The 57,360-nt window shown below is 37.7% G+C and carries 65 protein-coding genes (2 of these 65 running past the window's edge); 18 read left to right on the forward strand and 47 right to left on the reverse strand.

The features are described from left to right. Both LJC66_RS15015 and LJC66_RS15020 read left to right on the forward strand, forming a co-directional pair. A protein-coding gene (locus LJC66_RS15015; protein ID WP_028408992.1) for a hypothetical protein crosses the window boundary here: on the forward strand, positions 1-8 show its end. Its footprint begins 394 nt before the window's first position; 8 of the gene's 402 nt are visible here — the last part of the coding sequence; its start codon lies beyond the left edge, outside the window; it ends in the stop codon at positions 6-8. 39 nt (positions 9-47) lie between these two features. Continuing rightward, positions 48-719 (forward strand): glyoxalase, encoded by a 672-nt coding sequence (locus LJC66_RS15020; protein WP_230932920.1) that lies wholly within the window; start codon positions 48-50, stop codon positions 717-719. Positions 720-797: 78 nt separating this feature from the next. Here LJC66_RS15020 and LJC66_RS15025 read toward each other — a convergent pair whose 3' ends face one another. After that, positions 798-1,310, reverse strand: a complete 513-nt coding sequence (locus LJC66_RS15025) for a P-loop NTPase family protein (protein ID WP_230932921.1) — start codon at positions 1,308-1,310, stop codon at positions 798-800. Between the two features lie 217 nt (positions 1,311-1,527). Here LJC66_RS15025 and LJC66_RS15030 point away from each other — a divergent pair, with 217 nt between their 5' ends. Further along, the gene (locus LJC66_RS15030; protein ID WP_195696715.1) at positions 1,528-1,758 is read left to right on the forward strand and encodes a hypothetical protein; all 231 of its coding nucleotides are present in this window, start codon (positions 1,528-1,530) and stop codon (positions 1,756-1,758) included. Positions 1,759-1,803: 45 nt separating this feature from the next. Here LJC66_RS15030 and LJC66_RS15035 read toward each other — a convergent pair whose 3' ends face one another. The 4 genes from LJC66_RS15035 to LJC66_RS15050 form a co-directional block, all read right to left on the reverse strand. Then, positions 1,804-2,163: a hypothetical protein gene (locus tag LJC66_RS15035; RefSeq protein WP_195696714.1), complete on the reverse strand. Its 360-nt coding sequence runs from the start codon at positions 2,161-2,163 to the stop codon at positions 1,804-1,806. A 62-nt stretch (positions 2,164-2,225) separates the two neighbouring features. Continuing rightward, entirely contained in the window at positions 2,226-2,987 is a 762-nt protein-coding gene (locus LJC66_RS15040) for an SDR family oxidoreductase (RefSeq protein WP_195696713.1), read from the reverse strand. Beyond that, positions 2,984-4,015 (reverse strand): zinc-dependent alcohol dehydrogenase, encoded by a 1,032-nt coding sequence (locus LJC66_RS15045; protein ID WP_195696712.1) that lies wholly within the window; start codon positions 4,013-4,015, stop codon positions 2,984-2,986. Before LJC66_RS15045 ends, LJC66_RS15040 begins: the two co-directional genes overlap by 4 nt. Positions 4,016-4,093: 78 nt before the next feature. Then, a complete protein-coding gene (locus LJC66_RS15050) occupies positions 4,094-4,738 on the reverse strand; it encodes a GntR family transcriptional regulator (protein ID WP_269067690.1) in 645 nt (214 codons plus the stop codon). A 199-nt stretch (positions 4,739-4,937) separates the two neighbouring features. Between LJC66_RS15050 and LJC66_RS15055 the strand changes: the two genes are divergently transcribed. Beyond that, the gene (locus tag LJC66_RS15055) at positions 4,938-5,396 is read left to right on the forward strand and encodes a hypothetical protein (protein WP_195696711.1); all 459 of its coding nucleotides are present in this window, start codon (positions 4,938-4,940) and stop codon (positions 5,394-5,396) included. 30 nt (positions 5,397-5,426) lie between these two features. On the opposite strand, the gene LJC66_RS15060 is transcribed toward LJC66_RS15055, so the two are convergent. Beyond that, on the reverse strand, positions 5,427-6,308 hold the full coding sequence (locus tag LJC66_RS15060) for a M23 family metallopeptidase (protein ID WP_195696710.1): 882 nt from the start codon (positions 6,306-6,308) through the stop codon (positions 5,427-5,429). Positions 6,309-6,571: 263 nt separating this feature from the next. On the opposite strand from LJC66_RS15060, the gene LJC66_RS15065 reads away from it, so the two are divergent. Continuing rightward, positions 6,572-7,108, forward strand: a complete 537-nt coding sequence (locus LJC66_RS15065) for a histidine phosphatase family protein (protein WP_230932923.1) — start codon at positions 6,572-6,574, stop codon at positions 7,106-7,108. A 47-nt stretch (positions 7,109-7,155) separates the two neighbouring features. Here the strand turns inward: LJC66_RS15065 and LJC66_RS15070 are convergent, their stop codons facing one another. Next, on the reverse strand, positions 7,156-9,189 hold the full coding sequence (locus LJC66_RS15070; protein WP_050690517.1) for a Na+/H+ antiporter: 2,034 nt from the start codon (positions 9,187-9,189) through the stop codon (positions 7,156-7,158). A 268-nt stretch (positions 9,190-9,457) separates the two neighbouring features. Between LJC66_RS15070 and LJC66_RS15075 the strand changes: the two genes are divergently transcribed. Beyond that, positions 9,458-10,771, forward strand: a complete 1,314-nt coding sequence (locus LJC66_RS15075) for a hemolysin family protein (RefSeq protein WP_230932924.1) — start codon at positions 9,458-9,460, stop codon at positions 10,769-10,771. Here the strand turns inward: LJC66_RS15075 and LJC66_RS15080 are convergent, their stop codons facing one another. Further along, complete coding sequence (locus LJC66_RS15080; RefSeq protein WP_195696707.1) at positions 10,772-11,218, reverse strand: DUF4385 domain-containing protein; 447 nt, start codon at positions 11,216-11,218, stop codon at positions 10,772-10,774. It abuts the gene before it with no gap. Positions 11,219-11,392: 174 nt separating this feature from the next. Between LJC66_RS15080 and LJC66_RS15085 the strand changes: the two genes are divergently transcribed. Both LJC66_RS15085 and LJC66_RS15095 read left to right on the forward strand, forming a co-directional pair. Next, positions 11,393-12,712 (forward strand): DUF2254 domain-containing protein, encoded by a 1,320-nt coding sequence (locus LJC66_RS15085; protein ID WP_230932925.1) that lies wholly within the window; start codon positions 11,393-11,395, stop codon positions 12,710-12,712. Positions 12,713-13,407: 695 nt separating this feature from the next. Further along, positions 13,408-13,704, forward strand: a complete 297-nt coding sequence (locus LJC66_RS15095) for a hypothetical protein (protein ID WP_230932926.1) — start codon at positions 13,408-13,410, stop codon at positions 13,702-13,704. Between the two features lie 65 nt (positions 13,705-13,769). On the opposite strand, the gene LJC66_RS15100 is transcribed toward LJC66_RS15095, so the two are convergent. The 9 genes from LJC66_RS15100 to LJC66_RS15140 all read right to left on the reverse strand — a co-directional run bounded on the left by LJC66_RS15100 (position 13,770) and on the right by LJC66_RS15140 (position 21,925). Beyond that, entirely contained in the window at positions 13,770-14,540 is a 771-nt protein-coding gene (locus LJC66_RS15100; RefSeq protein ID WP_195696705.1) for an ABC transporter ATP-binding protein, read from the reverse strand. Positions 14,541-14,549: 9 nt separating this feature from the next. Further along, positions 14,550-15,347 (reverse strand): ABC transporter ATP-binding protein, encoded by a 798-nt coding sequence (locus tag LJC66_RS15105; RefSeq protein WP_195696704.1) that lies wholly within the window; start codon positions 15,345-15,347, stop codon positions 14,550-14,552. A 5-nt stretch (positions 15,348-15,352) separates the two neighbouring features. After that, positions 15,353-16,159 carry a nickel transporter permease gene (gene nikC, locus LJC66_RS15110; protein ID WP_195696703.1) on the reverse strand — a complete coding sequence of 269 codons (807 nt, stop codon included), beginning with the start codon at positions 16,157-16,159 and terminating at the stop codon, positions 15,353-15,355. Next, the gene (gene nikB, locus LJC66_RS15115) at positions 16,156-17,097 is read right to left on the reverse strand and encodes a nickel ABC transporter permease (protein ID WP_230932927.1); all 942 of its coding nucleotides are present in this window, start codon (positions 17,095-17,097) and stop codon (positions 16,156-16,158) included. Before nikB ends, nikC begins: the two co-directional genes overlap by 4 nt. A gap of 2 nt (positions 17,098-17,099) precedes the next feature. Beyond that, positions 17,100-18,623 (reverse strand): nickel ABC transporter substrate-binding protein, encoded by a 1,524-nt coding sequence (nikA, locus tag LJC66_RS15120; protein WP_195696701.1) that lies wholly within the window; start codon positions 18,621-18,623, stop codon positions 17,100-17,102. A gap of 233 nt (positions 18,624-18,856) precedes the next feature. Then, entirely contained in the window at positions 18,857-19,270 is a 414-nt protein-coding gene (locus tag LJC66_RS15125) for a DUF4395 domain-containing protein (protein WP_195696700.1), read from the reverse strand. Positions 19,271-19,582: 312 nt separating this feature from the next. Next, entirely contained in the window at positions 19,583-20,413 is an 831-nt protein-coding gene (locus LJC66_RS15130) for a YitT family protein (RefSeq protein ID WP_195696699.1), read from the reverse strand. Positions 20,414-20,612: 199 nt separating this feature from the next. Then, on the reverse strand, positions 20,613-21,173 hold the full coding sequence (locus tag LJC66_RS15135; RefSeq protein ID WP_034651039.1) for a hypothetical protein: 561 nt from the start codon (positions 21,171-21,173) through the stop codon (positions 20,613-20,615). Positions 21,174-21,370: 197 nt separating this feature from the next. Beyond that, positions 21,371-21,925, reverse strand: a complete 555-nt coding sequence (locus LJC66_RS15140; protein ID WP_195696698.1) for a GNAT family N-acetyltransferase — start codon at positions 21,923-21,925, stop codon at positions 21,371-21,373. Between the two features lie 159 nt (positions 21,926-22,084). Between LJC66_RS15140 and LJC66_RS15145 the strand changes: the two genes are divergently transcribed. Next, a complete protein-coding gene (locus tag LJC66_RS15145; protein ID WP_153254062.1) occupies positions 22,085-22,228 on the forward strand; it encodes a hypothetical protein in 144 nt (47 codons plus the stop codon). A 66-nt stretch (positions 22,229-22,294) separates the two neighbouring features. Here the strand turns inward: LJC66_RS15145 and LJC66_RS15150 are convergent, their stop codons facing one another. The 5 genes from LJC66_RS15150 to LJC66_RS15170 form a co-directional block, all read right to left on the reverse strand. Beyond that, positions 22,295-23,119, reverse strand: a complete 825-nt coding sequence (locus LJC66_RS15150; RefSeq protein ID WP_195696697.1) for a thermonuclease family protein — start codon at positions 23,117-23,119, stop codon at positions 22,295-22,297. Positions 23,120-23,539: 420 nt separating this feature from the next. Continuing rightward, positions 23,540-24,199, reverse strand: a complete 660-nt coding sequence (locus tag LJC66_RS15155; RefSeq protein ID WP_195696696.1) for a 2OG-Fe(II) oxygenase — start codon at positions 24,197-24,199, stop codon at positions 23,540-23,542. Between the two features lie 250 nt (positions 24,200-24,449). Beyond that, positions 24,450-25,952, reverse strand: coding sequence for a malate:quinone oxidoreductase (locus tag LJC66_RS15160; protein WP_230932928.1), 1,503 nt, complete (start codon positions 25,950-25,952; stop codon positions 24,450-24,452). A gap of 120 nt (positions 25,953-26,072) precedes the next feature. Further along, a complete protein-coding gene (locus LJC66_RS15165) occupies positions 26,073-26,897 on the reverse strand; it encodes a pyruvate, water dikinase regulatory protein (RefSeq protein ID WP_195696694.1) in 825 nt (274 codons plus the stop codon). Between the two features lie 564 nt (positions 26,898-27,461). Beyond that, positions 27,462-28,343, reverse strand: coding sequence for an HAD family hydrolase (locus LJC66_RS15170; protein WP_230932929.1), 882 nt, complete (start codon positions 28,341-28,343; stop codon positions 27,462-27,464). A 320-nt stretch (positions 28,344-28,663) separates the two neighbouring features. On the opposite strand from LJC66_RS15170, the gene LJC66_RS15175 reads away from it, so the two are divergent. The 3 genes from LJC66_RS15175 (at position 28,664) to LJC66_RS15185 (ending at position 33,569) form a co-directional block, all read left to right on the forward strand. Further along, a complete protein-coding gene (locus LJC66_RS15175; RefSeq protein ID WP_115654203.1) occupies positions 28,664-30,127 on the forward strand; it encodes a hypothetical protein in 1,464 nt (487 codons plus the stop codon). A gap of 969 nt (positions 30,128-31,096) precedes the next feature. After that, entirely contained in the window at positions 31,097-32,119 is a 1,023-nt protein-coding gene (locus LJC66_RS15180; RefSeq protein WP_195696692.1) for a hypothetical protein, read from the forward strand. An 853-nt stretch (positions 32,120-32,972) separates the two neighbouring features. Further along, positions 32,973-33,569 (forward strand): mechanosensitive ion channel family protein, encoded by a 597-nt coding sequence (locus LJC66_RS15185; protein ID WP_014459595.1) that lies wholly within the window; start codon positions 32,973-32,975, stop codon positions 33,567-33,569. Between the two features lie 2 nt (positions 33,570-33,571). Here LJC66_RS15185 and LJC66_RS15190 read toward each other — a convergent pair whose 3' ends face one another. The 3 genes from LJC66_RS15190 to LJC66_RS15200 all read right to left on the reverse strand — a co-directional run bounded on the left by LJC66_RS15190 (position 33,572) and on the right by LJC66_RS15200 (position 35,758). Next, positions 33,572-34,150 (reverse strand): HAD-IA family hydrolase, encoded by a 579-nt coding sequence (locus LJC66_RS15190; protein ID WP_230932930.1) that lies wholly within the window; start codon positions 34,148-34,150, stop codon positions 33,572-33,574. Between the two features lie 127 nt (positions 34,151-34,277). Continuing rightward, on the reverse strand, positions 34,278-35,267 hold the full coding sequence (locus LJC66_RS15195; protein ID WP_230932931.1) for a glycine-rich domain-containing protein: 990 nt from the start codon (positions 35,265-35,267) through the stop codon (positions 34,278-34,280). 71 nt (positions 35,268-35,338) lie between these two features. Then, positions 35,339-35,758 (reverse strand): hypothetical protein, encoded by a 420-nt coding sequence (locus LJC66_RS15200; RefSeq protein ID WP_097825133.1) that lies wholly within the window; start codon positions 35,756-35,758, stop codon positions 35,339-35,341. A gap of 407 nt (positions 35,759-36,165) precedes the next feature. Here LJC66_RS15200 and LJC66_RS15205 point away from each other — a divergent pair, with 407 nt between their 5' ends. Next, a complete protein-coding gene (locus tag LJC66_RS15205) occupies positions 36,166-36,657 on the forward strand; it encodes a hypothetical protein (RefSeq protein ID WP_028409022.1) in 492 nt (163 codons plus the stop codon). 80 nt (positions 36,658-36,737) lie between these two features. Beyond that, positions 36,738-36,872: a hypothetical protein gene (locus LJC66_RS27790; protein WP_013083673.1), complete on the forward strand. Its 135-nt coding sequence runs from the start codon at positions 36,738-36,740 to the stop codon at positions 36,870-36,872. Between the two features lie 57 nt (positions 36,873-36,929). Here the strand turns inward: LJC66_RS27790 and LJC66_RS15210 are convergent, their stop codons facing one another. Further along, on the reverse strand, positions 36,930-37,292 hold the full coding sequence (locus LJC66_RS15210) for a DUF4183 domain-containing protein (RefSeq protein ID WP_230932932.1): 363 nt from the start codon (positions 37,290-37,292) through the stop codon (positions 36,930-36,932). Positions 37,293-37,426: 134 nt separating this feature from the next. Here LJC66_RS15210 and LJC66_RS15215 point away from each other — a divergent pair, with 134 nt between their 5' ends. Then, positions 37,427-37,807: a DUF4183 domain-containing protein gene (locus LJC66_RS15215; protein WP_230933713.1), complete on the forward strand. Its 381-nt coding sequence runs from the start codon at positions 37,427-37,429 to the stop codon at positions 37,805-37,807. Positions 37,808-37,943: 136 nt separating this feature from the next. On the opposite strand, the gene LJC66_RS15220 is transcribed toward LJC66_RS15215, so the two are convergent. The 7 genes from LJC66_RS15220 to LJC66_RS15250 form a co-directional block, all read right to left on the reverse strand. Then, on the reverse strand, positions 37,944-39,176 hold the full coding sequence (locus tag LJC66_RS15220; protein ID WP_025751295.1) for an aminopeptidase: 1,233 nt from the start codon (positions 39,174-39,176) through the stop codon (positions 37,944-37,946). 143 nt (positions 39,177-39,319) lie between these two features. Further along, the gene (locus LJC66_RS15225) at positions 39,320-40,114 is read right to left on the reverse strand and encodes an IclR family transcriptional regulator (protein ID WP_230932933.1); all 795 of its coding nucleotides are present in this window, start codon (positions 40,112-40,114) and stop codon (positions 39,320-39,322) included. A 51-nt stretch (positions 40,115-40,165) separates the two neighbouring features. Continuing rightward, on the reverse strand, positions 40,166-40,942 hold the full coding sequence (locus tag LJC66_RS15230; protein ID WP_195696688.1) for a fumarylacetoacetate hydrolase family protein: 777 nt from the start codon (positions 40,940-40,942) through the stop codon (positions 40,166-40,168). A 107-nt stretch (positions 40,943-41,049) separates the two neighbouring features. Next, positions 41,050-43,227 (reverse strand): malate synthase G, encoded by a 2,178-nt coding sequence (locus tag LJC66_RS15235; protein WP_230932934.1) that lies wholly within the window; start codon positions 43,225-43,227, stop codon positions 41,050-41,052. Between the two features lie 171 nt (positions 43,228-43,398). Continuing rightward, positions 43,399-44,850 carry an FAD-linked oxidase C-terminal domain-containing protein gene (locus tag LJC66_RS15240; RefSeq protein ID WP_195696686.1) on the reverse strand — a complete coding sequence of 484 codons (1,452 nt, stop codon included), beginning with the start codon at positions 44,848-44,850 and terminating at the stop codon, positions 43,399-43,401. Then, entirely contained in the window at positions 44,834-46,195 is a 1,362-nt protein-coding gene (locus tag LJC66_RS15245; protein WP_195696685.1) for a (Fe-S)-binding protein, read from the reverse strand. The genes LJC66_RS15240 and LJC66_RS15245 overlap by 17 nt, the downstream gene beginning before the upstream one ends. Beyond that, a complete protein-coding gene (locus tag LJC66_RS15250; RefSeq protein ID WP_230932935.1) occupies positions 46,196-47,521 on the reverse strand; it encodes an FAD-binding oxidoreductase in 1,326 nt (441 codons plus the stop codon). It lies immediately after the preceding gene. A gap of 382 nt (positions 47,522-47,903) precedes the next feature. Here LJC66_RS15250 and LJC66_RS15255 point away from each other — a divergent pair, with 382 nt between their 5' ends. Beyond that, entirely contained in the window at positions 47,904-49,604 is a 1,701-nt protein-coding gene (locus tag LJC66_RS15255) for an L-lactate permease (RefSeq protein ID WP_195696683.1), read from the forward strand. Positions 49,605-49,663: 59 nt separating this feature from the next. Here the strand turns inward: LJC66_RS15255 and LJC66_RS15260 are convergent, their stop codons facing one another. Further along, on the reverse strand, positions 49,664-49,936 hold the full coding sequence (locus tag LJC66_RS15260) for a hypothetical protein (RefSeq protein WP_223260190.1): 273 nt from the start codon (positions 49,934-49,936) through the stop codon (positions 49,664-49,666). 133 nt (positions 49,937-50,069) lie between these two features. Beyond that, complete coding sequence (locus LJC66_RS15265; RefSeq protein ID WP_013057564.1) at positions 50,070-50,717, reverse strand: VC0807 family protein; 648 nt, start codon at positions 50,715-50,717, stop codon at positions 50,070-50,072. Positions 50,718-50,969: 252 nt separating this feature from the next. On the opposite strand from LJC66_RS15265, the gene LJC66_RS15270 reads away from it, so the two are divergent. Then, a complete protein-coding gene (locus LJC66_RS15270) occupies positions 50,970-51,116 on the forward strand; it encodes a YuzK family famiily protein (RefSeq protein WP_014459567.1) in 147 nt (48 codons plus the stop codon). A 108-nt stretch (positions 51,117-51,224) separates the two neighbouring features. After that, the gene (locus tag LJC66_RS15275; protein ID WP_153254391.1) at positions 51,225-52,028 is read left to right on the forward strand and encodes a lipid II flippase Amj family protein; all 804 of its coding nucleotides are present in this window, start codon (positions 51,225-51,227) and stop codon (positions 52,026-52,028) included. Between the two features lie 27 nt (positions 52,029-52,055). Here LJC66_RS15275 and LJC66_RS15280 read toward each other — a convergent pair whose 3' ends face one another. From LJC66_RS15280 to LJC66_RS15335, 12 genes are all read right to left on the reverse strand, one after another. Then, entirely contained in the window at positions 52,056-52,832 is a 777-nt protein-coding gene (locus tag LJC66_RS15280) for an ABC transporter permease (RefSeq protein ID WP_195696682.1), read from the reverse strand. Continuing rightward, entirely contained in the window at positions 52,829-53,719 is an 891-nt protein-coding gene (locus tag LJC66_RS15285) for an ABC transporter ATP-binding protein (RefSeq protein WP_230932936.1), read from the reverse strand. The genes LJC66_RS15280 and LJC66_RS15285 overlap by 4 nt, the downstream gene beginning before the upstream one ends. A 12-nt stretch (positions 53,720-53,731) precedes the next feature. Then, on the reverse strand, positions 53,732-53,923 hold the full coding sequence (locus LJC66_RS15290) for a PLD nuclease N-terminal domain-containing protein (protein ID WP_013057569.1): 192 nt from the start codon (positions 53,921-53,923) through the stop codon (positions 53,732-53,734). Beyond that, positions 53,924-54,124 (reverse strand): hypothetical protein, encoded by a 201-nt coding sequence (locus LJC66_RS15295; RefSeq protein ID WP_050690560.1) that lies wholly within the window; start codon positions 54,122-54,124, stop codon positions 53,924-53,926. Continuing rightward, complete coding sequence (locus LJC66_RS15300; protein WP_028409037.1) at positions 54,124-54,444, reverse strand: YxlC family protein; 321 nt, start codon at positions 54,442-54,444, stop codon at positions 54,124-54,126. The genes LJC66_RS15295 and LJC66_RS15300 overlap by 1 nt, the downstream gene beginning before the upstream one ends. Beyond that, entirely contained in the window at positions 54,441-54,971 is a 531-nt protein-coding gene (gene sigY, locus LJC66_RS15305) for an RNA polymerase sigma factor SigY (RefSeq protein WP_013057572.1), read from the reverse strand. Before sigY ends, LJC66_RS15300 begins: the two co-directional genes overlap by 4 nt. A gap of 97 nt (positions 54,972-55,068) precedes the next feature. Next, positions 55,069-55,410, reverse strand: coding sequence for a DUF1033 family protein (locus LJC66_RS15310; RefSeq protein ID WP_013057574.1), 342 nt, complete (start codon positions 55,408-55,410; stop codon positions 55,069-55,071). A 155-nt stretch (positions 55,411-55,565) separates the two neighbouring features. Further along, positions 55,566-55,799 carry a hypothetical protein gene (locus tag LJC66_RS15315; RefSeq protein WP_028412882.1) on the reverse strand — a complete coding sequence of 78 codons (234 nt, stop codon included), beginning with the start codon at positions 55,797-55,799 and terminating at the stop codon, positions 55,566-55,568. 8 nt (positions 55,800-55,807) lie between these two features. Then, positions 55,808-56,026: a spore germination protein gene (locus LJC66_RS15320; RefSeq protein WP_013083687.1), complete on the reverse strand. Its 219-nt coding sequence runs from the start codon at positions 56,024-56,026 to the stop codon at positions 55,808-55,810. Positions 56,027-56,135: 109 nt separating this feature from the next. Continuing rightward, positions 56,136-56,651: a hypothetical protein gene (locus LJC66_RS15325; protein ID WP_230932937.1), complete on the reverse strand. Its 516-nt coding sequence runs from the start codon at positions 56,649-56,651 to the stop codon at positions 56,136-56,138. A gap of 126 nt (positions 56,652-56,777) precedes the next feature. Beyond that, a complete protein-coding gene (locus tag LJC66_RS15330) occupies positions 56,778-57,017 on the reverse strand; it encodes a YiaA/YiaB family inner membrane protein (RefSeq protein ID WP_013057577.1) in 240 nt (79 codons plus the stop codon). 278 nt (positions 57,018-57,295) lie between these two features. Then, positions 57,296-57,360, reverse strand: partial view of a DUF6501 family protein gene (locus tag LJC66_RS15335; RefSeq protein WP_013057578.1) — the 3' end only. It continues 136 nt past the right edge of the window; only the last 65 of its 201 coding nucleotides appear in the window; the start codon falls outside the window, past its right edge; the stop codon is at positions 57,296-57,298.

The following is a 57,360-nucleotide window of genomic DNA, read 5'->3' on the forward strand; positions in this document are numbered from 1 at the left end:
TCGTGTAATACCATTTTAGACAACGCTTAAACGAGGAGGAATGGTTTATGATCATTAATCAAGCTGTCCTGTACACCCACTTATTGGACACAATGAAGGATTTTTATGTAAATTCTCTCGATTTTCCATTAACCGCCGCTTCACCGCGTTCTTTTTCCATCAAGGTTGGTGAAAGTGAGCTAACCTTTAAAGAAAGTTCTCTACATACAAAGCCCTTTTACCATTTTGCTTTTAATGTTCCAGCAAACCGGTTTATGGAAGCAAAGCAATGGGCTACTCAGAGAGTCATACTCAATACGGAAGAGAAGAAAGATGAGATTTATTTTGAAGCGTTTGATGCTCATTCGTTTTATTTTGAAGACCCTGCTCATAATATTGTTGAATACATTTCAAGACATTCGGACTGCCCGTCATCCAAGGACCCCTTTTCTTCTAAGTCGCTTTTAAGCATAGGAGAAATCAACTTGACAACTCCTCATGTCCACTCTGTAGGGACACAGCTTATTAACTCCGGTATCACCGTGCGCAATACCAGGCTATTAAACGAGACCTTTAACTTTTTAGGAAGCGGCAGTGCGTTTTTTCTTGTAGGGACGCCTAAAAGACGGTGGTTTTTTTCGAACCGAGACTCTGAAGTTCATCCATTAATGGTAAAGGTTAATCATTCTCTAACAGTTGCGCTCGACGAAGAAGGAATGTTGAAGATTACGCAAAAATGATTGTTTTTTTAATAAAGCCACGTAACAAGCGAACTTGTTACGTGGCTATTTTTGTTCAAAATTCAGCACATACTCCCCTTATAGGTTGTATATATAGTTCTCGATGTCCTTTCTGTTCATCAGCATAAAAATCTTGCAATCCTCATCATTTTTAAGCTTTTTAAACCGGTTTCTCATCTTTTTTTGCCGTTCTCGATACGTAGTAAGAATAAACGTAAAAAATGACCAATCTACTTTTTCAGGGCATCCTTTTGCCATATCTTCACGCGTTTTTCTTGCATATACGATTCTTCGCTTTATTACTCGGTACACACAAACGATTAGCGGCAGCTCTAAATAAATAATGGTATCTGCACGCTTCACTCGCACGTCATACGAATTGCTATAGTTCCCGTCGATAATCCAGCTGTCTTTTTTTATAATGTGCTCCTGCAATTCTCTAAAGCTATCATTGTCTCTTTCCATCCAGCCAGGCTGCCAATACAAGCTGTCTAAATGATATACTTCTAGATCAAGCTTTTCCCCTAATTTCTTGGCAAATGTAGACTTTCCTACTCCTGGAGAAACGCCCATTACCAGTACTCTTTTCATCTCATCACCTTACCTTTTTAAGAAATAAAGCTGATTGAAGAGAAGGCAGCTTTATAAAACGGCTTCATGTTAGGATTTTTATCCCCATAATTTTCAGGCAACCTATAAATATTCATCATAAATTCCTATATTCCTTCTTTCTTTGTAGTAAATAGGTTGCTTTTATGAATCGTTTCCTTTACCTTAAATGTGAGTATATAAAAGTAAGGTGAAAAAAATGAATGCATCTATGCTAAAGAGATTTTTACGAAACCTCGGTATTTTTATTTATATTGTCATTGCAGCTATTAATATTTACTTAACGAGAAATGATCTGGGCGATATGCTTACCCGCCTTGTGCTGCTAACTATTTTACTTCCTTTGTTTTTTAGTTTTGTGTATGCGTTAGGAAAATCACATTTTAAGAGACAAGAAGGGCTCGCTGAACAAGAGAAGAAAAAAGAGTAAAAAAAGCCTTTTATCGAGGGGTGATTCCCCTTTCTAAAAGGCTTTTTACTTTTTTTCATATAGCTGAACATTAACTACATCAGGATGAACGTAATACTGTTTGGCAACTTGATTTACCATTTGCTGAATTTCCCTTTTCTTATGGGAAGAAAGGTGTTCGCGGGGTAGAAGAATCAGAATTTGAGCTTCCGCATAGTTATTCAGCACCCTAACTTCTTGAAAGCCATGCTGCGTCAAAAAAGCTTTTAACACTTTTTCAAAGTCTGTGCTTTCTTTTTGAACAACTATAGAAGGCTGATCGTAAGAAAATAGCGAAACCTCTTTCTCTTCAGGCTTTGTATACACCGCCCAAGCAGTTATGAGCACTGTGACAGAAATACCCACATTTAACATCCACCTTTTCATACCACGAACGCTCCTTTTAATTAAGTTTGTTCATGATATGAAAAAATTCGTTCATTCATGCGTTATCTTCCTAGCCATCCTCCGTCTACAGCAAGTAAGTGCCCATGAATATAAGCAGATGCATCAGATGCTAAAAAGACAACCGCTCCTTTAAAATCATCTGCTTGCCCCCATCTGCCTGCGGGAATACGTTCAATGATTTGTCTGCTGCGCGTTTCATCGTTAATAAGTGCTTCATTCATATCAGTAGCAATATACCCTGGTACAATTCCATTAACATTTACGCCTTTTGCTGCCCATTCATTAGATAAAGCCTTTGTAAGCTGAGCAACTCCGCCTTTTGCTGCAGCATAGGCCGGAACGGTAATACCTCCTTGGTAAGAAAGCAAAGATGCCATATTAATGATTTTTCCGCTTCCTTGTTTAAGCATTTGGCGGCCTGCCTGCTGACATAACAGCCATACGGTTTTTAAATTAACATTGATAACAGCTTCCCAATCTTCTTCTGCAAAGTCTACAGCGGGTGAACGTCTTTGAATGCCCGCATTGTTCACTAAAATATCGAGCTTGCCAAAATAAGCAACAACCGATGAGATCGCTTCGCTTACTTCAGAAGCATTTTCTAGATCGCAATTAACAATAAAACATTTTCTTCCGAGACGTTCAATTTCTTCTTTTACTCCAAGAAATTCCTTTGATCGCTGCAAAAGAGCTATATCCGAACCTGCTTCTGCCAAAGCAATCGCCATTGACCTTCCAATTCCTCTTGTTGCCCCCGTAATCGCTGCTACTTTACCATCTAAAGAAAACAAATCTACTGTCATTGTTCATTCCCCTCTCCGTTTGGTGCAAATAAAACCTTAAGTGATTCATCAGGCCGCTGCATAAACTCAAACCCTGCTTGAATATCTTCAAGCGGCAGCTTATGAGAAATTAAAGAATCTGCTGCTATTTCACCGCTTGCCAGTAAATCAATAGCCGTCTGAAAATCTTCCCTTGTATAACATCTCGTTGTAGTTAATGAAATTTCTTTAAAGTGCATCGCTGCTAAATCTACTTCTGGAGCTTTTTTGTATACGCTCACCACCACAATCTCTCCTTGAATACGGCTTGTTTCAACCATTTGTTTTGCTGTCATTTGATTTCCGGCTACTTCAAACACAACGTCTGCACCAACGTTGCTCGTAAGCAACTGTACTTCTTTTACAACGTCTTTTTTTGCTGCATCAATAGGTATAAAGCCAAGTTCTTTCGCTTTAGCTAAGCGATAAGAACTAATATCTGAGATCATTACTTTTTTTGCTCCTGCTCGTTTCGCAATCATCCCGATCAGCAGTCCAATAGGTCCTGCTCCTAAAATGACAGCTTGGTCTCCTACTTTCAACCGCGAGCGTCGTACTGTATGTACGGCAACTGCTACAGGTTCTGCAAGAGCGGCATGCTCGCTAGACAGTTTCTCTGGCAAGAGGTGAAGGCGGTTCACTGGAACAGCCACGTACTGCGCGAAGCCTCCATCTTGATCAATGCCAATTAATTTTAACTTTTTACAGACGTGAAACTGTCCTTTTACACATGCTTCGCATATTCCACAGCTAAGCGTAGGTTCAACTGCTACGCGGTCACCTAAAGAAAATGTTGTTTCCCCTCGGATCTCTTCTATAACTCCGCTGAATTCATGTCCCATAATAAGCGGCGCTTGTGCTCTAGGATGTTTTCCAAAATAAATCATCATATCCGTTCCGCAAATTCCAGCATGAGATACTTTTACAAGCGCTTCTCCTTCTTTTATAACCGGTTTCGCTTTTTGCTGCATAACGGTTTTTGTTTCTGAAACGTAGACACCTGCTTTCATTTCTCCATCCCCTTTGTATACTTGTCGACAACTTGAAGATAAAAAGGTCCAAAACATTTTGAATTTTTTATCCCTTTTTTATGCTTCATTCAAAAGTGAAGCTGTTATCGTATTTCGCGTGTCTTCAAAGTGACGCTTCACTTCATCTTGAATGCGTTCTGTATTTTGAGACTTTAATGCTTTAATCATTTCATGATGCTGCTTTATCAGTGGGAGCACAGCTGCTTTATCATCTCGAAACCTTTTTTCAGTGGTAATTAAAAGAGCAGCTAAAATAATTTCACGGATGCTTTCCCACAATTTTAATATCCGCTTGTGGTCTGCTTCGATAATCACGAGCTCATGAAACCGCAAATCTTGATAAGCAAACTCTACATAGTCATCGTATTTAGCTGCCATGTTCATTTGATCAATGCTTTGCTCAAGCTTTTTAATAAGCGAATCATGGTTGACTTCAGATAAACGTTCTAAGACAAAATGTTCTAAAAGCAGACGAACATCGTACAGCTCGTTTAAATCCCTAGTTGTTAAACCAATAACAACTGCTCCCATTCGCTGCAATTCAATAAGCCCTTCGTTTGAAAGGACCCGCAGTGCTTCTCTTATAGGAGATCGACTCATTCCAAACTCTGCCGAGAGCTGATTTTCCGATAGAATGGTTCCTTTCTTTAGCTCGCCGCTCATAATTTGAATTCTTAATTTGCTAACAACTTGTTCTCCCAGCGAGGCTCCGCGAAGCCATCTTTCCGGGTAGGTTACCTTTTTAATGTGTCATCACTTCCTTAGCCAACTTGTATACAAGTATTCAAGATTTAGTATATAGATAAGAAACCCAATTGTAAACGCTTTCTTTATAGAATGTATATTTTTACAATTCTTTCTTACACTAAGAACTACTGATAAATAAAAGGTGGGAAGATGAATGAATCAAATGATATTATGGGGGATTCTTGTTATTCCATGGTTTTTACTGCTGCTGCTTGATAAACAGCGTGTTAAACGATTTTTTACTGTAGGGCTATTTGCTGCATTAATGATGACAATCGCCTATCAAGTAGCGGAAAAAATGCACTGGTGGACGGTTCAAGAAAACGTATTTTTTCTTACTAGCATGGGAGCAACGATTTATTGCCTTCATATTGTGATTACGATCTTTGTCTTTTACCTTACGTATCCCGGGTTTATCTTGTACATAATTGTTAACATTATTTTGGATTTGATTCATGGTTATGTTATTGTTCCTTTTCTCGCTAAAATTGGGCTTTATAATCTGTATGATATCAGTCATTTTGGGCTTTTCCTTGTCATGACTACCGTAGCCATTATCCTTTACTTGTTTCAACGGATGCTTGACTTTATATTTGAGGAAAGCCCTGCATAAAAAGCCACAGCAAACGCTATGGCTTTTTAATCAATAAAAAAATGGAATAACCGTATCTCCGCGAATCGGTTCAACGGCCGCATGAAACTGAATTTGCAAACTTTTTGACGTTTCGATGTCAGAGGCATCCATGACGTGAAAATGAATGTGAGGTTCGGATGAATTCCCGGAATTTCCACATCTTCCAAGCAGCGTTCCTTTACGAACCACGTCTCCTTTTTTCACAGAAACCGTTCCTTTCTTCAAATGTGCAAGCACGCTGTATTCTTTTCCTTCATGCTCAATGATAACGTGATTTCCTAAAGGATTTTTTTTATTCGTGTGTCCAATTTCATTATCTTCTTGACCATCAGCTGCTGTGATAACGACTCCTTCAAGCGGCGCTACAACTTTTTTTCCATAAGCATAGTAATCTTCGTTTTTCGTTCCATCATTTTTATAGCTTTGCTTTCCTTTTCGCACGACTAAATCATACGCATACCTTTGGTTTTCGACTGGATGGTGATAGTTCAACACCTCATGCTTTCCTCCCCAATAGACAAACCATTCACTTTGAATCGGCATCGTATATTTGTTTGTACTCCATCGATCTCTCTCTGAAAATGATTCTATAGGAGCAATCACAAGTGCTTGTATAATGTTATGTTCATCAAACATGACGCTGATGAATTTTGTCTGCCTAGAATTTAACCAAATAAACTGCTCAATTTGAGGAGTTAAATAGAGATTTGTTTCTAGTCTGTAGAACTGTTCTCCTTGATTAAACAATTTGCTCTGCTCTAAAAATTGCTGAAGCGAAACTTGACGTTTAAATTCTTCGCTTACACAATCATAAAGCTTCTTAAAATCCCCTTGTGCAAATAATGTTCCAAACTCTTCTCTGATGTTCACTTTTCTCTCTGTATCCATCATTATAATCCACCCTTTTATATGTATTTCAATTTGTTTGAATTATCTATAAGTAATACGTTTTACGTTGTGAAAAGGTTTCATTTTCCAGTTATTCTATCTCAAAATCTTCTTCTATGCCGTATTTACAATTTCCTCAATACATTTTATACTTATTTTACAAATATTTGAAAGGAGGTGCAGCATGATGAAAATAACGTTAAATAAGAAAATCAAGCTGCGCCGAATAAGTGTTTTTGGCGCTTAGATTTTAAGGAGATTTCACAATGAAAGTAGCATTAGTACGTCATTACAAAGTAAACAAAGGGCTTCCAGAAAACAACCGCTTATCCACTGATGAACTAGTGACTTGGTTTCAGGAATATGATGAATCAGATATTACGTATGGAGAGACTGATTTGAATAATATCGAATGGAAACGCTGTTTTTCAAGCGATATGCCGCGAGCACACAAAACGGCAAAGCATATTTATAAACAAGAGATCACGCTTCTTCCGGAACTTAGAGAAATACCTATGCCTATTATTCCAGTAAAATTTAAACTTCCTTTTATCCTCTGGGCATTACTGTTTCGCATGTCCGGACTCATCAACAAACAAGCTCGTAAAGATATGGCTGAGACTAAGAGAAAAGTAGCAGCAGTGCTAGATCGCGCTATTTCCGAGTCAGAAGAAGATTTGCTGATTGTCAGCCACGGAGGCATTATGAAGTTTATGCGTAAAGAACTTATAAAACGCGGCTTTAAAGGGCCTCGGTTTGATATTGCTGTTAACGGAAAGCTTTATCTTTTTGAAAAGCAATAGAATGAAACTTACTAGAAAAAGTCGCAGAGACTACTCTCTGCGACTTTTTAATAACCATTTTCTTCAATTGTTAATGCTTCACGCAAAGCGATATCTTTTCGGATATTATGAGCGATTTCACGCGTGATTTCTCCTTTTTCATAAAGTTCTTGCACCGTTTCCCGCTCGGTATGAAACGCTTTATAACATAAATCTCTCGTTGCTTTTTTACGTTTTCCCGAATTATACTCCGTACTCTCTTTTCTAAGTCTTGCCATGGATCTATGGTATTCACTAATGATAGCAAGTGAAATCATTCGATTTTCTTCGTTCATATTTTCTTTAATGACCTTTATCGCTTCTTCCATCATTTGAATACGTACTTTGTTCACTTTGCTTCTTCTTCGCAAGCTTTGTTTTCTTAACGCCTGCTTATTCGGTGAAAAAATTCGGACTAGTAATAATAAAACTTTTTTAAACCTCATCCAACTCACCAATAATTTGTACCTTACACGATTGGTTACAGCCATTTCAAGCTTGTGCGTATGTTCCAAACAAATATACGCTGTCTCACGGTCTATGTTTTCCTCTTTTAATAGCTTTTCCACCAATTTCCCCTTGGCCTGAAGAGCCAGCAATCGAATTTCTTCTTCATACTGTTTGTTTTCAGAGGCTTCTAAAGGATGAGTTTTAACAATGATGTTATTAATCGTTGTATTATACGTTGAAATTAACGAAAGCGCTGCTCCACGATTTTCCTCGGTCATTTCTCTTTTTAACCGCTGAATAGCAGCTTTGTGCACTTTAATGCGTGCTTTAACCTCTTTTGTATTGCGCTCAGGCTTTTTCGGCGCCTTTTCTGTTTTCGCAATGACAGGTAAAAGAATACTTGCCGCAACTAAGGTTAACAATATAACGCCTGCTGCTAGAAAAATAATCAGAGAGCGTTCCGGAAAATCACTGCCGTTATCAAGCGTATATGGAATCGAAAACGCTCCGGCTAACGTAACAGCTCCTCGTACACCTGAAACCGTGATAATGCCAATAGACCGAGGCTCAGGTTTTAGATGCTTGTTATTTTTGTAATACCAGCCTACTGACCATGACACCATTACCCAAATAAATCGTAGTACAAGCAAAAAGACAGTAATAATCAAAATATAAAGAAGCACTTGTCCATTATTAAAGTTTGGATCTTGAATAATTGCTTTCGCCACTTTTGGTATTTGCAGACCAAGCAGTACAAACACCAAGCCATTTAACAAATATAAAATAACCGTCCAAGTACTTTTTGATACTACTTTAAGCTGCTGATTAGGTGATTCCTCTCGGTCGCGCTCAATCGCATGCACAATCCCGCCTGCTACAACTGCCAAGATTCCTGATAAATGAAAATGCTCAGCAATGTAGAAGACAACGAATGGAGTTAGAATTTGTATTAACATATGAATCGTAATATCTTCCATTCCTAAACGTCGAACAAGTACACGCAGTCTGATAATCAGAAAAGCGATAAATGCTCCTACAAACAAACCTCCCAGCGCTACCCAAAGGAACTGAAATGTAGCATCTACTATCGAAAAGACGCCCGTTACGGTAGCAGCTACTGCTACTTGAAACGCTACAAGACCAGAGGCATCATTCATCAGCCCTTCGCCTTCCAGCAAATGCATAATTCGCTTAGGCAGCTTTACTCGGCTCGCCATAGCTCCAACAGCCACTACATCTGTTGGGGACAAAATAGCCGCTAGTGCAAATGCAGCCGGTAATGGAATGGAAGGAATGAGCCAGTTGATTAGATATCCCCCTACTGCCACCGTTACAAAAACCAGTCCCAGCGCTAGTAATAAAATAGGTGTACGAAGCTTCCAAAGAGCAGCTCTGGACACGTTTTTCCCATCATTAAATAATAGCGGGGCAATAAATAAAATAAAAAATAATTCAGGCTCCAAATGGACATCTCCGCCAAATGGCAAGATAGCAAGCCCTGCTCCCAAAGCTATTTGAACTAATGGAACAGGAATAAATGGTACAAAATGATTAATGATATTAGATAGACCAATCAAAGCCAATAAGACTAATATCGTCAGAAAAAATTCCATAAAAACAATCGACTCCTACTTCTATTTACATCCTTTTAAAGTATCACGTTATCTCTTTTCGTTCATTTTATAGTGTTTAGTTTACACTTTTTCTGCCAAAAAATGTTGCGGGTTATTAAAAAGTGCTCTTTCTTTTCGGTAAGTTTATTTCTACGGAGATTAAGGGAACAGTATACATGATATTCTTTATTTACCATATAAATCAGCTCATCAAACTTTTATAAAGGAGGTGTTCCCTTATCCGTTTCAACGGGGTAAGGAGATAAATTTGGAAACAGTAAATGTCATCTTATTCATCGTATTAATCATATTAACAGCCTTTTTTGTTGCAACGGAATTTGCCGTCATTAGGGTACGGTCGACTAGAATCGACCAGTTAATTGAAGAAGGGAACCGGAACGCTTTAGCAGCAAAAAAAGTAGTATCAAATTTAGATGGTTATCTTTCAGCCACACAGCTGGGCATTACGGTTACCGCACTGGGTCTAGGCTGGATAGGTGAACCTACGGTAGGTCATTTATTAGAGCCGCTTATTGACATGCTTCCTTTTGCTACATCACTTTCGCATGTCATATCTTTTGTTCTTGCTTTTTCGATTGTCACATTTTTAAATGTGGTAGCTGGAGAACTTGCGCCCAAAACGGTGGCAATTCAAAAAGCCGAACAAGTGACGCTGTTATTTTCCCGTCCCCTTATTCTTTTTTCTAAGTTACTTTATCCGTTTATTTGGCTTTTAAACCACTCAGCCAGAGGCGTTGTAGGATTATTCGGCCTGAAGCCAGCTTCTGAAAATGAAGTAGCTCATAGTGAAGAAGAGCTTAGAATTATTTTATCTGAAAGCTATGAGAGCGGTGAAATTAATCAATCGGAGTTTAAGTTCATGAATAATATTTTTGAATTTGATAATCGTACGGCTAAAGAAATCATGGTGCCTCGTACAGAAGTTGTTAGCGTATCAGCAGATGAAACAATAGAAGAATTCTTAAAAATGGCTAGAGTAGAGCAATATACTCGCTATCCAGTAGTTGTAGATGGAAACAAAGATCAAGTGGTGGGATTAGTTAATATTAAAGAAATATTAGCGGATTACATAAAAGAAGATGATATTAAACCACGTACCGTGCAAACGTATATGAAGCCCATCATTCAAGTCATTGATTCCATCGCCATTTACGACTTATTGCTTAAAATTCAAAAAGACAGAATTCACATGGCCATCTTAATAGACGAGTACGGAGGAACAACAGGGCTTGTAACGGTAGAAGATATTTTAGAAGAAATTGTTGGTGAAATTCGTGATGAATTTGATGATGATGAAATACCGGACGTACACAAAATGAATGAAAATCACTACGTACTCGATGCGAAGGTGTTGATTGAAGAAGTAAATGATTTACTCGGAACAACTATTGAACAAGAAGACGTTGATACCATTGGCGGCTGGATGCTGACCGAAAAGTTTGATCTTGCTAAAGGTGATAGCATCACACACGAAAGTTTTTTGTTTAAAGTCATTGATATTGAACATCACCATATCAAACGAATCGAAGTCACAAAGAAAAAAAGTACGGATAACAGCTGATTATCCGTACTTTTTTTGATGCTCTTTTTTTAACTGCAAGTACTCTTTATTCTCTCGTGCTTCCTTCCATTTTTCCATAAAAATAGCCGCCGATTCTGCTTTTTGTTCATCAATTTGCCTTTCGTTACGCTCTCCGTCTTTGCTGTATTTTCTTCCACCTTTATAGTTCGCGTAGCGCCTGGATCGCGTGTATCCCATTTGGAGAAATTTGCGAGCCATATCCATTCCAACAAAATCGTTTTTTTCTTTGTAGGTTAAAAAAAGTTGATAGATAGCATCCGCGGATTCTTCAGCAATTTCAGGTGTTCGAAATCGCCAATGAGGAAGAATTTCACTTTTATAGGGCTCAACAAGCAGAACTCCTTGCTCGCCTTTTCCTACTCTATATTTTTCAGGATGTTTTCTAAAATCGACATGCTCAAAATCAAGTGAATAATCAAATGCCACGGCTCTTCCCTCCTTTTTAATCTTTACCCTTTACAAATGAATGACAAAACTTTTCTTAAAGAAGTTTTTCCCCTGCTGATGCGGGTAATAATAGGGGGATGAGTATGACTACCTTTTTTTCTTCGAGTTAAAAGAAGTCCGAACTTATTAAATCATGATACGGGAGATTTCGTTATGTCAATAAAACTGCAGCAAAATCGAATCAAAGCTAATTTTTGGATTACTCCTTCTATATACGGAATCGTTGCTTTTGTTTTAGCCACTATTAGTACGTTTATAGACCGATTTTTAACAGCTCATAAACAGTGGTTAAAGTTGGTTCCTTCTGTATTTCTAACGGATAAAGAGCTTGCTCATACTATTTTGAGTTCAGTGTCAAACTCCTTATTAACGATGACGACGATTACGTTTTCTTCTGTGTTAGTGGTACTGACTACGTTTGTAGGCCAGTTTTCTCCTAGAACGATTCAAAATTTTAATACAGATGCCAAAACCCAGCGTGTGCTTGGCACTTTTATCGGTGGGTATGTGTACGTGCTTGTACTACTTATTCAAGTTCGAAGCAATCAAGTCAGCAACACTTTCATTGTTCCTTCACTAGCCATTTTGGTAGCTTTCATTTGTCTAGGTATGTTTGTATTTTTAATTCATCATGTCATTAACTGGATTAAAGTCGGCAACTTAATTTCAAACATTGCCCAAAAAACGATGCTAACCATTGAAGAACGGCAGCTAGAACAGCAAAAATCACCTCAATCAAAAAATGAAGAACAGCTTAATTTTGATAGTGAAAACACGCTGCAAATTAAAAGTAACAAACAAGGATATATTCACTATATTGAACTCAAGCATTTAACTACACTAGCATCTAAACATAATGTTATTGTGAAACTTGAAAAAGCACCCGGTGAGTACGTCGAAGAAGACACACCTCTGCTAAGCGTGATCCATCACGATCAATCATTAGAACACGAAAAATTTCTTCATTGTTTGTTTATTACAAATGATCAAGAATCGATTCAAGATGTGAAGTTAGGGATTCAAAAGCTGAGTGAAATTGCATTAAGAGCTATTTCACCCGCTATTAATGATCCTGAAACAGCCATTAACTGCATTGAACAGCTCACGCAAGTGTTTATTAAACTTGGAAAAAGCTATTCTTCTTCCTCTTATTATTACGATGAAGAAGGGTGCATTCGCGTCATGCTAGAAAAACCTTCTTTTATGGATTATTTGTACAAAGCATTCTACCAAATTCGCCATTATGGGAAAGAAGATGTTTCCGTGATGTCTGCTGTCATTAAGGCATTAACCGTAATCGCTGAAACAAATCGCTCTGCCATCAAAAACGACGTGTGGTTTTTTTCTTCCTATATCGTAGAAGGGCTGCAAAAAGAAAAGTGGCTTAAAATGGACAAAGAGTTTCTTAATCAGCTGCTCAAAAACCTTGCAAAAGCTTGTGAAAAAAAAGGCGCTTCTATGTTGATAGAATAAAAACCAAAAAACGCCGCTCATCAACTGAGCGGCGTTTTCTTACGATATAAAGTGCTCTATCTCTTCTCTCTTTTTCACTATTATAAGTTTATCGTTATATGACGTACGAAGGATATGCAAAATTTCAGGTTTACTTTGCTTTTCAAAATCCGCATTCCACTGAAACATTTTAATGAAAATAGAAAACGTCGGTGCATAATTTGCTTTTTCTATTTTAGCTTTTTGCAGAACATACCTTTTTATAATAAACCATATTCTTTTTAGATAATAGATGTCGAGAAAAATAATAAGGTCAGCTCTATTAAAACTTTCATTCACCCACGTATAGTGTACGCCTTCTATAATCCATTCTTTTGAAGCTGAAATATGATGTAAACACTTTTTTCTATCCGCTTCACTTCTTCTTTTATCTCCTTCATATGTTCGTTCCCACATAATAATAATATTATCAAGTTCGTAGTGAGGAACTTTTAATTCATGGGATAATAAACGAGCAAGAGTTGTTTTTCCACTTCCAACAGATCCAACGATATGTATTTTTTTACATAAAGCGCTTTGAATACTTCATCTCCTCCTACTTCAAACCTGTTTTTTTACACTTATTGTATAATTCACGTTCTTTTTCTCTAATGCAAACCAGAACATTTTATGCTAGTATTTTATGGTACTTGACTGACAAAAGGAGTGAAATCGCAGTGCCTAAAACCCTTTTTGGAAAACTTACGCTGTTTTGGATTGGGCTATTTTTATTGATTACAGGTCTATTTTTTTATTATAAATATACAAATCAAGCGTTTACCGCTGCAGATTTATTCTTTCGCGTCTCTCCTCCATTAGCTACTGTTGGCTTCCTTTTAAGCGTAGCCGGACTATATGAAGAACGAGGAAAAAACAAGCTAATTCCTCTCCTTGTACTCAGCGTTAGTTTTGTCATGCTCTGCCAAGCAGGCTATCATTTTATACATATGCATACTCCACCGCCGCATCCCTGACTTTGTCTCATTCTCATTTATAAAAAAGCTCTTCGTTTAGTATATTAAACGAAGAGCTTTACTCTCTATTCAAATAAACGCACAAGCTTTTTTGTATAGGGATGCCTGTTTTTATCAAATAGCTTTGCACGTTCAAACTGATCAATAATCTCACCTTGCTGCATAACTATCATGCGGGTACTCATAAAATTTACCGCTGCTAAATCATGCGAAATAAACAAATAAGATAGCTGAAACGTCTCCTGCAAATCTTTTAATAAATTTAAAATTTTCGCTTGTACCGTAACATCAAGACTCGCTGTTGGCTCGTCTAATAGCACCAGAGACGGACCTACGCTAATGGCACGCGCAATCGCTACACGCTGAAGCTGTCCACCGCTGAGTTCATGAGGATAATTCAACGCATATTCTGCGCTAATCCCGACTGTTTCTAACAAATAAAAAGCGAGTTCTTTTTCGTTTCTGCTCACATGAGATAAAAATGAAGGAACGGTTCGCTGCTGCCGCAAAGGCTCGAGCAAAGAATCGATGATTTTTACTTTTGGATTAAAAGAAGCCGCGGGGTTTTGAAATACAACTTGCATGCCTAGACGAGCTTGCTGCAGTTTTTTTTCTTTTAACCGGTGAAGAGGTTTCTCTGCAAACCATACTTCTCCCTGCTGAATTTCTGTTAACCTTAGCACACTTTTTACAAGCGTACTTTTTCCGCTGCCACTTTCTCCAACAACCCCTAAGCATTCCCCTTTATCGATATGCAGGGAAACATTATTTAGCGCTTTAACGTCTTTATACTGTTTCACCAGCTCCGTGACGCGTAATATACTTTTTTCTTTCATATCTTACTCCTATATCAACACTTTTTTCTGCGTATCTAACAATCGATCAGGCGTTTTCTGTAAAGAAGGAATGGCGTTAAACAGTTTTTTTGTATAAAAGTGATCCGGAGCTTGAAACAGAGATTCGATACTGTTTTCTTCCACGATTTCTCCTGCTAACATAATGGCTGCTCGGTCTGCATATTTCCGCACATGACGCAAATCATGGGTAATGAATAAAATGGCACAGCCTGCTTCTTCTTTCAGCTTATACAGCAGCTGAAGAACTTCAGCTGCTGCCACGCTATCTAAAGCAGTAGTTGGCTCATCTGCAATAATCAAGGCAGGCTTCATCACCAGTGCTAAAGCAATCGCTGCTCGCTGAAGCTGTCCACCGCTCAGCTGAGAAGCATAGCTTTTATACACGCGTTCATTCGGTAAATTCACAGCTTTTAGAGCCTGAAAAATAGCAGCTTTCCTATCTTTTTTAGACAGTTTACAATGTGTACGAATCGTTTCATCAAACTGCTTTCCGATTGTTAAAAAAGGCGTAAAGGCGCTTCGATAATCTTGAAAGATATACGAAATATCTTTTCCAAGGATAGGCGCATATCCTTCCTGCTTAAAAGTAATAGAGCCTCCTTTAAGCGTGACACCTGACGGCAACAACCTTCCTATTGATGCAGCAGTGATACTTTTACCGCTTCCGCTTTCTCCAATGAGCGCCATCCACTGTCCTTGCTCGATTGTAAGAGAAATGCCTTTTACAATTTGTTTTGTTTTATTATGAATGACTAGATGTTTTATTTCTAAAACGATGACAATCACCTCTTTTACCGACTAACTTGATATTTTCCTCGAATATATTCACCTAAAGCTGTAAACGTCAGCACAAATAAAATAATGGCCAAGCCTGGTATCAACATTAACTGCGGAGCATTGTAAAAGTAGGCCCTGCCTTCATTTAGCATCGTTCCCCATTCCGGAGTAGGCGGCTGAGTCCCTAGTCCAATATAGGATAGTGAAGCCATCATTAAAATAATTTTCCCTATATCCAGCGTAGCAAGAACAAGAATATGTCCTCCCACATGAGGAAGAAAGTGGCGCAGGATTAAAGGCAGTGTTCCCACTCCGTTTAATTTAGCGATCAGCACATATTCTTTTGACTTTTCTTGAAGCACAATACTGCGCACTACCCTTGCATAACTAACCCACTTTACAATAACCATCGCAGCAATTAAGTTCAATAATCCAGGCCCTAACAGTCCGCTTAAGACGATGGCTGCAATATAGTCAGGAAAAGCTAAAAAAGCGTCTACAATTCTCATTAAAAAGCGGTCTATTTTTCCTCCAATATACGCTGAAACTAAGCCAACGGGTACTCCAATCAAAAGAGAAAGAGCTAAGACAAGAAAACTAGTCCCAATTGTGGTCTGAGCTCCAGCTACGATTCGTGAAAAGAGATCTCTGCCTAAGTGATCAGTTCCTAACCAGTGATCACCGGTGGATTTTTGAAGCCGGTCTTGCATATTGACTTGTGTTGGATCCATCGGTGTTAGCTGACTTCCAAACAGACAAAATAAAATAAGCGCAATACCACACACGCTTACCACTACAAAAGGAAGCTGCGGCTTTTTCACGTTTTATCCCCTCCCTTTACATAGAGCTGGGGATTTACATATTTGTAGCTCAAATCCACAAGTGAATTAATTAACACAACAAACAGGCCCATCCACAAAATATACCCTTGAATCACAGGATAATCGCGATTCATAATCGCATCAATAACTAATTTTCCAATGCCAGGATAAGCAAAAAGCACTTCAATGATGACCGTTCCTCCAAGCAAACTGCCTAAGCTCGTTCCTAAAATGGTAAGGATGGGCGTTAAGCTATACCGGAACGCGTGAAAAATAAAAATGCGGCTTTCACTTATTCCTCTTGCTCGAGCGGATCGTACAAAATCTTGTTTCAGTCCTTCTAGCAGACTAGCTCTAACCATTCGCATATACACAGCGGACATGGCAAAACCAAGTGTTAAAGAAGGCAGCACAAGATGAGCTGCTGTGCCTGTCCCCATCGAAGGAAGCCATTGAAGACGCACGGAGAACAGCTGTATAAACAAAAGACCGAGCCAGAAGCTGGGAATAGACGCTCCAATTAAGGAAATACTTCTGCTGAGATAATCAATCCACTTATTCTGGTATAGTGCTGACAGCGTGCCGAGTGGCACAGCCATTAGCAGCATCACAACCAAAGATGCAGCCGTTAAGCGCAGCGTAGCCGGAAACTTCTCGGCTAATTCATTAATGACAGGCTCTTTTGTCATATATGAAGATCCTAAATCAAACTGAAAAAAGCGCTTCAGCCACTTTACATATTGAATATATACGGGTTCATTAAACCCTAGCTCTGTTCGCAAACTATTTATTTGTTCCTCAGAAACTGCCACGTCATCTACGCGGAGCATTTGCTTAACTGGGTCTCCTGGAGCCAGCTTCATCAAAACAAAGCTGAGAAACGATAGGATAACTAAAAAAATGAGTAATTCTATTATTCTTTTACCAATTAATTTCATATCTATTTCACATCTAAATCCTTTGTTATCACGTAGTATTCACTTTTGGTTGTGACCCAATTTTTCACATTGTCTCTATAGGCCACAAAATTATTCGGATGAACAATCGAAGAGTGCAGCGTTTCCTTTTCTGCTATTTCTCCGGCTTGTCTTGCTAACTTATTGCGCTGTTTTTGATCAACGGTTTTATTAAGCTCATTAATAATGGATGCTAATGCTGGTTCATGAAAATGCCCAACATTAAATGCTCCTCCCTCCATGTAAAGAGCATTAAAGAAGTATCCTGCATCTCCTCGCGGCGCGGTTACTAGACTATATGTAACGATTCCCCATTCATCTTTTGTTGTCATATATTCGTCCATATTTTCTACTTGTTGAATGTCTATTTTTACACCAATTTTTTTTGCTTCTGACTGAAGCATTTGTGACATTAAAGGCAGCTCTGGACGATAAGGGTATGTAACGAGCTTAAAGGAAAGCTGTTTTCCATTTTTTATTGCTTTTCCATCCTTGAGTATATAACCGGCTTTTTCTAAATATGTTTGAGCCTCACTCGGTCCATAGGTTTTCGTTTTTTGATCGTTCGAAAAATCTAAACTCTTTAAAAATGGACCATTTGCTGGGGATCCTTGACCTGCAAGCGCTGTATCGACAACGTCTTTTGGATTTAATAATACATCAAACGCTTTTCTAACATTTTTATCTTTAAACGCTTCTTGCCTTGAATTATAGAAAAGCATTTGATTTCTCAGGCTCGGCTGTATATCTACTACGATAGAAGAATCTTTTTTTAATGTGTTTAAGCTTTCAATAGCCGGACGGTATACAATATCGGCTTCACCTGATTGCAAAGCGGACGTTCTTGCATTTTCATCATCATTAAATGTTAACACAACTTCATCCAATTTTGGTTCCCCGCCCCAGTATTCTTTATATTTTTTTACTTTCATTTCATTATCCTGTTTAAACGAAGCTACTTTAAATGGCCCTGTTCCCACGGGTTTACTTTTTTTATTTGGAGCATCAGCATCAATAATTGCTGTATTTGGATGAACAAGTTCAGAAGGCAGCGTGGCAAGCGGCTCTGTTGTTGTAATGGTTAAGATTTGGCCACTGGCTTTCATTTCTTTAATTTTAAGTGCACTTTTCATTGCTTCGCTTTCTTTTATCGTTCTTTCTAACGAATGTTTCACAGCTTCAGCATTCAGATCCTTGCCATTTTGAAACGTAATCCCGTCTCTAATCTCAAACACCCAGGTCGTCCCATCATTTTCTGTTTTCCACTTTTTTGAAAGCCACGGTTCAATCTGTAATTGCTCATTAACTTTCACTAACGTTTCGGCAATACCGGCTCGTACAGTTGTATAATTTAACTGTGGATCGAGCGTGTCACTTGGAAAATTCGATACAAAAGTAAGTGATTTCTTTTCACTCTTTTCTTCGGTACTCGCAGAGTTAGCCGAACATGCCACTAGCATACCTATCGCAGCAAGCGTTAAGCATAGCAAACTTATCCTTTTTCTCATATAAAACCCCTCCTTTATTCAAAACTATCTTTTTTTATGTACGGTTTCTAACTATAACTTCCCCCTTTTAAATCGTAACGATTATTATTATCATAAAAAGTTTAATTTGTTTACCTTACTTTGTCAACAAAGGTTTTTGAAGGATATAGGCGCTCCAACACTTGTTTTCACCCGTTATGATGATTAACGCATACAAATGAGCATAAAAAAACAAAGCCTTATCGAGGCTTTGTTTATGCAGCGTGTTTTTTTCTTTTATATTTCCACATCATATATCGATAACGAATCGTGCAGCCTATACAATATCCCATCAGTGCTACACCAGCAGCAAGAATGACCATTATACTAAATACATAGCCGACAAGCGTATAACCCACTAAAAAAGAAATGAAAGCAACTCCCATACATATCGTTGCAATCCATTGGTTAAAAAGCTGCTGATCCCGGTCTTCCATTTGATAAGAAGAAGCAGGCTTTTTGAGAAGCGTTTTCCCTGCCATAATTACGGGATTACGCTTTGTTGCAAGTGTGACTACTCCAACGAGAAAAGGCAAAAGTAAAAGCCACTTTGCCGCAAGTAAAGCGATCAAAACCGTTATAACGATAAAGAGTTGATTAAGCTGAACTAATGGTTTGGGAATGCTCATGGAACTCCTCCTTCTTAAAACCTATTATACAAATTGGTTTACTAAATTAAAAGAAAAAGCACTCCAAATCAGCGATAAGACTCATATAAAAAAGTTACATAATTTCACTAACGTACTTTAAGATCAGTATCGTAAATAAAATCAAGACAACGTATCGTAAAGAACGAATTCGACGTTGAAGAAGACGTTTTACATGCCTTTTATTACGCATATGGGTTCTTCCTTTCGTATATTGAATTGTCTCTAGACACACTTATATCATACTTTTCCGGAGAACACCAACGTCAGAAAAAATTGCCAAGAACCACAGCATTATGCACTTAGAAAGCCTTTTCCAATTACATCTCGTACATCGTGTACAATCACAAATGCTTCATCATCAATTTTTTTAATCAGCTTTTTAAGTTTAATAAGCTCTTGTTTATTAATGACTACATACAAGATTTCTTTTGATTCTTTTGTATAGTTTCCTCGACCGTTTAGAATCGTTACTCCGCGATCAAGCTGTTCATTTATTTGATCCGCTACTTCGTTTTTGTTGCTTGAAATAACGGTAACGGCCTTTTTGGCATCGAACCCTTCAATAACGAAGTCAATTACTTTTGTTGTAATGTACAGCATGACGATTGTAAATAGTAGCTTTTCGATTCCAATAATAAAATAAGAAGCCAATACCACTAGTAAATCAACCATTAAAAGTGCATGACTGACTTTCCAGTTTAAAAACTTATTTAGAATTCGAGCAATAATGGCTGAACCTGCTGTTGTTCCACCAACTCGCAAAATCATCCCAATTCCAACGCCTAGCAGTACACCGGCAAAAATCATGCCAATGAGTTCTTCATGAAGATGAAGACCCCAGCCTTCAGTTACATGAAGAAAAATAGATGTAGCGATAATCGTAATCATCGTATAGACGATGGTTTTTTTCTCTAAAAATTTATACCCTACGATAAGCAAGATACCGTTTAAAATAAAGTTAGTGATGCCCGTTGAAAGATGCGTTGTATAATATAAAATAATTGATATACCCGTAACGCCGCCTTCACCTAGTCCTATTGGAATGACAAACATGTTAACTGCAAGTGAAAATACAAACGAACCTATTAATAAAAAGATGACATCTTTTACTGTTTTACTCATCGATTAAACCCTCCTCGGCATAAAAATTCACATAAAAAAGCCCCTTCTCCAAAAGAGAAGAGACGCTTATGTTTAGTTTTTATATTACGTATTCTTAAATTGCCATGTATGACTATAATATGTTCAAATACGTTTGTCAAACGGAAAGTTTATGCATTATGTGTAACCAAGGCTATGAGTCATTTATCTTTTATGTATACTAGGAATGTTTTAATTTATTTAAACAAAGACGTATGCAGGAATTAGTTGACTCAATTAATTCTTTATCGCCTTTTTTCAATCGAATTTCTAACGCACGTTGAAAATAGTGATGTGCTCTGGAAACAACCCGCTGATCAAGTAAACATTTTCCATAATGCTGATAGACAAAGTCTTCATATATGTGAAGGTCTTCATCTGCTTTTAATTGTTCAATGAGTAGCTGAAACGTTTCATTCGCTTTATCCCACTGTTCTTGCCAGTGATATGTATGTCCAAGTCGGATCGTATTCAAAAATTCACCTATTGTATCAGCATGCCGGTCATATAGATAAATGGCCAGCAGCAGATGTCTTTCACTGCTCGTTAATTCTCCAAGTATGCGCTCATATACACCAATATGTCCATATGTTTTAGCAGCGGCACACTCATCCTCTTCTTCAAGAGCTCGTTTCTTTAAATAGATAATTCCCTGCTTCATTTGGTGTGGGTTAACCGGAACTTCTCGAAGCTGTTCATTAAATCGATAACTCATATTAAACGGAAGATCTCTGATGTTCATGCACGCTCCTTTCATGTGGCACATCAGCAAACATACTTTCATGACCGCTTGCTTATGGTCCATTGGATGTAGGATTCTTTCCATTTTGATACGTTTACGCGATTTACAGGAAAGCTCAGCAAAAGTGCTGAGCTGTTGGTTCTTATTATTTTACTTATATATCCATTTTATCACAAAAAATACTACCGTAAAGATGCTCAGGCAGTCTTCATATAAAAAAATGGTTTTTTATCAATAAAAATGGTTTTATACTCTTGAAAGCCTATACGCTGATACAATTTTTTGGCTTCTAGGTTATTATATTCAACGTTTAACGATAAAAACATCTTACGCTTTTTGGCTTCTTGCTTGGCTACATTTAAAAGAGCCGTTCCTATCCCTTTTCCACGGTAAGCTTCATCTACACATAGAGAGTCAATATAATAATCTCCATGTTCAGTTTCTATATCAATTTCCCACGCTGGATTATTAAGTTTAGCACGCACAAAACGCTTAACTGGTTCATAAAGCGTTTGTAACATACTTCCTTCGTAGCAAAGCATAAGTCCAACTACCTTCTCATCGACTTCTGCGACTGTAATATGATGATAGCTATAGCGATTCTTCTCAGACAGAATAAACGCTTTAAGTCTTAAAAGCGCTTCTTCATTCGTTGTAGCCGCTGTGTGAGAGCGCGCAATACTGCCAAGCATGTCATAAAGTAATTCCGTTACAGCAGAAGCATCTTCTTTTCTTGCTTTCCTTATTTTCACGATTTTCAAACTCCCTTTATTCTCTTCGCTTGCGTTATTTGTAGCAAACCTTCTTACCTATCTACTTTAACACGAAAAAGAAAAGAAAGAAAAAATTAACTCCTAATCTTCCTTTCATTGTATAATTAATGTATATTTTCAAATGAATGGATGATGACTATGAAAAAACGCCGTCAGCAGAAAGATACTACGGTAAGTGGATGGGAAGTTTTAGCAGAAATTCTTTTACAGGTGCCTCAGCTGCTCATATGGCCACTGCGTCTTCTTATACGGATTGGTCGCTCTTTGTTGGATGGTATTTAGCCAATCCTATACACATACTTACGGAACTCACAAAAAAAGAAACTCAGCAGCTACTGAATTTCTTTGTTAGTTTTTTGCTTTTGTGTATCCTGCTTCTTGCGCATCTTTTTCCGTACAGAACCAAATGACGTTGTTCATGGTTTGGCTGTAGTGTGCCCCTGTTGGCACGTGATAAATTTTAGAGTTTTGATTTCCTTTTATTTTACCTTCACAGCTTTTGGCAGACTGAGTATCCTTTTGTTTAGAAGAGGACTGATTTTTTACAGCATCCGTGTTATAGCCTTTTTCTTGGGCATAGTTTTCAATACTCCAGATGCCTTTTTCGCTTTTTCGAGCCTGCTCCTGTATTTTCTTAAATTCATCTACGTACTTTGTATTAGGAGGAAATACCGCTACGCGGGCTAACCCTTTTGCTAGCAGCTCTTCATTATACAGCTCATTGTCTATCCATACATACGCAAGCAAGCGTCCATATTGATCACGTTCCTGCACATCAAATTCAAGAGTGATTTCCTGCCCTTCTAGCCTTTTTTTCGTGTAAGCAGATGCTTCTGGACCAAAGGGCTGTACGCCTAGTTTGGGATGCTTTGTTTCAGGGGTATCGACAAGAAGTAGTCGCACTCGATCTCTCTTTCCGTTCAGCATTTTCACTTTAAGCGTATCACCATCCACCACTCTTTCTGCCGTAGCTGCCTCACCTACTACATCTTCACGACTTGCTTTAGAAGGACTATGATCGTCTTCTTGATCTGATGAACTTTCTACTTGAACTGCTTGTTTTGTATCCGTAGAAGATGTGGTTGAATGACTTGCCTGCTCATCGCTGCATCCAGTAAGAAGCAGCATAAACGTCGCGAGCATCGCGTAAATAATTGCTTTTATTTCTTTCAAAACCCGGGTCCTCCTTTAACACGTTCCCTATCTACTATATAAAAGTAAAATGATTTTATAAATAGTGTAAATCACCTAAAAACAAAAACTCGTGAAAATACCTTTCACGAGTTTTTTCGTGCACCTGTTATAAAAATTGGTTACCTGTTTTAAAATCATTATTTAAATGGCATCTATTTTATTTTTATCTCACGAACACATTTTTCGTTTTCGTGTATCCAGATTTTTAATCATGAGGATATTTTACACTACAAATACATTTATCGTCTACCGGCTTATAAGAATAAGGAATAGCCGCACAAATAGAATAAGTATGAATATTTCAATATAATAACTAGCTAACATGATTGCTATTTTTTCTGTAACATAAATAAGAGCCCTCATTAACAATAGCTAATAGGGCTCTTCAAACCTTTGTTTTTACGATCGAATTTTTTGTTTGCGCATCCACTGGGTAGCGACCCACTTTTCTCCTTTTATAACAGGAGCTCCCCCGTGGAGAGTACGGTCATTAAGTTCAGCATCACTATAAAAATATTCAAAGTACACGGCCATTCCTTTTGTTGGAGATACGGAAAGACCCAGCTTAGGAAAATAAGTTTCTCCTCCTTCTTCGACATCGTTTAAGTACATAACCAATGTACTAATACGGTTATTTTTAGATGCTTTACTTGCAGAAGTGAAATAATCGTGATGTGCTTTGTATTCTTGATCAGGCAAGTATTTTAAAACTTGAAGACCTTCAGCATATTCAATAGAGGGTCCCATTATTTTAGAAAGTCTTCTTTCGATTTGATGTACAAGCTCGTTTTCGCTTTCTTCAAAAAACATGCCGCTGCTCGTTCGAATACTGTTTACTTCACGTGCAGCACCAATTTTTGATCGCTGCATTTTATCTTTGGATAACTGTATAAGTTCGTCACATTCTTCGTTACTTAGTACATTTCCTAAAACTAGAACAAGAGGCTCTTCAAATCGAGCAACAATATTAATCTCTCTGTCTTCTAATTTAACTTTATTCCCTGTATGATTAAAAATCGTTTGTTCTTTCGTTAGTAAAGATGTATTAGTTAGAATCATCTTTTATCGGCTCCTCGAAATAGCTATTTTCCAATTCTTCACTCCATTATATGTAAACGCTTACTAATAAGAATTATATCATGAATACGAAGTAAATTCTGCTAGCAAAGGAAATAAATAAAAAGAAGCCCGTCATATAACGGAGCTCCCTCATTTTTTCTTATAGATTTCACCTATATTTTTAATACTTTACAACAGCTCCTAAAAGATTCTTTTAATCTAAAGCACATGTGTCAAAAGCTGCTTAAAATCATCGGTACACAAGTTCTTTTTTACTTAAATCAAGCGTTTGTGCTGTAGAAGCATGAATTTCGTTAAAAAGCGCTGGATTTTCTACCAGTGACAAGCCGTAAGAAGGAATCATTTCTTTTATTTTTGATTCCCATTTCTTCATATGCTGGGGGAAACACTTTTCTAGCACTTCAAGCATAACATGAACGGCAGTCGAAGCACCTGGCGAAGCCCCGAGCAATGCAGCAACGGAACCATCAGCTGAACTCACAACTTCTGTACCAAATTGAAGAGTTCCTTTACCTCCGGCTTCCGTATCTTTGATTACTTGTACACGCTGACCCGCTACGACGATATCCCATTCTTCGCTTTTTGCGTTTGGAATAAACTCGCGAAGTTCTTCCATACGCTTTTCATTGGACAACATCACCTGCTGAATCAAGTATTTCGTTAGGCCCATCTCTTTGACGCCTGCTGCTAACATCGTCAAGATATTATTCGGTTTTACAGAATTGATTAAGTCCAAATTTGAACCCGTTTTTAAGAACTTTGGTGAAAATCCGGCGAAAGGTCCAAACAGCAGTGTTTTTTTGCGGTCGATATAGCGTGTATCAAGGTGCGGAACCGACATCGGCGGAGCCCCAACCTTCGCTTTTCCGTATACTTTCCCGTGATGCTGAGCTACAACTTCGGGATTATTGCATACCATAAATAATCCGCTTACCGGGAACCCTCCAATATGTTTGGACTCGGGAATACCCGTTTTTTGGAGTAAAGACAGACTTCCGCCTCCTCCTCCAATAAAAACGAATTTCGCCGTGTGATATTCCTGTTTGCCGCTATGAATATCATGTACTTTTACTTCCCACGAGCCATCTGCGGTACGTGTCAGATTTTCAACGCTGTGGTTATAGTTTATTTCTACGCTTTTACTTTTTAAATGTGTAAACAACATACGAGTTAAAGCTCCAAAGTTCACATCCGTCCCTGAGTCAATTTTGGTTGCCGCAATTGCTTCAGTCGATGTACGGCCTTTCATAACAAGCGGTATCCATTCTTTTAACTTTTCAGGACGATCCGAATACTCCATCCCTTGAAACAACGGATTATTTGATAGCGCTTCAAAACGTTTTTTCAAAAAGGATACGTTCTTTTCTCCTTGTACGAAACTTATATGAGGGATTGGCATAATAAACTCTTGCGGCTGATGAATTAAATTACTGCTTACAAGATACGACCAAAACTGTCTTGAAAGCTGAAACTGTTCGTTGATTCGCACTGCTTTCGTAATATCTATAGATCCGTCAGCTTGTTCAGATGTATAGTTCAACTCGCACAGTGCAGCATGGCCCGTCCCTGCATTATTCCATTCATTTGAGCTTTCTTCTCCTGCATCTGCGAGTTTCTCAAATACTTTGATTTCCCATTCCGGCGCTAACTCTTTTAGTAAAGACCCCAACGTTGCGCTCATAACTCCGGCCCCAATTAAGATAACGTCTGTTTTTTTATATACATTGCCCATCACAATCTTCCTTATCTTTTGTATTTTTAAAAAGCACCTTTTAGCAACACGCCTGTTCTACCTGACCCTCTATAGATTAAGTATGTCTGACAAGTTATCTGTCTTACATAATGGGAGTTTTTATACATACCCTTTCATCTTATCTTTTTTTAACATGCTCAATATCACTTCAGCGGTTTCTTCAACTGCTTTACCTGAGACATTAACAATAGGACAGCCAATGCGCTTCATAATTTTCTCAGCATAGTCCAGCTCTTCAAGGATTCGATCTACATTGGCATAGTTGGCTCGAGACGCTAAACCTAAATTTTTTAATCGTTCCTTTCGGATTTCATTGAGCTTATCCGGTGTAATAACTAAACCAATACATTTATTTTTCGGAATAGTAAAAAGTTCATCAGGAGGCGTCACTTCTGGAACTAACGGTATATTCGCTACTTTAAGACTTTTATGAGCTAAATACATAGAAAGTGGCGTCTTTGATGTTCTCGAAACACCAATCAACACTAGATCAGCTCGCTTGATACCTCTGAAGTCTTGTCCATCATCATACTTAACAGCGAATTCAACTGCTTCTACTCTTCTAAAATAGTTATCATCTAATTTTCTCGTTAATCTCGGTTGAAGATTAGGTTCCTTATTAAAAGTTTGGCTAAAGGCACTCATAAGAGGAGTCATTAAATCAATGGCTACAATTCCTTCTTCTTGTGCCTTTTTGTCAAGATACTGTTTTAAAGGTGGAATGACGATGGTATACGCAATGATGGCCTCATTATACCTTGCTTCAGCAATGATATTATCAATATTTCCCTCATCTTCTACGTAAGAAGTATTTTGAATTTCAATATCTTCTCCACTAAATTGAGTTAAAACTGCTTTTACCATCAGCTCAGCCGTTTCACCTACTGAGTCGGAAACTATATAGACAATTTTTCTTTTATTCACATTAAATCTTCCTATTCTTTGATTTTAATAGTTTAATAACGCTAGTATTTTTTGTTTAACTATTATTTAGCAGCTTGCAAGATACATATTTTATTCGTAATGAATGGACTAATATTTTGGACATGTGATTATAAACACTTCAAAAAAAACGATCTAATTCAACGTTTATGTCATACTAATTATAAAATAAAGCTAAATATGCTATACTATTTTCGTTAAATGTTATATTAGCATTAAATATACGGAGATACAATCCCTTTTCTACGCATTTTATAAAAAGTTTGAAGAAAGAAAAAGTTTAGATTTCAAAATGTTTTATGCTTTGGCATGGTGGCACTCATCAGGGCTGAGAGGCGTTTTGCAGGAATAGGCACGAGAATAGTTATGTTGTTTATAACATGATTTTTAAATTATAGAAGATTTATTCTTATCTATTCTTTTTAGCTAAGAGTGCTATAACTAAAAATAATGAACGGTTTACTTTTTACCTTATACATACTAAAAACACCGCCTAAAAGACGATGTTTTGAATAGTTGGTTATATGTCGTAAAATAGATTAATTTTTATAAAACGGGATTACTTCTAGTAGATTTTTGCAATAAAAATTTAGAAAGATAATGAGATACGCCGTTTTCGTCACAGTTAAATTCCGTTATGTCATCGACAATTTCTTTAATATGATCCGGCGCGTTTTTCATAGCTACAGCGTAGCTGGCAAACTGAAACATTGGTAAATCATTGTTGCTGTCGCCAATTGCTAGAATGTCTTGCTCGGGCAAATTAAAATGTTTTAGCATTTGCTGAATTCCCGTTGCTTTATTTACGTTTGCCACCATCACTTCAACATTGTGTTTAGATGAAGTAGAAGTTGTAAAGTCGATTTTTTGCTTGAGTTTTTCAAGCTCCTCTTTCCAGTTATCGATCTGCTCGTGCGTTCTTGCAAAGAAATAGAACTTTGAAAATTCGCTTCCTTCTACGGAATCTGTCCAGTCAATTTCTTCTTTAATTGCTTGTTTACGGGAAAGCCATTCGTTAATTTCCACACTGGCTGGCTTTGGCTCTCTAATTTCATTTTCAACATACGGCTGATCTTGTTTTAACGTCACGCGAGGTGTGCCGTACGGGAAAAGCTCGTAGTATACCTTGTTCGCTCTTGCTTTTTCAATAATGGTTTCCACCAACTGGAGCGAAAGCGAATGCTGAAAGACTGATTCTTTTTCTACGTACCCTGCCATACCATTTGACGTGATAAATCCATCCACTTGAAAGCCTTCAGGAACTAACTCTTCTATTTCATCAAACGCTCTTCCCGTAGCAATAAAAACAAAAATTCCCTGTTTTCGTAATTCGTCAATGATTTCTTTTGTTTGAATACTTACTTTGTTGGAGCGATTTAATATCGTACCGTCCATATCTAAAAAAATTGCTTTAGGTTTTAATAACATATTTATTCCCCCTATTTGTAAAAAGAGTGTACTTGGCAAGTATAAACTTTTCCATTTTCAAACTCAATGAATGTACTTTGCTTTTCGCTTCTATAAAGCTACTATAATACTCTCTTCATATCAAAAGTACGTAACTATATGGAGGCCCCACAAAAAGCTATTTATATTTACAATAAGTCTTTATATACTAATAGCCGGCTGGGCTTATTTGGTATAAAACAGCTTTCACAAAAATGAATTTTCCTTTTAGCCTTTAGAGTATCGTTCAAAAAAGATATAATAAGATTGTTACAGATTAAATACATACAGAGGAGGTCAACATGAAAGAACCATCCAATTTTTCTCCTTACCTTATTAAACAAATCAGCGATGCGATCGATGACAATATCAAAGCAAAGTGTATAGACTTTTTATATGATTCTCACTCGTTCTTTTCGAATGAAAAAGATTTTATAGAAGACTACATTTTAAATATATTGCAAGATACGTTTGTTTTAGAGAATAAATTAATAAATCCTAAGGAAATCAGAAACCCTGCCTACAAAAGAAGACAGTCGAATAAGAAAAACTGGCTGCAAACATTAAAAAAAGATATTAAAGCAGAAAAGCCTAACCCTATTTTTGAAGACATTGAATTGGCCAAAAAAGTGATGGATAAAAAAGTGGATACCGAACACTTAAAAAAGCTGTTTGGCGTGGAAAAGCCTGAAGATATTTTAAAGATAAAGTTAAAAGAAGTAGAGGCATGGGCTAAAAGTAAAAAAACAAATATTACCGATTTTCCTTATTTAGATTCAAAGATGAATTATCAAATAGAGAAAGCATTTCACACAGACTTTACTTTTTTAATTGCTGAAATCATACTAGAAAAATACAATGGAAATTTGAGTAACTGGATTGATAAAAGATTAAATTCGTGGGTAGAGGCCCCTATCTTCTCAAATGAAAGTCATTCTCTTAAAACCAATATGGAAGTTAAAACAAACTCCCAAGAAGTCGTTTTATATAATGACTATAAAGTTGATGAAGAATATTTCATTCGCACCATTATCCCAGTGAATGATAATCAAACGGTTCTTTCCAAACGAAATATGGTTTTAGACCCAAAAGATTCCCAAATTATCCAGTTTGCTCTTTCACAGCGCGACGAGATGTTTTATAAAGAAAAAACGGTGACTCTTGATTTAGCGGATATCGTTAAGGAAATTTATAATTCAAAAGGTGTAAAAAACTATGAAGCGGTTGAAGCCCGCATTATGAAAATTGCCAGATACCACGTAGAAGGTGTAGCGAAGAAGAAAAATTCCAGAGATACAAAATTTGCGATAAACTTCTTCCAAAAAGCTGTTATTGAAACCGATGAAGTAACGGGCAGACGATATGCAACCATCGTATTTAGCGACGATACGCATCAAGGCTTTTTAAATCAGCAGTTTGTACAAATTTACAGTGACGTTATTAAAAAGTTTAAAGATAACTCGCTGTCTTCTTTACTGCTGTATGCATTTCAAAAAGAGCGATTAGATTGTTATTTACAAGAGAAGTCTTACACTCATTTTTACCCGTATCAATATTTTGCTTCAAAAGTTCGTTTTCGTTCAAAGAAAATTGATGTCAATCTAAAATTAATTAATGAATCTCTAGCAGAGTTTGTTAGCAATCAAGTCCTGATCCAAAGTTATCAGCAAAAACTTCAAGGATTTGAAATCTCTTTTATTCCTCTTCAAAATTATGAAATTCAAGACTATTTTGGAGGAGAACATAGAGAAACATTGGAAGGGTAAATTGTTCCCTTCCTTTTTTATTTGATATTTTGCCACTTTCAGCTTATAAATACAAAATATCCCTCTACTTTTATTTCATAGTTTGGAAGTTTTGTCATTTTTAACGTACTAACCAGAAGCTTTGGCCGTTTTTGACGTACTCCTTCGCTTCTTTTGCCGTTTTTAGCGTACTAATTACTACCTTTTGCTGTTTTTGACGTACCACTCTGATTCTTTTGCCATTTTTGACGTACTAAATGCATTTTATTTACTAATAATTACTTATTAATTGTTAATTATTCGCTTTTTTCCGTAAAACAATCCTACCTTTTGCCGTTTTTGTCGTACTCCTTCGTTACTTTTGCCGTTTTCTGCGTACTAAACATTGCTTTTCCCTTTATTATTGCCTTTTCAAACCCCATTTTTTATTTTTTTCGCAGCATATATAAAGCTTTGGCCGTTTTTTACGTACCAAACGATAAGTTTTGCTGTTTTTGTCGTACTACTACGTCGTTTTTGACGTTTTTCACGTACTAAAAATAGCTTTTGCCATTTTTGACGTACCAATAAAATTCATTGTGTTATGTACAAAGATTAGAGAAGCGATTTTTTTACCTTTTTTTAGGTGAATCGAGGTAGCTTTTGCTGTTTTTAGCGTACCATTCTTCACTTTTGCTATTTTTAGCGTACTATACTGAAACTTTGGTCGTTTTTTACGTACTAAAACGCATAAAGTTTTTTTTGGTTTTTACTGATCGTAACAAACACTGTTCTACCGGTACTTGCTTGCTTTTGCCGTTTTTGTCGTACTAAAAAACCTATACTCTGAACCCCTTGATACGACAGCATTCTTTGAACCTTTTGCCGTTTTAAGCGTACTACTCGTTCGTTTGCGATTCTGTTTCTTATTGATATAATTTTCACAAGGTATTCTTTGTTATTTTACCCTAATAAATTATTGTTGATATGAAATAGATTGGAGGGATTCTCATGATAAAAAAAGAATTTGCGAAAATTGGAAAACAAATTATTCGCCAATTGTCTAGCACCGTAGAAAAATATAAAGATATTGAAGATCACATGGACCTAGACGCTCATGGGAACCCTACAATCAAAACAGTAGCAGAACATCACCGTTTATCTAAATCTCAAATTTCACAATTAATTTTTTATCACTTCCTTCATGTTGATGAAAGAGGTATTATTTGTGATGTTTCTGAAAAAGAGATTGCAGCCGCTTTGAATTGTACAGTTCGAACAGTTCGCAACAACAATGTAGTATTAGCAGAAACAGAATTAATTTCCTATTCTCGCAGCGGCAAAGGAATCAATATTTGTATTGTTCCCTATCCTCAATATTTTGAAGAACACGGCTTTGGGTTTATGGAATTAGAATATACTCGCTTTGAAGAGCTTATTCTAATTGAAAACGTAAACGCCCTTCGCTTAGAGCTGCGCAAAGAATTGGTTTATGACAACGATACGATTAAGCGTCAGTTTAATCCTGGAGAAAACACTTCAAAAATTAGCTTTAATGACTATAAGATTTTTACGCCGAAATATACTCACTACAAAGGTATGATGCAAAAGATAGCTGAAACACAGACGAGCGCATTTAAAACCGTTGTCCAAGGATCTACTATTTTCTTTGTTTTAAAAGACGGAGCGAAAAATGGCAAGATGTCAAAACAAGAAAAGAAAGATCAATATAATGCGGCGATTCGACGTACTATTGAAGAAACTTTTGCAAAATTATCTGGACACAGCACAGATTCTACAGGAATTGTTATGTCTTCATTCCAAAACGAAGACATCGCTGATTTGGTTCAGCTTTCTTTTGAATATGGTATTGAACGAGTGAAGTCTGCCCTTTATACATTGATTGAACAGGCCTTCTTCAGCCATGACGCTCAAGTCGTTGAAAATTATGGTGGAAAAATCCGTACGCTCATTCGAAAAGAGCTTTCAAAAAATCTTCAAGATCAAGTCCCTGCCGAACTTACAGCTTCATAAGGGGCTTATTTGGCATGCTTTTTTTTTTATTTTATCTCCCTTCTCTTCTCTTTTTGATACAAATAGCGCAAACAAACACCCATTTTTGCAGCTCTCCAATTCCATTATCCTATCCATATAAACGTAATGAGTTCAAATAAATGATATTTCTTGTGTATAACTACGGAATATTACTAAAAAAACACCTTCATACTTATCCACAAAAGAAAGAAAACATATTCAATGACTGTTATATCATCCTCTTTGTTAATAAAAACATCCCTTTTATTTTTTTATTAACGATAATTTCCAGGTTATTTACTCTTTAACACAACTACTTTTATCCACAGTGGAAATAATTCATACTTTTAACAGCAATCTTCATACCATTGATTTTAAAATCCCTCTATTGCAGGAGAAAAAACATAGTAAATAAAATATATTACATATTTACTACGATAAAAAACATCCTTTAGCTAAAGGATGCTGTTCACAAAAAAGGTCTATTTTCCACACAGTTATTTATTGAAAAGCTATTTTCTTTCTAACCCTTGATATCATTGTGTTTTTAGAAGATTTTTCTTTCTTTAATATCTGTATATAATGTTTGCTAATAAGATCTATACTAATATCTGCTATAATTTTTTATTTAATCTTTGTATAAAGAAATGCTTTAAAAATCTCTATACTTGAAGATTTCTCTTTTTCTAAATTAAGGAATTTTTATTACATATACCAGATACAAATAAATTAAATTAAAATAAAACCATACAATCGTTCAAACTTACCTTAATAAATTCTAGTAGTATATTTTTTAAAATAAATTATACTATTCAGTAGAGAAAATTTTATAAAGCAAGAAAGGGACTTAGTCATGAAATACATACAGTGGATACAGCAAACTCTATTTAATACCGGTAAGTGGATTGACATTAGTGAAGTAATCATAAAGATTATCCTCATTTTTATCATTGCTCAAATTGTCATCCGGTTTGCTCGTAGTGTAATTAATAAAATCTTTGATTTCAGATTTAAAACTAAGCTGCTGAGGTACAATGAACGTAAAGAAATAACGCTCAAAAAACTTTGTCTGAGCATTGTCATGTACGTCGTGTATTTTATTGTACTTATCACATCTTTAGAAGCAATCGGAATTAATATGAAAGCACTTTTAGCTGGTATTAGCGTAGCAGGGTTTATTACAGGCTTAGGTGCACAGAATTTAATTAAAGATATTTTAAACGGTTTTTTTATTCTGTTTGAAGATCAATTCTCAGTAGGAGATCACGTATCCATAAATGATACAAAAGGAACTGTTGAAGAAATTGGATTGCGCACGACAAAAATTCGCGGAGTTGACGGAGAGTTTTACTTTTTTGCCAATAGTAACATTACAAAAGTAGCGAACTACACGCTCGGTGAAATTCCCGAAATACATACACCTGAACAAATAAAAACTCGTGAAGAATAGCTTCACGAGTTTTTATTTACGACCGTTGTAAAGAATTGATCATATGATGTAAGGTGATAATCTGCTTCAATATCGTCATTTTGAAATGCACATGTTTTAATTCCCAGTTCACGAGCAGGTTTTAAATCGAGCTCGCGATCTCCAATCACTAAATCGAGCTGATACTTATCGTGAAGATATGCATAAGCGCCGCTATCAGGCTTTCGTTTGTAGCCATCATCCTTTGTAATAATCTCCGTAAAATAGTGCTCCATATTAAAAAATGCAAGAATATCAAGAGTAGACTGTCTAGATTTATGCGTAACAATTACATTTGTATCCGCAAAGCTCAGTACGTCTTCTACGTGAGGAAAAGCAGGCTTATCTTTAGGGTTGATTTTCTGTTCGACCACATGGAAGTGTTTATCAAACAAAGACTTTTCAATATTGAAATGCTTAATTGCTACGTCAGAAGAAACCTTCATTTGTCTTAGAATATCATCTTCTGAGATTGTTTGATCTGTTAGTAGTTCTTTAAATGCTTTTACAATAGTCGGATAGGTATCAAAGATGGTTCCATCAAAGTCCCATAAAATATTCATTTTCACTGTCTCTCCTTTTTAAAAACGTAACGATTATACCAAATTTTTCATTGCTTGTCAGTTAACCTTTTTATCATTGTTACATTTGCAGTAAAAAAACTCGCTTTATACGAGTTTTTTCACTGTACTAGCTGCTGCTGCACCCGCTCCCGCAGCTAGAGCTTGAACAGCTTGAGCTGCTGCCGCTGTCATGATGATGGTGACCTCCGTCGTGGTGATGATGACGGTTGTCTTCCCATGGACTTGAACAGCTATAGCCGCTGTACGAGGCTGTATCTCCCGCATAGATTGTCTTTTTGTATAGCAGCAGTTCATTCATATGTCTTGAAAAGTCGGTAGCTTCGTAAAGTGAATAAAAAACAAAGCCTTGAAAAAGAAGTTCGGTTGATACATTCCCTTTTGTTAATGCTTTTTTAAAGTACGACGATCCTTCGGATTTCATTCGTTTTTTTGCATCCTTAATTTCTTCTTTTAATGTTTGAATCAAGTGCCTCTGTTGTTTTTCCCACTTGCCGTTTCTTAAAAAATAGCGATCTAGTAATTCATCTTCTGATAACCTTTGAAAATCTTGAAGCGTACTTTTATCAAGCGGATGCTGAAAAAATTTCCCCCAAAGCAGTCGGCTGTTACCCGTTATGTCAAACAAATGAGCATACATCCAATCAAAGAACGCTCGCTTATTCGGCTGTGGGGATGGAATTGTCTCTACATTTGGCTGGTGATGCAAAAAGCGGTTGAAAAAACGGTCTGTAAAACGTTCATAATCCACTGTAAACATAATCATTTCATGCCATACTTCATCCACTTTTGCACTAAACATCGGTACGTCTTTGATGACTGCATTTAATAAAAAGTAGCGCTTCATCTCAAAAAACGTCCATTCTACTTCATCGGCTTTTGTATTTTTCCCTTTCATACGCTGTTTCACCTGTTGAACATAGGCTGTGTGTAAAGAATCTTCTAGTGAATGGACAATATCTTCAAACCCCTGATCTTTATGTATGCCGAGCTCATCTGGAAGCTCCTCTTTGTACAAGCGAAATCCTCTCGACTTTGCAATTCCTTTACTAATCAAAGCTAAAAGAATTACCGCTCCTACTATAATGGCTGCTATCATCTTCTCCCCCCTATATCGTACTGTATATTCAATATTTTACCACATTCGTAAAATACAAAAAAAGAGCTCAATTAACTTGAGCTCTCTTCATCATCGGGCATCTCGTCTACCTTTTCTACTTTGACTAGACCTTTCGTGCTATATTCAAGATCAAAGTATGCTTTAACGATATCCCCTTTTTTCAAATTGCTTGGAATCGGTTCATTTAAATTTTTATCGGAAAATTTAATGCCCGTTCCTTCTTTTGTTGTTCCGCTGTATGTACCATTTTCGATTTTTTCAATAGTAATATAATACACTCGATATTTGTGCGCTTCCTCGTCGCCCTTTGCTTTTTCTTTAACGGTTTCTTGTTCAGGAAGCTTACTCAGTGTTTCTTGGGCCTGTTCAGAAGTGGGCTCTGCTGATCGATTTATGAATTGCATCACAACTAACACTAAACATATAACTACTAAAACTAATAATAATATCTTTTTTGCTGATAAAGACAATGAACTGTGCCTCCTTACACCTTTATGTATATCATGCTGCACACAAGAGATTATACACGATAAAGGATTAGAAATTGGGATAAATTCTATAAAAATAGTAAAAATATGAGAAAATACCTAGAATTTTTTAAGCTTTTCTGCACTTTTTTGAGATAAAAAAGAAATTTGGTACCTTATCCTTAAATTGTAACTGATTTGCTTCATTTTCGAAAAGAGTTTTGCCCATTTTGTCGTAAAAAAGTCATAATAAGAAGGAATATCACACCATATTGTCGAACGTATGTATATACTTATAATGAACTGCCGAACTGCTTTTCTCTATCCTCATTGTTGAGGCAATATGGCAACTGAAACAGCTTGCTGTTAAATTCAGATTACACATCTATACTCAGGAGGTGGAATGCAAAATGATGTTTGCACTTATTGTTGTGGTTGGTATCGTAGCACTTGGCGTAGCTAGCTTCTACGTCATTAAGCGGCCTCAAGGCGCTGTTGATCCTGAGGATCGCAAACCGCTTGTTTCTGTAAACGGACATGTTAAATTTGCAGAAGGGATTAATCAAATTTCCATATCTAAAATTGACATGTACGATCAGCGTCTTGTTATCAATCAAGTAGCTATTATTCCATTTAACCGTATTCAACGAGCAGAATTTTCAAAGGTTGTCAAAAATGAAAAAGGCCTTCACGGAGCTCCTGTTCAACGCTATTTCGGTGAACTAACCATTCATTTCACAGACAAAAACGGGCAAGAAACATACATTCGCTGTGAAACACCGAAAAAAAATCAATTTCACCTCATCTACCAATATGATTTAATGAAAAGACAATTAAATAAGCGTCTTGGTCTTGAAGATCAGCAGCCTTATCTTACTCTCCAAGAACCATACGAACTATAAGAAAAAACCTCCCTTTTTCACATATTATTTCACTTCCCTGTACATACTAGAAGCGAAACTGAAAATGGGAGGTCATTCCAATGGATTTCGTCCGTTTTTTGCAATATTTTTGTTCAATCGCCGGCGCTCTATGCTTAGGGTTTACCTACTATCACATGTTCAAGCGTGACGCTCCGGTTAAAAAAGAAGAATCACAGCAAGGTGGAACTGACTAACGTTCACCTTGTTTTTTTATGTGCAGGCATGTGTACTTCGCATTCTGTGGTTGAAAGTTAGATTACTTTAATCATTTGTAAAATCACGGGTGATTTTTCTAAAGGAATATCCTCTGTGTTAATCATAAGAAGTCCTTTTTGGACGCTGTAATTGGAGGAAGGCTGTAACACACCGTTGATAAATAAATTACTGTATGAATAGTTCTCAGGATCCAATATATGCTGCGTGCCGTATTCTTTTAACGCGTCTTGATCTGTAAAGATGCGCTTGCTGCCTCCGGCTACCGTATAGTATTCAAAGATGCGAACTTTTTTCAGGAATATATACCTAAATTCCTGCTGAGGCAACACGGGAAGCTTAATAAAAGGTGTCGAACAAGAGGATGCATACTGATCGCAGCCGTAAGATTTTTTCTTCAAGAAAAAATCTCCTTCACAGATGTACTTAGTTTAGTTATAGTCTTTAAGAATTAAATTTATGCCACTAAACCTATTCCTTAGAAGGAACGAATGCACATATTGAAGGATAGAACATGAAAGGAGGTAACACATTTATGCCTCTTCAAATTATGAAACTCGCTATAGCCGCTACTACCACTGTAACAGTCAGCCCAACCGTCTCACGTTTCTTTTATACAGCAACTGCTACAACTACGGGTGCAGCCACTTTAACAATCGATGCCGCTGACTTTTTTGGCGATACGGGTGCAGCTGCTACTGAACTCCCTGCTTTAGCTACGGATAACAGCTACTATAATGTGTATATTAACGGCGTTTTACAAATGGCTGGCGTTTCAGCTTATACAGCGGGAGCTGCAGGTGTTGGTTCTTTAGCCATTACTGTTCCTGCAGGATCTACCATTTTGGTTGGTTCTCCTATAGTATTAGAAGTTACAAACTTTGCTCCTGATTCTGATACAGATGTACTGACTTAAAAATGACTATGGTATTGTTATAAAGCGTAATTACGTGTAAGATATATAAAATCTCAGTTTTACAGAAATTTAGTGCTCATAACAAAAGCTTCTGCGGATATAGCGCAGAAGCTTTTATTATTGTTATTTATTTAATTCAAAACGCCCAGTTCCCTTTTCTAAACACAGGCTCGCTTGTACCGTCAGCTTTGATGCCGTCGATGTCCATTTCAGCTGAGCCAATCATGAAGTCAACGTGGGTGATGCTGTCGTTTGCTCCGTTTTGTGACAGCTCTTCTTTAGACATAGTTTTTCCGCCTTCTAGACAGAAAGAGTACGAGCTGCCGATGGCTAAATGGTTGGATGCATTTTCGTCAAACAGCGTGTTGTAGAAAATGATATTTGACTGAGAAATTGGCGATTGATGCGGTACTAAGGCTACTTCTCCTAAGTATTTGGCACCTTCATCTGTTTCAATTAGGTGCTTTAACGTTTCTTCGCCTTCTTCTGCTTTTACATCAACAATTTTTCCATTTTCAAATGTTAGCGTGAAGTTCTCAATTAAGTTTCCTGCGTAGCTAAGCGGTTTTGTGCTCGTTACTTGACCATTTACGCCGTCTTTTTTCGGAAGTGTGAATACTTCTTCTGTTGGCATATTGGCCATGAACGAGTTGCCGTCTTCATTAACACTGCCTGCGCCAACCCAAATATGTTTGTCAGGAAGCTCAATTGTTAAATCTGTTCCTGGCGCTTTATAGTGAAGCTTAGCAAATCTTTTTTCATTTAAAATGTCTACTTTTGTATGTAATGAAGCGTTATGCTCTTCCCATGCGGCCACTGGATCTTCTTGATCTACGCGCACGGATTTAAAAATAGCTTCCCACAGTTTTTCTTGCTGCTGTTCTTCTGGAACGTCAGGAAATACTTTAGCTGCCCAGTCTTTTGAAGGAACAGCTACAATGGACCAGCTGATTTTATCGGATTGGATCGCTTCACGGAATTTTTTCATTGCTTTTCCGCTTACTTTTTGGAACGCAGCAATACGTTTGCCGTCTACTCCTTTTAGTAAGTCAGGACCGCTTGAAATTACAGATAAAACAGCGCCTCCGTTTTTCACAAGCTCTTCTCTTGCTTGAGCTTTCCAAGCAGGAAATTCATTAAATACAGATTCATCCGCTTTTTCATATTTCAAACGAACTAAATGATCGTCATGCCAGTCTACATCAACAGACTTTGCTCCGGCTTCGTACGCTTTTTTCGCAATTTCACGAACAAAATCAGCGGAAGAAATATCGGCATTAATGTTTAATACTTGCCCTTTTTGAATGTTTACACCGACTTTTACAGCCAGCTCGGCGTACTTTTCAATATTGCGCTCAAACTGTTCCATAATTTATCTCCTTTACGTATATATTCTAACAACTTCATTGTATCATGAATAAAACATCAATTAAAAATCATAGCCTATAGTTTACATAATATAATTACGTTATTTTACAGATTATTATATAGCAAAAGTTTGTTCTCGAAGAATCAGAACAAACTTTTGTCTTTCACAGATTCAGTTTTGTAGCCGAGCCGCTCCGAAATGTTCTTACCTATATCAACCATGCGTTCCTGAAGATACGTTAATCGCTCATTTGTCATACGCATCGTAGCACCGGAAATGCTGACTGCGGCAACGACTTGACCAAGGTGATCAAAAATAGGCGCTGCAATGCAGGTAATTCCATATTCATTTTCTTCTAAATCGAGCGCGCATCCCTTTTGCTTCACTTCTGAAAGTTCTCGAAGAAAGCTTTCTTCATCTGTAATGGTGTGATCGGTATGAGCTGGTAAGCCTTTTCTTTCAAGAATGCTTGTTACCGTGTTAAGCGGTAAAAAAGCTAGGATAGCTTTACCGACAGACGTACAGTGCATAGGGGCTCTTTTCCCCACTTTTGAATGCATGCGCAGCGTCTGATTGCCTTCTAATTTTTCAATATACACTACTTCACCTTGATCGTAGACAACAAGATGAATAACTTCATTTGTTTCACTTTCAAGTTCTTGCAAAAACGGCTTTGCTTCCGTTCGAAGATCAATAGAATCTAAAAGTTTTGAACTTACTTCTAAAAACTTATACCCAAGCTTGTACCGCCCGGTTTCTTGATCTTGTTCAATATAACCGTACTGAGCAAGGGTAGTTAGAATACGGTATACGGAGCTTTTGTTGATGTCCATTTGCTTTGCAATTTCTGTGACGCCTACCCCTTCTCTTTCCATGCTGACAATTGTGACGATATCCAACGCCCGGCTTACAGACTTCACCATATTTTCTCTCTCCATTTTTTTCTCTCCTTTATGTGTCGTGTTACTGCCGGGCATTTTGTATCACTCTTATACGTTTACACGTTCTTTCTCTGCAGCAAACGGATTTTGGAGAGTTCCAATTTCTCGGATGGTGCATTCAATGACATCGTTTGCGCTTACCAGCTCCGCGCCGACCGGACTTCCTGTTAAAACCACATCTCCCGGCTTAAGGGTCATAACAGTAGAAAGGTAAGCGATCATTTGCTCAACGGAAATAATCATTAAATCTGTCGAGCTATTTTGTTTTTCAACGCCATTTAAAAACGCTTTTACATGAATGGATTTAAAATCAAGCTCCGTTTCGATTACGGGGCCAAGAGGCGTAAATGAATCAAAGGATTTTCCAATGGTCCAGTGCCCGTCTTCATGAAAATAATCCGGAGCCGTTACATCGTTTCCAATTGTATACCCAAATATATAGTCCAGCACGTCTTCTTTTGCGATGTTCTTCGCTTCTTTTCCAATAATAACTGCAAGCTCGGATTCAAACTTGACGTGCTTAATCGCGGTTGGGATGACAATGGCCTCGTTTGGACCGATCACAGAGGATGTGGGCTTAAAAAAGAAGACAGGAATAGAAGGCATTTCTCCTGGCAGATCCGACTTTGCAGCTGCATAATTTGCGCCTATTCCAATAATTTGATTTGGCTCTAAAGGAGCCAAAAGCCTTACTTCACTCGGTGAAAAAGTCTGCCCTGTATAGTCCCATTTCTCAAATATATTTCCTTTAATGACGCTGATCGTATCCTCTTTTAGAACACCTGTATGACGGCTATCTTGTACAGCGAACCTTACAAATTTCATAACATAGCTCCTTTTCCCATTTGCTTAATTTTAATAAGAATAGTAGATAGTCAGATTCTGAAGGTGTAAGTACAGCCTGCCATCTCTATGCTGACAGGCCGTTTGTTTTACTGTTTTATAGCTGCTTTTGCCTTTGCTTCGATACGGCGGCGGTGTAAAATGGGCTCCGTATAGCCGTTTGGCTGATCATAGCCTTGAAATACTAAATCGCAGGCTGCCTGAAAAGCAATGGATGCGCTGTAGTTCGGTGCCATTGGCTGATACAGAGGATCATTTTCATTTTGTTGATCCACTACTTTTGCCATTCGCTTTAGCGTTTCCGTTACTTGTTCCTTTGTACAAATTCCATGATGAAGCCAGTTAGCCACGTGCTGACTGGAAATACGAAGCGTTGCCCGGTCTTCCATTAGCCCTACATTATTAATATCCGGTACTTTTGAGCACCCTACTCCTTGGTCGACCCACCTTACTACATAACCAAGTATTCCTTGAGCGTTGTTGTCGAGCTCCTGCTGAATTTCATCTTTGCTCCAATTTGGTTTTTCTGCTACAGGAATTTGCAAAATGTCATCTTGTAAATCAGCAGACTGAGTAAGCAATTCGTTTTGAACATCTCTTACATCAATTTGATGATAGTGAAGAGCATGAAGCGTTGCTGCGGTTGGTGAAGGCACCCATGCCGTATTCGCTCCTGCTTTTAAATGCCCCACTTTTTGTTTAAGCATTTCCGCCATCATATCCGGCATTGCCCACATTCCTTTTCCGATTTGAGCGCGGCCTTGGAATCCGCTTGCTAATCCTACATTTACATTAGACTGCTCGTAGCCTTGAAGCCATTTAGACGCTTTCATATCATTTTTACGGATAACAGCGCCCGCTTCCATTGAGGTATGAATTTCGTCACCTGTTCGATCCAAGAATCCAGTATTAATAAAAGCCACTCGGTCTTTTACTTCTTTGATACACGCTTTTAAATTAAGCGTCGTGCGGCGCTCTTCGTCCATTACGCCAATTTTAATTGTATGACGCTCAAGCCCTAGCATATCTTCAATTGAATTAAATAACGTATTGGCAAAAGCCACTTCTTTGGAGCCGTGCATTTTCGGTTTAACGATATAGATAGAGCTCTTTTTAGAGTTTTGATACGTACCGTTTTTAAGCAAGGTGTGTTTGGCAATTAAACTAGTAATCACGCTGTCTAAAATACCTTCATAGATTTCGTTGCCGTTTCGATCTAAAACAGCGCTGTTTGTCATTAAATGTCCAACGTTTCGAACAAACATAAGCGAACGGCCAGACAGTGAAATCTTTTTCTTGTCGGGAGAAACATAAGTACGGTCTGGATTTAAACGCCTTGTCATGTTTTGACTTCCTTTTTTAAAAGCAGACGTCAAATCACCTTTCATTAATCCCAGCCAGTTGCGGTAAACATCTACTTTATCTTCTGCGTCTACTGCCGCTACTGAATCTTCACAGTCCATAATCGTCGTAAGAGCTGCTTCCATTAAAATATCTTTTACACCCGCATCGTCTGTTTTACCAATCGAATCCGTACGATCAATTTGAACTTCAAAATGCAGACCGTTGTTTTTGAATAAAAGAGCATCAGGGCTTTCTTCTTCTCCTTGATACCCTGCAAATTTCTCTTCTTCCTGTAATTCGGTTAAACTGCCATCGTTTAATTGAGCGACAAGCTTTCCATTTTCAAGGCTGTACTGAACCACTTCCGCATGAGAAGACTGAACGAGCGGAAGAACTTCATCAAGAAAATTCTTCGCAAACGCAATAACTTTTTCTCCTCGAATTGGATTATAAGAACTCGTGCGCGAAGCTCCATTTTCTTCACTGATTGCATCAGTGCCGTAAAGAGCATCATAGAGACTTCCCCAGCGTGCGTTAGCAGCGTTAATAGCGTACCGAGCGTTATTTACTGGTACAACAAGCTGCGGTCCTGCCTGATAGGCAATTTCGCTGTCTACTCCTTCTGTACCAATAAGAAAATCTTCTGTCTTGTCTTCTAAATAGCCAATTCTCGTTAAAAACGATTTGTATTCGCTAAAGTCACCGTCAGGGTTTTCATGATGCCACGCATTAATTTGAGCTTGCAGCTGATCACGCTTTTCTAACAAACGTTTATTTACGGGTGTTAACTCGGTTACTAACGCTTCAAAATCAGACCAAAAATTTTCTGTACTTAGGCCGCTGCCCGGAAGAGCTTCCTCATTGATAAATTGATAGAGAACTGGAGCTACTTTCAGATTTCCAACTTGTTTGTAGTTTGTCACCGTCTGTTTCCTCCTCTTACTCTTTTACATCTTTAAATTTGGACGCGCTTTCATTTCTTTTCGACAAAATGATTAAGACGAACATATGCGGCACTGTTTCTTATTACAAAACAGTGTTTTATTTTTGTTAAAAAAATCATATCATCGAGCGAATATATTTTCAAGAATTTTCTAAAAATATTCTGTTTTTTTCATTTCTTTTTTGACTTCAGCGCAGCGGCTTGGACTTGGAAAAAGCTTTCCTGCATTTAATAGATTTTTAGGATTAAATACTTCTCGTATATTCGTTTGTGCTTGAATTTCATCTTCATTGAAAACAAATCGCATTTCTTCTTTTTTTTCAATGCCTACGCCGTGTTCGCCGGTAATCGTTCCTCCTACTTCTGCACATACTTGCAAACATGCGCTTCCGGCGTCGAGTGCTTTTTCCGTTTCCCCGGGCTTTCTAGCATCAAATAATACAAGCGGATGCAAGTTCCCGTCTCCGGCGTGAAAAATATTGGCAATGCGAAGGCCAGATTCTTCGCTAATTTTGTTAATTCGCTTCAGCACTTGAGGCAGTTTACTTCTTGGAATAACGCCGTCTTGTACGAGATAGTCAGGGGATATGGCTCCCATCGCTCCAAATCCTGTTTTACGATTTGCCCACCACCTCGCGCGCTCTTCTTCACTTTCAGCTACTTTCACCTCCCGTACGTTTTGTTTTTTACATACGTCTAAAATACGAAGGATTTGCTCTTCGATACCGGCTGAAATGCCGTCTACTTCAATTAATAAAAGAGCTTCAATATCTCTAGGGTGTCCGACTGGAAACGCAGCAGCTTCCACTCCTTCAATGGCGGTTTTATCCATCATCTCAAGCGCAGCAGGCACAATGCCGGCTGATATAATGTCTGATACCGCTTGGCTCCCGTCTTCTACGCGGTCGAAATAGGCAAGAACCGTTTGTTTTGCTTGGGGATTTTTCAAAATGCGTACCGTAATTTTTGTAACGATTCCTAACGTCCCTTCTGATCCTGTTAAAAGCCCTAATAAATCATATCCCGGTTCATCTGGAATACCTTGCTTGCCAAGCTCAATCACATCTCCATTCGGAAGCACCACCTCTAGCCCTAAAATATGGTTGGTGGTTACTCCATATTTAAGACAGTGTGCCCCTCCTGCGTTTTCCGCTACATTTCCACCAATGGTGCAGCAATATTGACTCGAAGGATCCGGTGCATAATAATATCCTTTTTCAGAGATTGAATTAGTTAATTTAAGATTAATAAATCCCGGCTCTACAACGGCACGCCTGTTTTCATAGTCGACGCTAAGCAGGCGCTTCATTTTCACTAAACTAATAACCACTTCGTTATTAAGAGGAATCGCTCCCCCGCTCAGTCCTGTGCCTGCTCCTCTTGCAAGAAAAGGCAAATCATGTTCATTGCAATATTTAACAATGCTAGAAACTTCTTTCGTATTTTGAGGAAATAACACCGCTTTAGGCAAATGTCTGTGAATGGTAAAGCCATCGCAGTCGTACGCAAGCAAATCTTCTTTATGGTGCAAAATAGAATGAGCATCTACTAGTTGAGAAAGATTTTTTACGTGAAGATCTTTTATTCTATTTTTCTTCAACACGATGTGCTTCCTCCTCTTCTTTTTGATAGGCCCACTCCAAAAGCTGTACCGTGTGAACAATTTGCTGACTTCGTCCATATTTTTTCACTCCTACTGCCATCTGCAGCATGCATCCCGGGTTTCCCATTGAAATCATTTCTACGTCATGAGGCACATGTTCCATTTTACTTTGAAGCACAGCTCCCGCCATATCAGGATTTGTTAAATTATAAATTCCTGCACTTCCACAGCATCGGTCCGCATTAGCCATATGAACCATTTCCACTCCCGGAATAGAAAGCAAAATATCTCTTGGTTCTTTCCTAACTCCTTGACCATGAGCTAAATGGCAAGCGTCGTGATACGTAATGCGCTTATGCAACGTTGTCTGCGGGGGGCGATATCCCGTATCGTGAAGGTATTTTGAAATATCCTGGACTTTTTCAGCAAAGACTTCGGCTTTTTCAAGCCACTCTTGCTCTTCTTCTCTAAATAGTTCGGGATACTCTTTTAACATGCATCCGCATCCTGCAGCGTTTACAATAACAGTGTCCGCATGTTGAAACGCCTCTATATTCTTTTTGGCAAGCTGTCTTCCCATGTCTCGGTCTCCTGCATGAACGTGCAAAGCACCACAGCACGTTTGAGATGGAGGAATAACGACGTCGTTTCCATTTCTTCGTAATACATTAAGAGTCGCTTCATTAATATCACTGAACATGACGTCCATGATGCAGCCGGTTAAAAAAGCAACTTCTGCTTTTCTTTCGGCTTTTGCTTTTAGAACGCGTTTCTTTTTATATTTTTTTCGAACAGAACGGGTAATTTTAGGCATTACATGTTCCATTTCCGCTAGGTGTGTCGGCATCATATTTAACATGCCTGTTGTGCGCATCATTTTTTGCATTCCGCTTTTTTGATACAGCTTCAATAAGCTTCCTGCGGCTTCTAAGCGATGAGACTGAGGAAAAAGTTCTTTTAGAAAAAACTTGCTGATCATGCCTTTCCATCCCGTCAAAGGCATTGCCTGACGAATTTGGCCGCGAGCTTCTTCAATGAGTCCGCCAACGTCTACATTTGCAGGGCAAGCAGTTGTACAGGCCCGGCAATCCAAACAGGCAAACACAGGGTCTGTAAACTGCTCATTCACGCTTATTTTTCCTTCTGCTACCGATTTGATAAGGTGCACGCGTCCTCTTGGTGAATGCTGTTCTTGCCCCGTTATTTCATAAGTAGGACAAGACTCTAAGCACATTCCGCAGTGTACACAATCCGCCCATTTTTTTTCGTCTGGCGCGTCTTTCCACAAATAATTGCTAACGCTTTGGCATGGAGCATCTTTGATATCCGCTTTCGCTGAATTCACTTAGATTCCTCCTATAAATCGTTTATAGTTAAGCACGTTTTTAGCGTCCATCTTTGCTTTAATTCCTGCCAGTAACGGAAAATGAGAAGGTTCTTCTCCCCATACATTTACTTTTTGGCGCAGTATAAAAGGCAAATGTTTAACGACCACATATCCTCCGTACGTTTTAGCAGTTTCAGTAAATGAAGTAATAACGGAAAGAATGGCATCTTCTGAGCCTTTTATGTAGACTGAACAAAGACCATGGCCAACTCCTCCATGTGCTTTTATCAGCATTGGACGGGACGTTTTTAATGCAGTACTTTTGTTTATTACATCGAGTACATTCATATTTGGTACGCCAATTTTTAGCGCGGCTTCCGTTTCCTCTTCGGAAGAACAGCATGCACCATTTGGACTCATGTTACTAAAAAATCTCCAAAATACTTCGGATTCTTTTTCATGCAGCACTTTTAAAATCGTATCAGACGGCTGAATACTTTTGATGTAATTCTCTTGATAATGAACGGAACTTTCCACATCTTCAAAGCTGATTACAAGTGTAAACAAATGCTGCCCTATTACATCTTCAGCTAGAGAAGGATTTAATAACTCCAAAGCAACAGGCTCTATCATGGAATCTAAGACTTTGCTAACAAACGCATGAATTTCTTCGATATTGCCTGTTGAAAAAGAAATAAAGACAATGCTTTGATACTTGGGCAGCGGACGCAGCTTTAACGTTATTTCGGATATAACGCCGAGCGTTCCCATTGAACCAATAAACAGCTTATTCATATCATAGCCAGCCACGTTCTTGACGACTTTTCCCCCTGAACGAACAAAGGTTCCATCTGAATATACGACTCTCATACCGATTACTGCATCTCGAGCCGATCCATAAGATAAGCGCTTTGGACCACTTTCATTCGCTGCAATAACTCCGCCGATTGTAGCGTAGTCTCCTAGAGATGGATCAAGTGAAACTTGCTGATTGTGCGTTTTTAAATACGTTTGGAGCTCTCCAAACGGTGTACCAGCTTTTACAGTAACCGTCATATCACCTACTGTATGTTCAACAATTCCGCTGTATTCAGTCAGCGAAAGCAAAAGGTCTGCTGTATCTATAAGTCCGCCAAACCCTTTTTTTGTACCGTTCCCTTCAATGACGACTTTTTTTCCGTGTTCTGTCGCATACTTTAAAACGGCTGCTATTTCTTGTTCTGAAGTTGGCTTAATATTCAGGGACCCGTTATTTCCAAGGAAGTGATTCATATGCTGTTCTTCAAGTGTGGAAGGATGAGATAAAATGGATTTTAAATGACCTGGAAGCTTTAACGTACTCAATAAATTGACTCCTCTCGTTTTGTAATAGCAAACAACGTTTCACTAATAACATAAAGAAGTGCCATGTATAATACGACTAAAAGTAGTAGATTAATAAGAAGAATAATTAGTAGAATAGATGAAAAGATATATTTTAAGCGCTTACAATCATTAAATCACCTATTCTTGGGATTTTCAACCAGTATTTTCTTCTTATCACCAAAAAAATGTCCGTTCTTTTGAAAAAAAGTTTCTTTTAGTACTTGCCTATCCTAAAAGGATTAGAATATAATGTAAGCGAATTCATTTTTACATAAGTCATCAGATGACCTTATCATCGTAGTTTTAATGGTTTCGTTTTACTAAATTTATAGTTCACTAATTTGAAAATGAGGTGTTAGTTATGACATGGACACAGCAGTTCACTCCTGTAGGAAACAGCGTCATTTGGTCTTCATTAATCGCTTTGATTCCTATTCTTTACTTCTTTTGGGCTCTGGCTATTAAACGAATGAAAGGTTATATGGCTGGAGTTACAACTTTACTGGTCGCACTTGCCGTTGCAATATTTGCTTATAAAATGCCGGCTAGCATGGCTTTTATGTCAGCCAGTCAAGGAGCCGTATACGGTATACTGCCGATTGGATGGATTATCATTACGTCCGTTTTTCTTTACAAACTAACCGTAAAAACCGGTCAGTTTGATATTATTCGCACCTCTGTCGTATCTATTACAGAAGATCGTAGACTTCAAGCTTTGTTGGTTGCTTTTTCGTTTGGGGCTTTTCTTGAAGGGGCCGCTGGTTTCGGAGCACCTGTTGCTATTTCAGCAGCTTTGCTAGTAGGTTTAGGATTTAATCCGCTGTATGCCGCTGGCTTATGTTTATTAGCAAATACAGCACCCGTTGCTTTTGGTGCAATCGGTATTCCTATCACAGCTATGGAAGGTCCTACTGGAGTAGCGGCAATGGAAATCTCTAAAATGGTAGGCCGCCAGCTTCCTTTTATTTCTGTATTTATTCCGCTGTATTTGGTTTTTGTAATGGCAGGATTTAAGAAAACAGTAGAAGTACTCCCTGCTATTTTAGTATCCGGCATCTCTTTTGCCCTTACCCAGTTTGTCAGCTCTAACTTTTTAGGACCGGAACTTCCCGATATTTTATCGGCACTCGTTTCACTTTTTGCGCTCGCTATTTTCTTAAAATTCTGGAAACCGAAAACAACGTTTCGCTTTCAATCTGAAAAAGCAGCACATGAAGTAGCTTCCGCTTCGGCTGAGGCAAGAGAAACTCGAGATCAACCAGCATTCACAGGGGCTCAAATTGCAAAGGCGTGGTCACCTTTTTTAATTTTAACGATCTTTATTTCTATATGGGGAATTCCTCAAATTAAAACCGCTTTGACAGGACATTATGAAGGAGCTAACGCTTTTTTGAGCGCTATCAATTCCATCGGACATTATTTAACGTTTATGCCAGAAGTACCTTGGTTAAATAATTTAATTTTAAATGGAAATGGAGAACCGATTGCGGCAGTTTATAAATTAGAATTACTAGGCGCTGCCGGTACAGCTATCCTGTTGTCTGCTGTTGTCACAAAATTTATCGTCAACATCTCTTGGAAAGACTGGTTCATTACGTTTAACGAGACGTGCAAAGAATTAGCGTTGCCGCTGCTTACCATTATGTCCGTTGTGGCATTTGCTTACGTGACAAATGCGTCTGGAATGAGTACAACCTTAGGACTGCTGTTAGCTAAAACAGGCGCGTTATTTCCCTTTTTCTCTCCTGTACTCGGCTGGCTCGGTGTTTTTATTACAGGATCAGATACTTCAGCCAACTTATTGTTTGGCAACTTGCAAAAAATCACGGCTACGTCTATTGGAATGGACCCGCTTCTTGCGCTTGCAGCAAACTCTTCTGGTGGAGTAACCGGTAAAATGATTTCACCGCAATCTATCGCCGTTGCCTGTGCTGCGGTCGGGTTAGCTGGAAAAGAGTCCGATTTGCTTCGTTTCACGGTGAAGCACAGCTTATTTTTACTGCTGATTGTCTGCGTATTAACATTTTTACAATCTAATGTATTATCGTGGATGATTCCTTAATCAAAAAAAGCTTCCGTATCTAGAGGTACCCCTCTGAACGGAAGCTTTTTTTCTTTTAGTTAAGATCGATTAATGGCATATACAACAAATAAAACTATGTCTAGCAAAATCATTACAACACCGACAAGCAGCCAGATGTTTCCTTGAGTCTTTTTCTCTCCTTCTTGCATTTCAAACGCCCGGATAGCAAATACAATTCCAAGCGTAAACACAAGGAAAAAAAGCTGGCGGTAATCAAAAAACGACAGTACGACAAAAATTAAGGTAAAAAACACCATAATCATTTCTAAAATTCGATAAGGCTGCTTTTGACATGCTAATAATAGTTTCATTTCTTGACCTACTTTCATCCCGGTTTTAATAGCGTTATTTTACTATTAATTTTAAATGAGATGTTAGTGTTTCGAGCACTGTTCACTGTTTTGTAACAAAAAAGCGTACGTTAGTTAAACGCACGCTTCTTTTTTATTCATTTACATTTGGATTCATTGGATTATCCATCCCTGTTTTATCTTGAATTTTTTTATAGATAAAATACGTGTAGACGGCAATTAAAATGGAGAATGCCCACGTAACGGCCTGACGGAATACAATCATGTTCCCGTACCCTTCTACTCCGTACTTTTGAATCAATACGTATTTTACGATTGCTAAAAATACATAGCGACCTGCGAACAGTACTGTAAGCCAGTTCATCATTTTGAATAAATCAGGCTGGTGGAAGAGTTTTAGAGAGTCTTCTCGCTTATAGCCCATTAAGTAAGCCGTATCTACAAAAAAGTACAAACCAATTGGCTTTTTTATCACAATGGTAAAAAGGACAACTACAGCCAGTCCAATCATAAAGTATACTTGATTGTTTAACATCGTTGCTGCGTTTCCTGAAATTAAATCAATAATGGTACGTGCCAGCAGCGTAATGACAATAAACAATCCTGTTACGTTAAACTGGCGATCTTTAATAAATGTATAAATGGTATACACAAACGCTGGTGCTGTTGAAAGCAAAATGGCATAGTAATCACCAATAATGTCTTTTCCTTGGTTCCATATTAGGTAAGGAATAGCGATATAAAAAAGTAAATCAAACCATACTCGTTTTGTATTGTTCATATATAACTCCTTTAAAAACGTTGTTCCTGCTATTATATGGGATACTACGCAAGAAAAAAAGGCTTTTACCTGGAATGTTATGAAATTTTAATCATTTGATGTTTAGATCCAGAGCGACAGGGAAAACGATTTCTAGAAAGACTTCAAGAATCATAAACATCCAAACACTTGAGCAGCAATACATGTGCCACAAGTGAAAAATGCTGAAAGGATTGATTCATTATCGCACTTCACCTAACGTACACGTCAGAAATGGAAAAGGCCATGCAGCTTTCTCACGGCGTGGGGTATGCTGAATATAGCCGTAAACTAGACAAACGTCTACAGGTGGAAAAAGAACGAGAAAAAGATTATCAGGCTAGCAAAGATATACTGCGTGATATTAACCAGCATCGATAATAAAAAGCCGCTCGCTACTATTGGTAGCAAGCGGCTTTTTATTTACAAATCAACCAAATTTATACATAATGAGGAAGTGCGTGTATCAAAGAAAGGAACTTGCTTATTATGATGGAAAAATTACTTATTATTTGTGTATTTGTAGGAATTATTCACATGATTGAAACACTAGCCTACTCTGTGAGACTTGCGGGCTTGAAAACTCGGAAGCTAGTCGTGGCTCTATCTCTTTTTAATATTATTGTCATTGTGTCAAGAACAGCTAATATGGTGCAAGCTCCGCTGACCGGCAAATTAGGAGATGCGGTTCAGTCGAAAGAAGATTTGCCCGTTCTGCTTCATCAGCTTCAAACCATTTTGCTCGCGGCTTCTATTGGGACAATCGCAGGTGCTCTTTTAATTCCTAGCTTTGTATCAATCTTCTCCCGAATGATTTCACACTTAGAAGTAGCGGGATCTGTACCCAAAATGATGAAAAACATTGCTTCCATACATACGCTTGAGAAAGCAAAAAAACACGTGAAGCGTCCTAGGTGGATTATGCTGTCTCAGCTGCGAATAGGCGGAGTGCCTAAGCGGCTGCTTCTTTTAAATTTAATGGCTACGACCATTTATACAGTAGGTGTTCTTTCCACTCTTTATGCTTCTACGCTCGAGCCTACTCTTTCTAAATCGATTCTGATGTCTTCTGGTCTTATTAACGGACTAGCGATGATTACCCTTGCTGTGTTTGTAGATCCGCAAGTAGCCATTTTAACTGAAAAGGTAATGAAAGGTGAATCGACTAAGCAATCTATGAACAAAATGGTTGGTACACTCGTCATCTCTCGTTTGTGCGGAACCGTCTGTGCCCAGATTCTCTTAGTTCCCGCTGCTCTTTATATTGCATGGATTTGCAAATTAATCCCTTAGAAAAAAGACTTCGTTAAAGAAGTCTTTTTATACATATTCCACTTTTTTGTATCTACGAACAGCAGCGATTAAAAGAAAAAAGCTGCTCATTAACGCAACAACTACGGTATAGGTGACACTCTGTGACCAGTGCAACTGTTCAAGCAAACGAGCAGCGTATTGCGACAGCGCTGCAGGACTCCACTTTAATTGATTCGTAAACAAAGTACTCAAAAATGAAAGTAATCCAATGATCAAAATGCTTACTCCAGCAATCCCTCCGCTTTGTAAAAGGAATGTTCCAGCTGCCACTAAAACGGACAAGATAAAAATCAGCCACAGGCTGTATAAAAGAAAGCTAACTAGCATATGAGTCCAATCCACATGTGAAAATAAAAGATTTGTATAATACCATGCTGCTATATAGCTTATAAACGTTGAGCCAATGACGAGTACGATTTGCGCAGCCCATTTACTCATAATGTATTGAATGACGCTTACCGGTCTCATCATAACAAGAACAGCAGCATGATTTTGTCGTTCATTTGAAATCATATTCATGCTTGCTAGTACAATCAGTAAGGTTCCTATTGTGCTATATTGTGAAAGGACACCTTGCATTACTTCTTGACCGGTGGGCGTAGGAAGTTGAATAACTGCTCCTTTTGGTAAATTCCCTGCCATGTTAATGATTTGTGGCATATAATAATTGGTTAAAGGCTGTGTGATGCCTAGTAAAATTAGAGAAATTGGCAGCCAAATTCCTTTGCCGTTCGCAAATAATTCATGCAGTTCCTTTTTAAATAAGACTCCAAATATTTTCATTTGTTCATCACCTCTAGATACACGTCTTCGAGAGAATGCTGTTTTCGTTCAAATAAAACAAGGTTTGCTTGCTGATCAACAAGCAGTTGAAGCAGCTGCTGCTGCTGAGATGTATCTTTTACATTTACAGTGGCTTTATAAGGAGAATGAAACAGCACCTGTTCACTTGGCAGACTGCTAAGTGATGCAGGGAGCCTTTCTTCTGTTTCAATCGTAAAAGCAGGAGACGTAAACTCTTGGCGCAGCGAACTCTTTGTTCCATTCCATTTCATACGTCCGTTTTTAATCATGATTATGTTATCGCATATTTGTTCTGCATCATGCAAAATGTGAGTTGAAAAAAGGATAGTCGTATCTTTTTTTAATGTTTCGATAATCATTAGGACATCTTTTCTGCCTTCAGGATCCAAAGCCGAAACCGGTTCATCTAGAATTAGCAGTTCAGGTTTATGTAACAAGGCTTGCGCCAATCCCAAACGTTGTTTCATTCCTCCAGAAAACCCAGCAATTTTCTGCTTTTCCTTTCCTTTTAAACCTACAGTTTCAAGTACTTCATCTATTCGTTGAGAAAGCACATTTTTTGAAATGGTAGATAAAAGGCCTAAAAAAGTTAAATACTGCTGAGGCGTCATCCAATTAAAAAACGTAGGATGCTGTGGCAGAAAGCCAATAAATGATCGTACGTCTTGGTGCTGTTTATCTTCAAAAGAAATTTTCCCTTTATTAGGTGCAGTAAGACCTGCAATCATATGCAAAGTAGTCGTCTTACCTGCACCATTAGGGCCTAACAACGCTGCACATTTTCCTTTGTCGAGATTAAATGAAAGGTTATTCACAACGGTTATATTACGATACGCTTTTGTCAGTCCTTCTACTTGCATAAACATCTTCGCTCCACCTCACTGTTTTTTACGTCCTAAAACAAAATATAAAACGGGGCCAACTGTACTTACACATAAAATAATGAGTCCCCATAGCCATTTTGGTCCGTTTGTCTCTTCTTGCTTTATGCAGCTTATTAACGCTGGAATCATTAAAAGCAATTGTAAGAATAGAATTGGAGCAATTAACAACCAGTTAATGTCCTTCATTTACATCCTCCTTTTTCTTCGTGCTGGAAGCCAAATAATAAAAAACCAATAAAACAGAGTTGGCATTGGAATTTGAATCAGTCCCCATATTCCCCAAAACCATGGATGAGCGCCGCGTTTTTTTGCATTGATAAAAAGTAGAAAGCTTTGAAGAAGGAGAAATGGTGAAATAAACAGCACAAGAATCCATTTTTCATTCATTATAAAAACATCTCCTTTTTTCGTTTATAGTGAAAAACGATAAAAGAAATAGGAGCAACAATGATCCCAATTACTTCAATGGCGATAAACAAGGCAGGTATTTGTAAAATAGCAGTTGCCATTATCGTTAAAATAACAAGTGCTGTTAATGTAAATAAGCATAACTCTTTCCGGAAAGCTTTTTTCTGCTTTTGTTTTTGAATGAGAAGCTGTTCTTGAATTGCATGAAGAGAAATACGTTCATGACTTGCTAAACTCTCTAGCTGCTCCCAATCTTTTTTTAAAGAATGTAAGGACTGATTGTCATTTTCTTCTCTCATTCTTTCCACTCCTTTCTCAGTATGTTTACTCCTTTATTTACTCTTGATTTGACCGTTCCTGCTCGCATATTCAGCATATGGGCAATCTCATCGTACGTATATCCGTAATAATGTCGAAGCAAGACAGGAATTCGAAAGCGTGAATCGAGTTCATTAAAATCGGAAAACATCTCGCTCCATTCCACTCCTTTGTATTTAGCTTTCCACTGAAGCTGGTGCGACAAAGACTGCTTTATTCGCTGGAGACTGCTTTTTTCACGTTTTTGTTTACGCAAATAATCCATGTACAGTCTTGAAGCAATGGATATCATCCAAGTCGAAAACTTTGCTTCATTTTTGTATGAAGAAAGATTCACGTAACACTTCATCATTGCTTCCTGACACAATTCACTGCATAAGTCCTCATCTAATGTCAGCTTTAAAAGGTATTTATATAAAAATGAATGATAGCGCTGAAATAATAATGAGAAGGCATCATCATCACCTTGTAATGCTTTTTGGACAAGGATGAAATCATCTTGTTCCAAAGCGGTCACCCCTCCTTTTTGTTTCATCATCTATATGACGCTTGAGCGATTGAAATCGTTCATTTTTTATATAAAAAAAACGCCCCGCAGGACGTTTTTATTTAGTACGAAGCATTTTTAATCCTTCTTCATCTTCTTCTAATGAATAGACTTCATCGTTTTTAGCGAATAAAACACCGTGGAAGATTTGAAGGTCATCATCACAGGCTTCACAAAATTCCTTTTCGCCTTCGTTCCAAAAGCTAAAGAGCGCTAGTTCATCACTTCGCACGCTTGCGTATTTTTGATGAAATTCATAAATCATCATCGCGTAGTAGCGAAGCGCTTCTTCTTTTTTTTCAAATTCAATGGTTTCAATAATATCTTTTTCCCAGCCTTCTAAAAACAGCCAAGGTTCACAATCACTTTTTATTTTATGAACTCTCCATTTATCTGTCATGATTGAACATCTCCTTACTTACAGCTTACTTCTAAAATTTCTCTTTTCCTTATTATTCAGCAAAAATAACTTTGAATCAAGTAAAACGGAAAAAAACGCCTATTTTCAGGAAATAGACGCTAACAAGATGGCTTAATCTGAACTTCTTTTTTATATTAGTAATAGCCCCTTAAACTATAAGGAACTAAACTGCCCGTATAATACTGGGTAACAGGAGGGAAAACGCCGGCTGAAGGCGTGATTTTCCCCCACCAAGATGGTTTTTTGCCCCACCAGTTATCCATCGCTCCATCAGGTGACACAACAAATCCAATTGGACGTGCAAAAGAAGGCATAAAATACGGATAAAACGAATATTGAAAAGGCGTGTAGAAAGAAGAGTAAAACATCTCTTTCCTTATCCGTTTCCGAAGCCGTTTTGGTCAGAACCATCCGGATCGAGCGTATTTGTATTAGAAAGTCCTGAATTTGTATTTACACAAATTCCTGTATTTGAAGATCCTGAACCTTGTGCGGTTTTACTATTGCTTTTAGGAGAAACATAGTACGTATCTCCAAACGTAACGACTCCTCCTGTAACGTTTGGAATCACTACATGGTTAATAACAATTGGCATTATCCTCACCCTTTTTATTTTCATCGTGATGTAATATATGAACGGTTTATCAAAAGGGTTATAAATTAATGGATATAAATAAAAAATCCCCCTGCAGAGTGGGGTATTTTTACGCGTTTACCTCTTTTTTAGAATGACTTAATTCATCCCGCAAAATATCAAAATCTCGTTCTGCTACTTCTTCAATTTTTGTATACAATTCATTCTCTGTTAGAAGTCCTTTTTCTTCAAGTAATTCGACAAGAGCCTTAAACTTTATTCTAGATAAAAGCATTTCATTTACCGTGCTCTCTGTTGGACGTTCATTTTTCACTTGTTCTTTAACAGGTTCTTGCTGCAGCTTGACCCTGAAAACAATATTTGTATGATCGGTAATTTCAGGTGACTGATAAAATGTGCTGTGCGAAATGTTTTTTAGTGTTAGCGTTTCTTTTGTCTCCATATTTGTTACTTCAAAATACGGATCCTCAAAAAATGCATCATATTTATCATAAGCTGCTTTGCCTACAACCGAAAAAGAAAAGTTTAGCCTTTTCAACTCTTCACCTGTATTCGCATCAGTAATCATTTTTTCTTCAAACATATCAACGTGAAAATTTACGTTATTAATCATTAGTTGTGTCAATTCAATCGCCTCCTTCTTTACTAATACGACACGGAGTGACAAGTTCCCTGTTTTTTTATATAAAAAAACATCTCCCAAAAATGGGGATGTTTTTCAAGGAGCTAGAAAAATGCTTTTTTTTTAGCTCTACAATTCTTCTTCTGCTTTGTCATATTTGCGTTCGTGCGCCGTATCTTCTTCGTTATCACGAATGGTTTTTTGAAGCACAAAAGCAGACATCGTTAAGTATAAAGTTCCAACGGCATAATAACCTTTTACCGGTAGTGATGCATCTAAGGTATAAATTCCTATAAACATAGCTAATAGTGCTGTAATAAAAGCTGTCCATGCTAAAAATGTAAAAGCTGCTGTATTACGCTTTTTCATCGTATGACCTCCTCTTTTCCTTTTTCTGTTAAGCGTCGCTTTCATTTTACATTGTAAAATAATTGTTGTCATGGGTATTTATAGTCAGTTACCCTTTTAATCAGAACAAGAAACGGAAGAATTTAGGTCTTACATCCTATTTTTATCATAAAGCTTTTTTCGAAATGATGAGATATATGGAATTTCTCTTTAAAAGTATGTTCATTCGTTTTCATTAAGGAAAGCTCCATTTAATTATTGCAATAAAAAAATCATCGCCGAGACGATGATTTTTTTGTTTAGCCTTCAAAGTATTCTTTATAAAAGCCGCCGACTTGGCCAGTGTTATCAACAACAAAATAAA

Origin of the sequence: Priestia sp. TSO9, assembly GCF_021029645.1 — a bacterium.
GTDB classification, from domain to species: domain Bacteria; phylum Bacillota; class Bacilli; order Bacillales; family Bacillaceae_H; genus Priestia; species Priestia megaterium_E.

Bases quoted from the DNA above. Each gene is read 5' to 3' on its own strand.
- LJC66_RS15020 (WP_230932920.1), top strand. From the start codon at position 48: ATGATCATTAATCAAGCTGTCCTGTACACCCACTTATTGGACACAATG.
- LJC66_RS15025 (WP_230932921.1), bottom strand. From the start codon at position 1,310: ATGAAAAGAGTACTGGTAATGGGCGTTTCTCCAGGAGTAGGAAAGTCT.
- LJC66_RS15030 (WP_195696715.1), top strand. From the start codon at position 1,528: ATGAATGCATCTATGCTAAAGAGATTTTTACGAAACCTCGGTATTTTT.
- LJC66_RS15035 (WP_195696714.1), bottom strand. From the start codon at position 2,163: ATGAAAAGGTGGATGTTAAATGTGGGTATTTCTGTCACAGTGCTCATA.
- LJC66_RS15040 (WP_195696713.1), bottom strand. From the start codon at position 2,987: ATGACAGTAGATTTGTTTTCTTTAGATGGTAAAGTAGCAGCGATTACG.
- LJC66_RS15045 (WP_195696712.1), bottom strand. From the start codon at position 4,015: ATGAAAGCAGGTGTCTACGTTTCAGAAACAAAAACCGTTATGCAGCAA.
- LJC66_RS15055 (WP_195696711.1), top strand. From the start codon at position 4,938: ATGAATCAAATGATATTATGGGGGATTCTTGTTATTCCATGGTTTTTA.
- LJC66_RS15060 (WP_195696710.1), bottom strand. From the start codon at position 6,308: ATGATGGATACAGAGAGAAAAGTGAACATCAGAGAAGAGTTTGGAACA.
- LJC66_RS15065 (WP_230932923.1), top strand. From the start codon at position 6,572: ATGAAAGTAGCATTAGTACGTCATTACAAAGTAAACAAAGGGCTTCCA.
- LJC66_RS15070 (WP_050690517.1), bottom strand. From the start codon at position 9,189: ATGGAATTTTTTCTGACGATATTAGTCTTATTGGCTTTGATTGGTCTA.
- LJC66_RS15085 (WP_230932925.1), top strand. From the start codon at position 11,393: ATGTCAATAAAACTGCAGCAAAATCGAATCAAAGCTAATTTTTGGATT.
- LJC66_RS15100 (WP_195696705.1), bottom strand. From the start codon at position 14,540: ATGAAAGAAAAAAGTATATTACGCGTCACGGAGCTGGTGAAACAGTAT.
- nikB (WP_230932927.1), bottom strand. From the start codon at position 17,097: ATGAAATTAATTGGTAAAAGAATAATAGAATTACTCATTTTTTTAGTT.
- nikA (WP_195696701.1), bottom strand. From the start codon at position 18,623: ATGAGAAAAAGGATAAGTTTGCTATGCTTAACGCTTGCTGCGATAGGT.
- LJC66_RS15125 (WP_195696700.1), bottom strand. From the start codon at position 19,270: ATGAGCATTCCCAAACCATTAGTTCAGCTTAATCAACTCTTTATCGTT.
- LJC66_RS15130 (WP_195696699.1), bottom strand. From the start codon at position 20,413: ATGAGTAAAACAGTAAAAGATGTCATCTTTTTATTAATAGGTTCGTTT.
- LJC66_RS15135 (WP_034651039.1), bottom strand. From the start codon at position 21,173: ATGAACATCAGAGATCTTCCGTTTAATATGAGTTATCGATTTAATGAA.
- LJC66_RS15145 (WP_153254062.1), top strand. From the start codon at position 22,085: ATGAAAAAACGCCGTCAGCAGAAAGATACTACGGTAAGTGGATGGGAA.
- LJC66_RS15155 (WP_195696696.1), bottom strand. From the start codon at position 24,199: ATGATTCTAACTAATACATCTTTACTAACGAAAGAACAAACGATTTTT.
- LJC66_RS15160 (WP_230932928.1), bottom strand. From the start codon at position 25,952: ATGGGCAATGTATATAAAAAAACAGACGTTATCTTAATTGGGGCCGGA.
- LJC66_RS15170 (WP_230932929.1), bottom strand. From the start codon at position 28,343: ATGTTATTAAAACCTAAAGCAATTTTTTTAGATATGGACGGTACGATA.
- LJC66_RS15175 (WP_115654203.1), top strand. From the start codon at position 28,664: ATGAAAGAACCATCCAATTTTTCTCCTTACCTTATTAAACAAATCAGC.
- LJC66_RS15180 (WP_195696692.1), top strand. From the start codon at position 31,097: ATGATAAAAAAAGAATTTGCGAAAATTGGAAAACAAATTATTCGCCAA.
- LJC66_RS15185 (WP_014459595.1), top strand. From the start codon at position 32,973: ATGAAATACATACAGTGGATACAGCAAACTCTATTTAATACCGGTAAG.
- LJC66_RS15190 (WP_230932930.1), bottom strand. From the start codon at position 34,150: ATGAATATTTTATGGGACTTTGATGGAACCATCTTTGATACCTATCCG.
- LJC66_RS15195 (WP_230932931.1), bottom strand. From the start codon at position 35,267: ATGATAGCAGCCATTATAGTAGGAGCGGTAATTCTTTTAGCTTTGATT.
- LJC66_RS15205 (WP_028409022.1), top strand. From the start codon at position 36,166: ATGATGTTTGCACTTATTGTTGTGGTTGGTATCGTAGCACTTGGCGTA.
- LJC66_RS27790 (WP_013083673.1), top strand. From the start codon at position 36,738: ATGGATTTCGTCCGTTTTTTGCAATATTTTTGTTCAATCGCCGGCGCT.
- LJC66_RS15215 (WP_230933713.1), top strand. From the start codon at position 37,427: ATGCCTCTTCAAATTATGAAACTCGCTATAGCCGCTACTACCACTGTA.
- LJC66_RS15220 (WP_025751295.1), bottom strand. From the start codon at position 39,176: ATGGAACAGTTTGAGCGCAATATTGAAAAGTACGCCGAGCTGGCTGTA.
- LJC66_RS15225 (WP_230932933.1), bottom strand. From the start codon at position 40,114: ATGGAGAGAGAAAATATGGTGAAGTCTGTAAGCCGGGCGTTGGATATC.
- LJC66_RS15230 (WP_195696688.1), bottom strand. From the start codon at position 40,942: ATGAAATTTGTAAGGTTCGCTGTACAAGATAGCCGTCATACAGGTGTT.
- LJC66_RS15255 (WP_195696683.1), top strand. From the start codon at position 47,904: ATGACATGGACACAGCAGTTCACTCCTGTAGGAAACAGCGTCATTTGG.
- LJC66_RS15260 (WP_223260190.1), bottom strand. From the start codon at position 49,936: ATGAAACTATTATTAGCATGTCAAAAGCAGCCTTATCGAATTTTAGAA.
- LJC66_RS15265 (WP_013057564.1), bottom strand. From the start codon at position 50,717: ATGAACAATACAAAACGAGTATGGTTTGATTTACTTTTTTATATCGCT.
- LJC66_RS15270 (WP_014459567.1), top strand. From the start codon at position 50,970: ATGGAAAAGGCCATGCAGCTTTCTCACGGCGTGGGGTATGCTGAATAT.
- LJC66_RS15275 (WP_153254391.1), top strand. From the start codon at position 51,225: ATGATGGAAAAATTACTTATTATTTGTGTATTTGTAGGAATTATTCAC.
- LJC66_RS15280 (WP_195696682.1), bottom strand. From the start codon at position 52,832: ATGAAAATATTTGGAGTCTTATTTAAAAAGGAACTGCATGAATTATTT.
- LJC66_RS15285 (WP_230932936.1), bottom strand. From the start codon at position 53,719: ATGTTTATGCAAGTAGAAGGACTGACAAAAGCGTATCGTAATATAACC.
- LJC66_RS15290 (WP_013057569.1), bottom strand. From the start codon at position 53,923: ATGAAGGACATTAACTGGTTGTTAATTGCTCCAATTCTATTCTTACAA.
- LJC66_RS15295 (WP_050690560.1), bottom strand. From the start codon at position 54,124: ATGAATGAAAAATGGATTCTTGTGCTGTTTATTTCACCATTTCTCCTT.
- LJC66_RS15300 (WP_028409037.1), bottom strand. From the start codon at position 54,444: ATGAGAGAAGAAAATGACAATCAGTCCTTACATTCTTTAAAAAAAGAT.
- LJC66_RS15310 (WP_013057574.1), bottom strand. From the start codon at position 55,410: ATGACAGATAAATGGAGAGTTCATAAAATAAAAAGTGATTGTGAACCT.
- LJC66_RS15315 (WP_028412882.1), bottom strand. From the start codon at position 55,799: ATGTTTTACTCTTCTTTCTACACGCCTTTTCAATATTCGTTTTATCCG.
- LJC66_RS15320 (WP_013083687.1), bottom strand. From the start codon at position 56,026: ATGCCAATTGTTATTAACCATGTAGTGATTCCAAACGTTACAGGAGGA.
- LJC66_RS15330 (WP_013057577.1), bottom strand. From the start codon at position 57,017: ATGAAAAAGCGTAATACAGCAGCTTTTACATTTTTAGCATGGACAGCT.